The 57,671-nt window shown below is 54.9% G+C and carries 44 protein-coding genes and 3 pseudogenes (1 of these 47 running past the window's edge); 24 read left to right on the top strand and 23 right to left on the bottom strand.

The genetic code is table 11. The features are described from left to right. The 3 genes from HDF14_RS11555 to HDF14_RS11545 form a co-directional block, all read right to left on the bottom strand. Positions 1-254 carry the 5' portion of an SDR family oxidoreductase gene (locus tag HDF14_RS11555; RefSeq protein WP_183976738.1) on the bottom strand. It extends 580 nt beyond the left edge of the window, so only the first 254 of its 834 coding nucleotides appear in the window; its start codon is at positions 252-254; the stop codon falls past the left edge of the window. Positions 255-522: 268 nt separating this feature from the next. Then, on the bottom strand, positions 523-1,362 hold the full coding sequence (locus tag HDF14_RS11550; RefSeq protein WP_183976736.1) for a peroxidase family protein: 840 nt from the start codon (positions 1,360-1,362) through the stop codon (positions 523-525). After that, positions 1,356-1,853 (bottom strand): hypothetical protein, encoded by a 498-nt coding sequence (locus HDF14_RS11545; protein ID WP_183976734.1) that lies wholly within the window; start codon positions 1,851-1,853, stop codon positions 1,356-1,358. Before HDF14_RS11545 ends, HDF14_RS11550 begins: the two co-directional genes overlap by 7 nt. 871 nt (positions 1,854-2,724) lie before the next feature. Between HDF14_RS11545 and HDF14_RS11540 the strand changes: the two genes are divergently transcribed. After that, on the top strand, positions 2,725-3,036 hold the full coding sequence (locus tag HDF14_RS11540; protein WP_183976731.1) for a hypothetical protein: 312 nt from the start codon (positions 2,725-2,727) through the stop codon (positions 3,034-3,036). 98 nt (positions 3,037-3,134) lie between these two features. Further along, entirely contained in the window at positions 3,135-4,085 is a 951-nt protein-coding gene (locus tag HDF14_RS11535; protein WP_260698206.1) for an RNA polymerase sigma-70 factor, read from the top strand. 402 nt (positions 4,086-4,487) lie between these two features. Here the strand turns inward: HDF14_RS11535 and HDF14_RS11530 are convergent, their stop codons facing one another. Together HDF14_RS11530 and HDF14_RS11525 are read right to left on the bottom strand one after the other, a co-directional pair. Then, a complete protein-coding gene (locus HDF14_RS11530) occupies positions 4,488-6,998 on the bottom strand; it encodes a CHAT domain-containing protein (RefSeq protein ID WP_183976729.1) in 2,511 nt (836 codons plus the stop codon). 91 nt (positions 6,999-7,089) lie between these two features. Further along, a complete protein-coding gene (locus tag HDF14_RS11525; RefSeq protein WP_183976727.1) occupies positions 7,090-7,938 on the bottom strand; it encodes a choice-of-anchor P family protein in 849 nt (282 codons plus the stop codon). Between the two features lie 576 nt (positions 7,939-8,514). Between HDF14_RS11525 and HDF14_RS11520 the strand changes: the two genes are divergently transcribed. From HDF14_RS11520 to HDF14_RS11510, 3 genes are all read left to right on the top strand, one after another. Then, positions 8,515-9,171 (top strand): anti-sigma factor family protein, encoded by a 657-nt coding sequence (locus HDF14_RS11520; RefSeq protein WP_183976725.1) that lies wholly within the window; start codon positions 8,515-8,517, stop codon positions 9,169-9,171. A 258-nt stretch (positions 9,172-9,429) separates the two neighbouring features. Further along, a complete protein-coding gene (locus HDF14_RS11515; protein ID WP_183976723.1) occupies positions 9,430-10,341 on the top strand; it encodes a LysR substrate-binding domain-containing protein in 912 nt (303 codons plus the stop codon). Positions 10,342-10,461: 120 nt separating this feature from the next. Then, positions 10,462-11,187 (top strand): SDR family NAD(P)-dependent oxidoreductase, encoded by a 726-nt coding sequence (locus tag HDF14_RS11510; RefSeq protein ID WP_183976721.1) that lies wholly within the window; start codon positions 10,462-10,464, stop codon positions 11,185-11,187. 146 nt (positions 11,188-11,333) lie between these two features. Here HDF14_RS11510 and HDF14_RS11505 read toward each other — a convergent pair whose 3' ends face one another. Beyond that, positions 11,334-12,575, bottom strand: coding sequence for an MFS transporter (locus HDF14_RS11505; RefSeq protein WP_183976719.1), 1,242 nt, complete (start codon positions 12,573-12,575; stop codon positions 11,334-11,336). 630 nt (positions 12,576-13,205) lie between these two features. On the opposite strand from HDF14_RS11505, the gene HDF14_RS11500 reads away from it, so the two are divergent. Continuing rightward, positions 13,206-13,796, top strand: a complete 591-nt coding sequence (locus tag HDF14_RS11500; protein ID WP_183976717.1) for a hypothetical protein — start codon at positions 13,206-13,208, stop codon at positions 13,794-13,796. Between the two features lie 5 nt (positions 13,797-13,801). Then, positions 13,802-14,506 carry a hypothetical protein gene (locus tag HDF14_RS11495; RefSeq protein ID WP_183976715.1) on the top strand — a complete coding sequence of 235 codons (705 nt, stop codon included), beginning with the start codon at positions 13,802-13,804 and terminating at the stop codon, positions 14,504-14,506. A 287-nt stretch (positions 14,507-14,793) separates the two neighbouring features. Here HDF14_RS11495 and HDF14_RS11490 read toward each other — a convergent pair whose 3' ends face one another. Both HDF14_RS11490 and HDF14_RS26560 read right to left on the bottom strand, forming a co-directional pair. Further along, positions 14,794-16,020 carry a DHA2 family efflux MFS transporter permease subunit gene (locus HDF14_RS11490; protein ID WP_406707217.1) on the bottom strand — a complete coding sequence of 409 codons (1,227 nt, stop codon included), beginning with the start codon at positions 16,018-16,020 and terminating at the stop codon, positions 14,794-14,796. Further along, positions 16,020-16,244, bottom strand: coding sequence for an MFS transporter (locus tag HDF14_RS26560; RefSeq protein ID WP_260698205.1), 225 nt, complete (start codon positions 16,242-16,244; stop codon positions 16,020-16,022). Before HDF14_RS26560 ends, HDF14_RS11490 begins: the two co-directional genes overlap by 1 nt. A gap of 265 nt (positions 16,245-16,509) precedes the next feature. Between HDF14_RS26560 and HDF14_RS11485 the strand changes: the two genes are divergently transcribed. The 4 genes from HDF14_RS11485 (at position 16,510) to HDF14_RS11470 (ending at position 19,319) form a co-directional block, all read left to right on the top strand. Beyond that, positions 16,510-16,791, top strand: a complete 282-nt coding sequence (locus HDF14_RS11485; RefSeq protein WP_183976713.1) for an alkaline phosphatase family protein — start codon at positions 16,510-16,512, stop codon at positions 16,789-16,791. Continuing rightward, positions 16,767-17,597 (top strand): alkaline phosphatase family protein, encoded by an 831-nt coding sequence (locus HDF14_RS11480; protein WP_183976711.1) that lies wholly within the window; start codon positions 16,767-16,769, stop codon positions 17,595-17,597. Before HDF14_RS11485 ends, HDF14_RS11480 begins: the two co-directional genes overlap by 25 nt. 498 nt (positions 17,598-18,095) lie before the next feature. After that, positions 18,096-18,668 carry a multicopper oxidase family protein gene (locus HDF14_RS11475; protein ID WP_183976709.1) on the top strand — a complete coding sequence of 191 codons (573 nt, stop codon included), beginning with the start codon at positions 18,096-18,098 and terminating at the stop codon, positions 18,666-18,668. A gap of 276 nt (positions 18,669-18,944) precedes the next feature. Beyond that, positions 18,945-19,319 carry a multicopper oxidase domain-containing protein gene (locus tag HDF14_RS11470; RefSeq protein WP_183976701.1) on the top strand — a complete coding sequence of 125 codons (375 nt, stop codon included), beginning with the start codon at positions 18,945-18,947 and terminating at the stop codon, positions 19,317-19,319. A 142-nt stretch (positions 19,320-19,461) separates the two neighbouring features. On the opposite strand, the gene HDF14_RS11465 is transcribed toward HDF14_RS11470, so the two are convergent. Continuing rightward, positions 19,462-20,346, bottom strand: a complete 885-nt coding sequence (locus tag HDF14_RS11465) for an NmrA family NAD(P)-binding protein (RefSeq protein WP_183976693.1) — start codon at positions 20,344-20,346, stop codon at positions 19,462-19,464. 193 nt (positions 20,347-20,539) lie between these two features. On the opposite strand from HDF14_RS11465, the gene HDF14_RS11460 reads away from it, so the two are divergent. Next, positions 20,540-21,484 carry a LysR family transcriptional regulator gene (locus HDF14_RS11460; protein WP_313899548.1) on the top strand — a complete coding sequence of 315 codons (945 nt, stop codon included), beginning with the start codon at positions 20,540-20,542 and terminating at the stop codon, positions 21,482-21,484. A gap of 150 nt (positions 21,485-21,634) precedes the next feature. Here HDF14_RS11460 and HDF14_RS11455 read toward each other — a convergent pair. The 7 genes and pseudogenes from HDF14_RS11455 to HDF14_RS11420 all read right to left on the bottom strand — a co-directional run bounded on the left by HDF14_RS11455 (position 21,635) and on the right by HDF14_RS11420 (position 27,822). Beyond that, positions 21,635-22,431: pseudogene (locus tag HDF14_RS11455) on the bottom strand (DUF2950 family protein). 159 nt (positions 22,432-22,590) lie between these two features. Then, positions 22,591-23,367, bottom strand: a complete 777-nt coding sequence (locus HDF14_RS11450; RefSeq protein WP_183976689.1) for a DUF3300 domain-containing protein — start codon at positions 23,365-23,367, stop codon at positions 22,591-22,593. Positions 23,368-24,188: 821 nt separating this feature from the next. Further along, positions 24,189-25,131: pseudogene (locus tag HDF14_RS11445) on the bottom strand (hypothetical protein). Further along, positions 25,020-25,787 (bottom strand): annotated as a pseudogene (locus tag HDF14_RS26555) (hypothetical protein). Before HDF14_RS26555 ends, HDF14_RS11445 begins: the two co-directional pseudogenes overlap by 112 nt. Next, on the bottom strand, positions 25,787-26,155 hold the full coding sequence (locus tag HDF14_RS11430) for a hypothetical protein (RefSeq protein ID WP_183976681.1): 369 nt from the start codon (positions 26,153-26,155) through the stop codon (positions 25,787-25,789). Before HDF14_RS11430 ends, HDF14_RS26555 begins: the two are co-directional and overlap by 1 nt. Before the next feature lie 188 nt (positions 26,156-26,343). Continuing rightward, on the bottom strand, positions 26,344-26,865 hold the full coding sequence (locus HDF14_RS27540) for an aminotransferase class I/II-fold pyridoxal phosphate-dependent enzyme (protein ID WP_406707216.1): 522 nt from the start codon (positions 26,863-26,865) through the stop codon (positions 26,344-26,346). Between the two features lie 168 nt (positions 26,866-27,033). Next, on the bottom strand, positions 27,034-27,822 hold the full coding sequence (locus HDF14_RS11420; protein WP_183976677.1) for a PLP-dependent aminotransferase family protein: 789 nt from the start codon (positions 27,820-27,822) through the stop codon (positions 27,034-27,036). A 119-nt stretch (positions 27,823-27,941) separates the two neighbouring features. Between HDF14_RS11420 and HDF14_RS11415 the strand changes: the two genes are divergently transcribed. The 8 genes from HDF14_RS11415 (at position 27,942) to HDF14_RS11380 (ending at position 35,873) form a co-directional block, all read left to right on the top strand. Continuing rightward, positions 27,942-28,538 (top strand): hypothetical protein, encoded by a 597-nt coding sequence (locus HDF14_RS11415; protein ID WP_313899547.1) that lies wholly within the window; start codon positions 27,942-27,944, stop codon positions 28,536-28,538. Positions 28,539-28,575: 37 nt separating this feature from the next. Beyond that, on the top strand, positions 28,576-29,196 hold the full coding sequence (locus HDF14_RS11410) for a hypothetical protein (protein WP_260698203.1): 621 nt from the start codon (positions 28,576-28,578) through the stop codon (positions 29,194-29,196). Between the two features lie 219 nt (positions 29,197-29,415). Then, the gene (locus tag HDF14_RS11405) at positions 29,416-29,967 is read left to right on the top strand and encodes an RNA polymerase sigma factor (RefSeq protein WP_313899546.1); all 552 of its coding nucleotides are present in this window, start codon (positions 29,416-29,418) and stop codon (positions 29,965-29,967) included. After that, positions 29,964-30,686: a hypothetical protein gene (locus tag HDF14_RS11400; RefSeq protein ID WP_183976673.1), complete on the top strand. Its 723-nt coding sequence runs from the start codon at positions 29,964-29,966 to the stop codon at positions 30,684-30,686. The genes HDF14_RS11405 and HDF14_RS11400 overlap by 4 nt, the downstream gene beginning before the upstream one ends. Continuing rightward, positions 30,683-31,630, top strand: a complete 948-nt coding sequence (locus HDF14_RS11395; protein WP_183976671.1) for a HEAT repeat domain-containing protein — start codon at positions 30,683-30,685, stop codon at positions 31,628-31,630. Before HDF14_RS11400 ends, HDF14_RS11395 begins: the two co-directional genes overlap by 4 nt. A 307-nt stretch (positions 31,631-31,937) precedes the next feature. Next, positions 31,938-32,591, top strand: a complete 654-nt coding sequence (locus tag HDF14_RS11390; protein ID WP_260698202.1) for a (2Fe-2S)-binding protein — start codon at positions 31,938-31,940, stop codon at positions 32,589-32,591. Between the two features lie 15 nt (positions 32,592-32,606). Beyond that, positions 32,607-33,611 carry an FAD binding domain-containing protein gene (locus HDF14_RS11385; RefSeq protein WP_183976667.1) on the top strand — a complete coding sequence of 335 codons (1,005 nt, stop codon included), beginning with the start codon at positions 32,607-32,609 and terminating at the stop codon, positions 33,609-33,611. Between the two features lie 9 nt (positions 33,612-33,620). Beyond that, complete coding sequence (locus HDF14_RS11380) at positions 33,621-35,873, top strand: xanthine dehydrogenase family protein molybdopterin-binding subunit (protein WP_183976658.1); 2,253 nt, start codon at positions 33,621-33,623, stop codon at positions 35,871-35,873. Between the two features lie 20 nt (positions 35,874-35,893). Here HDF14_RS11380 and HDF14_RS11375 read toward each other — a convergent pair whose 3' ends face one another. The 3 genes from HDF14_RS11375 to HDF14_RS11365 form a co-directional block, all read right to left on the bottom strand. Then, on the bottom strand, positions 35,894-36,577 hold the full coding sequence (locus HDF14_RS11375; protein WP_183976657.1) for a VOC family protein: 684 nt from the start codon (positions 36,575-36,577) through the stop codon (positions 35,894-35,896). Positions 36,578-36,961: 384 nt separating this feature from the next. Next, positions 36,962-39,625 (bottom strand): ABC transporter permease, encoded by a 2,664-nt coding sequence (locus tag HDF14_RS11370; RefSeq protein WP_183976654.1) that lies wholly within the window; start codon positions 39,623-39,625, stop codon positions 36,962-36,964. A 17-nt stretch (positions 39,626-39,642) separates the two neighbouring features. Next, entirely contained in the window at positions 39,643-39,972 is a 330-nt protein-coding gene (locus HDF14_RS11365; RefSeq protein WP_183976652.1) for a PadR family transcriptional regulator, read from the bottom strand. 147 nt (positions 39,973-40,119) lie between these two features. On the opposite strand from HDF14_RS11365, the gene HDF14_RS11360 reads away from it, so the two are divergent. Continuing rightward, the gene (locus HDF14_RS11360; protein WP_260698201.1) at positions 40,120-40,935 is read left to right on the top strand and encodes a DUF4410 domain-containing protein; all 816 of its coding nucleotides are present in this window, start codon (positions 40,120-40,122) and stop codon (positions 40,933-40,935) included. Positions 40,936-41,017: 82 nt separating this feature from the next. Here HDF14_RS11360 and HDF14_RS11355 read toward each other — a convergent pair whose 3' ends face one another. Together HDF14_RS11355 and HDF14_RS11350 are read right to left on the bottom strand one after the other, a co-directional pair. Continuing rightward, a complete protein-coding gene (locus HDF14_RS11355; protein ID WP_183976650.1) occupies positions 41,018-41,860 on the bottom strand; it encodes a mechanosensitive ion channel family protein in 843 nt (280 codons plus the stop codon). Between the two features lie 12 nt (positions 41,861-41,872). Then, complete coding sequence (locus tag HDF14_RS11350; protein ID WP_183976648.1) at positions 41,873-44,374, bottom strand: ATP-binding protein; 2,502 nt, start codon at positions 44,372-44,374, stop codon at positions 41,873-41,875. A gap of 374 nt (positions 44,375-44,748) precedes the next feature. Between HDF14_RS11350 and HDF14_RS11345 the strand changes: the two genes are divergently transcribed. Together HDF14_RS11345 and HDF14_RS11340 are read left to right on the top strand one after the other, a co-directional pair. Further along, a complete protein-coding gene (locus tag HDF14_RS11345; RefSeq protein ID WP_183976646.1) occupies positions 44,749-45,444 on the top strand; it encodes a metal-dependent transcriptional regulator in 696 nt (231 codons plus the stop codon). Positions 45,445-45,500: 56 nt separating this feature from the next. Beyond that, the gene (locus HDF14_RS11340; RefSeq protein ID WP_183976644.1) at positions 45,501-46,829 is read left to right on the top strand and encodes an Nramp family divalent metal transporter; all 1,329 of its coding nucleotides are present in this window, start codon (positions 45,501-45,503) and stop codon (positions 46,827-46,829) included. A 141-nt stretch (positions 46,830-46,970) separates the two neighbouring features. On the opposite strand, the gene fumC is transcribed toward HDF14_RS11340, so the two are convergent. Together fumC and HDF14_RS11330 are read right to left on the bottom strand one after the other, a co-directional pair. Further along, on the bottom strand, positions 46,971-48,431 hold the full coding sequence (gene fumC, locus HDF14_RS11335; RefSeq protein ID WP_183976642.1) for a class II fumarate hydratase: 1,461 nt from the start codon (positions 48,429-48,431) through the stop codon (positions 46,971-46,973). Between the two features lie 80 nt (positions 48,432-48,511). Beyond that, a complete protein-coding gene (locus HDF14_RS11330) occupies positions 48,512-50,227 on the bottom strand; it encodes an NAD-dependent malic enzyme (protein ID WP_183976640.1) in 1,716 nt (571 codons plus the stop codon). Positions 50,228-50,819: 592 nt separating this feature from the next. On the opposite strand from HDF14_RS11330, the gene HDF14_RS11325 reads away from it, so the two are divergent. Then, a partial coding sequence (locus HDF14_RS11325; protein WP_260698200.1) for an MBG domain-containing protein occupies positions 50,820-57,671 on the top strand: 6,852 nt, incomplete at its 3' end.

Below are 57,671 nucleotides of genomic sequence, written 5' to 3'. Positions count from 1 at the left end.
GCTTGTTCGCATTGAATGAGGTTGCGCGTTGCGGTGTTGAAGAACTTCATCGCCACCTCTTCGTCGAAGGATGGAGAGTTCGATACATCGACCACTACCGAGGCTCGTTTTAGCACGTCTGCCAGCCCCTCGCCTGTCAGAGTGTTGACACCCGAATTGGGTGATGCAGATACTGCTTCGTGTCCGTGCTCACAAAGCTTGCTAACGAGCTTTGATCCGACAAGACCGGTGCCGCCGATAACTACGATTTTCATAATTGCTCCCTTCATCCGACCGGCAATTTCGATCTGCCATTCGTACTGACTAAGACCGGACAGCGCAGAGTTCTGTGACACGATGTCGGTGGATCTGCGGATTTATTCAAGGCGCACGAGCGCTTCACGGAAAACTATCAAAAAGTAATTATGAAGGGAGAGCCAGGCTTGGATTGGGGCCGGCCAGAAACTAGCGAGCGTGTACAACTGATTGTTTCGTTTGCGAAGTGAGAGTTTTACGGATCACCTCTCACGGAGTAATTCGCGCCTAGGAGGCCAGTAACTCGCTAAGTGATTTCTTAGGAAGCCATTCGTCATGGCTTTGGCGAAAAGAGGTTGCATCTGCGTCGACGAGCCCATTCAATACCTCAGCTACGATCAGACCACCCACCGGCCCGAGACGATGACCACCTGTGCAGACGTCGGCTTCGCGCAGGATGTAATACCACAGGGGCGTCTCGCCATGCCAACCAGTGGAAGCGATTCCAACCTCGTCAGCGATGAGTGGAGTGATCCCCAGGTGACGTGCCACGGCTTCGCCAGACGGAAGTCCAATACCCTGTCCTCGTTGCAGGTCACGAACGGCCAGAGAGTGGTAGGCGTCGATTTCGGTTTCACCGGTGACAGCTACCGGCAGATCAATCAAGGCTTTTACCAGTTTTCCATCAATCTTCTTGGCTCGCTGTGCCGACGTTGCATGCGGTGCGTCGAAGAATAGTTTCCAGTCCACCGCGTGTTGGCGCGGTACTGCACGGAATCCCAAAAGGTCAGGAAAGAGCGGGACTGGATCACTCAGCAAGTTCAATTGAAAGTGATGACGAATCTGAGAGTGGCCGTATCGGTAAGCCGCATCGGCAAATTCGAGCGGGATAAAAGCGTCACGACCTGGACGAAAATAATGCGGTCCGTCTTTGAGCACCTGATCGGCAAGGGCAGGTCCGACGAGCGTAGGCAGAAACTCGTGCAGAACGATCCACTGATAATGCCAGCGCAACTGCCGGGCAGCTTCGTCGAAGACGTGATCGTTGGGCACTCCAGCCAGACGAGCGTCGTTGACAAACGCATTGTGAGCTTTCAATACGGCGAGGTGTAATTGAGAGATCAGCATGTGCGAGTCATGCGTGGGTCGCCGATAATCGCCGTGCCCTCAGCGTTCCGCTGTATGTCAGGTCCGTCCTGGCCAAGCAGGAACTTCGCCGGGTCGTCGCGTTGGTAGAGGAATGGATGGCCGGTTGGGCCGTCACCATAGAGAGACTCGAGGTTGAGTTTTGGACTGCGGGCATTGTGTAATTCTGCCGTATCAGTATGAGCTCGCAGAGTGGATCGATCCGCCGTTATGTCGTGGGCCACAAACTGACCAAAGATAGGCCAGCCAGCCGCTGTATCAGCCAAGGAATCAGGAGAATCATCGGCATCTCCGCAATCACAGAGACCGCCCGCGCGTCCGAGCGCGTGCAAAAATTCTTCATCGGCTCGAAACGACGGAAGCTCAGGAAACATCCGTGCATAGGTCGTTGGGCCAAGCGGTGCATCAATCGCTATTTTTGCTCGTGCGGGCGAGAGGCAGTGACTTCGGGCCGATCCGTTCGATTGATTCATGAGTCCTTTCCCTTCTGGTGTCGCCCGTGTCACTGAGGTCCAATCGCTAAACTGCCGGAAACGGCTAGACGCTTTTCGATGCGCCAGTCCGGAATCAACCAAATGAGTGCGACGATCACAAGAACCGCGCGGGCAATCCACGATGAACGAAGTGTAGCGATGACCGCCACTATATACAACCGGCGATAGCTTTCCCTTCCAATCGCGCCGAGAGCGTCCTTCAGGATTGAACCCTCCCCCTGCGTGCGAATGATTGCCTGCTGGAGGAGATTTGTACCATTCTGATCATCGGGACGAGCAGAGTGCGCTGCATATTCTGATCGATGGTGTAAACGTCGATTGCGCCTTCGAGGATGACAAACATATCGACATTTTGCTCTTCAGGTGTGATCAACGATGTATATTCGGAAACTTGACCTCTTGTTCGTACTTGCGTAAACGGTCGATCATGTCATCGGTTACGGAGGGAGAGGCAAGCTCTGCGCGACACGGGGAGAGATGAGTCGCTAACTCAACTTCGCTGAACACTCCTAATCGTCTTGTAGTCATCTTCCCTCCCACGATGCGGCGCCGCACCTTGTCTGCTGCTATGACAATGCAGGCGTTCGAAATGACAAAGAAATTTCTCGGAGAAAATTTGAGAGGAGCCTGTCACGGATCGACAGGACGATTGGTCTTAGTGGATATAAGAGGCAAAGGCAAAAGGTATGTATGCCTGTGAGTAAAACGATGACCGTTTCTTGAACTTCAATGTGGCTGCAGTCTGCTTGCCGCTGCGGTACAAGATGCAAGCGCAGCGGAGCTGGGTTTTCGCGATTTCTCGAGCTTGTTCTCGGTGAGGAGAATCGCCGCCAACTGAGGAACTCGGCGTATGCATTTTAAGCAAGAGCATGGAGATGAAGAAAAAATGACAACAATGTGCAGCTACGAGCGCAGCGACGAGAATATTTCAATCCGGATAGATGCTTGCTACGAAGAGCTGGCTAAGCAGGAGGAGATTTATCTCGAAGAGATAGAGGAGGATGTTCGCATGATTTTGGAGTTCGAAGATCCTCCTCCTTCGCCTCCCCAACAGAGTCTCGATCAAAAACGAGCGGAGGCCGCTGAAGAACTCATCATGGGAGATTCTGATGACCCTCCCGTTAGCGAGAATGTAGCCGATGAATGGCTTAACAGTCATTAATCAAGGGGTTAGTGGTCGCGGGCGATAAGTTGAAGCAAAGCTAACGATTTTTCAAAATAAGTCCTTTCCAACCAGCTTGGTTTGCCACGAGATAGAATATGACCGTCGCGATGGCAGAAGAACCAATCTCGGAACCTAATTCGTCCGCCCGGCATGACTGTGAAACCGGCAAACATGACGATGGCCTCTCAGCCTTTGCTGATGTGCGTCCGCGTTTGTTCGGTATTGCGTATCGCATGCTCGGAAGCGTGGCGGAAGCCGAAGATATCGTGCAGGACGCCTGGCTACGATGGCAGCTTACCGACCGGCGGGTGGTCGAGAACCCGGCCGCATTTCTGGCGACGACAACTACAAGACTTTGCATCAACCTCATTCAGTCCGCCCCGTCACGGCGCGAAACTTACACGGGGACGTGGCTTCCCGAGCCGGTGGACACGAGCAGCGATCCATCGCTAGGAGCGGAGCGAGGCGAGGCCTTAAAGCTTGCGGTTGTCGTTCTTCTCGAGAAACTCTCTCCCACAGAACGTGCCGCATATGTTCTGCGCGAAGCATTTGACTACTCCTACCGCCAGATCGCGGACATTCTACAAATGGAGGAAGCAAATACTCGACAACTCGTCTCCCGCGCCCGTAAACATATCGCAGACGGGCGGCGCACCCCCGCTAGTTCGGGGGAGCAACGGCGCTTTCTGGAGGCTTTTATCGTTGCTGCCCAAAAGGGAGATTTGGACGCGCTGGAAGGCCTCTTCACGGAGGATGTTGTCTCTTACTCAGATGGCGGTGGAGTTGTGCGAGCGGCGCGTGTCCCGGTTGTCGGTCGCGAGCGAGTGGCGAAGTTCATCGCCGCCTTCTCCTCCCACTTCTGGAATGGTGTGACGCTCTCGTGGACCGAGGTCAACGGGCAGGAAGCCGTTCTCATCTCGCGATATGGCGAACCCGTTGGGCTCGTGGCGACGGATGCTTCCGAACGAGGTATCCATCAGATCATGTGGCTTATGAGACCAAGCAAGCTCTCTGCAATTTCGATGACCAAACTAAAGATTGTGTGACATCAGTGCTCTGGCTAAGAAACAGGAAGACGCCTCACTGGATGGGCAGTCCGACCCGCGGAGCGGTCTAGGATAAATTTTGCAAAGAGATTTGCAAGAACGTTTGGGCATTCTGGTACTCTTCGCCCTTCCCTCACCATTTAGAGTTTGCAAGTTACAGATTTTTATTAGCGGCGCGAGAGACCGATCCCGTCTCTGGCCACCATTTTACGATCAATCGTTTAGGTGGCAAGCTCCTGAAAGTGCGTCGAGATCTGCTTCCTTCCGGACCCAAGACCCAGACTGTTCGACATCGCGAAGACTATAAAAGGGCCAGCTTTCGGTGAGTTCGATCTCTGCCATCGATCCCCATAAGTTTGTGGCTGGCTAAACGGAGGGAAGGACGGGTTCAAAGACTTCAAACTAGGGTTCTCCGATGGCGGCTCCGTCATAGAGAACGAATGGCCCCCAATAATACGGTTTCGCATAAATAGTGTGCGACCGTAAAAGCTCGAGTTTAGCTGCCCGCAGCGCAACTCCGGGATCTTCTCCTTCGGCTATACCGGAGTAGAAGTTGTTCATGAGGCGGGGAGTCGACGTATCGTCCACGTCCCACAGTGCGGCGAGTACTTGATGTGCTCCAGCTCTAAGAAATGCCCAAGAAAGTCCGACCAATCCCTCAGATGAGTAGATTCTGTTGCCCGCACTATCACAAGCAGAGATAGTCACTAGTTTGGCATTTAGCTTCATCTTTGCGATGTCACGCGCATACAGGTTAAATGAACTGCCGTCTTGTGAAAGGACGACGGCGGAATCGAGTGGGCTTACGCGGCTTGCTGTTCCATGGGCCACAAAATGGATAAAAGAAAAAGTCTCAGGCTTCGCCTTGAGATAAGCTGTCGGCGTCGCATCCGCGCCTGAAATAACAGTTTCTTGCTCTGGGCTAAAGTGAGCCTGTATGAGCCGGATTTCATCGCCGGCATGTGCTAGCGGCTGATAATATTGGGGCGCTTTAGGATCCCCGATCAAAAGGAGGGTTTTATTTGGCGTTATCTGTCGCCGCGATATTGAACCTCCACCTGGAGATAGCAAGACTGTAGAATTGGCATTTGAGATGAAGACGTCCTCGATCCAGTAGTGTGGCTTCGGTGAAGCGACAGTTAAGGTTTCGAAGTTCAATCCGCATAAAACTCCATCAGGAATGATGGTTACCCGAGCCTGCGGTGTAATCCAGCGCTCCGCCGGGCCAATGAGCGTTTTGTAAAGTTCTTGGCCGTCGGTATAGTCCGCGTTTTGGGATTTAAATGATCCAGTAAGTCGTGTGTGCTGTCTTTCGACCATTGCACTAATCTCATCTTCACCCGGAAGTACGAATACCTGTGAACCATCAGGCCGACAAACCCAAAGATAACTCTGTCCCGGCCCAAGCCAATAAGCGAGGATTACCCGTTGCTGACGCGATGCGGCACGCTGCGTGTCGGCAACGCTCAACGCCTGTCTATTAGAACCGCCTTGCAGTTCCAGGCCCTCCGTGAGTGTTCTGGCACGATGTAATTCCGCTACGGCGAAAGCGTCATTCGATCGACCCCGCTCCATTAGAAATCTGATGTATGCGTTATAGGCGTCCTTAGCGTTCGTAGGATAGGAAAGCTCAAATTCTTCTCGACCAAGAGACTTTCGTTCCTTGTCGAGAACTGCAATCGCCGATCTGTAATGCTTATCGGCCAATTCCGGCTGCTGGAGTTTGTCTTCTGTCTGGCCCAGGCCGTCCAAACCATCTGCCTCCAGGCTGATATCGTCGCCTGCGTTACTAACCACTTCCCGAAACAGCTGATTGGCTACGACGTATTGAGCGGTTGCAAACGCTTCGTTGGCGCTGTTCAGCTTCGTGTAGAGTTTGCTGTTCTGACTACCGATCGCATCTGCTAGAGCAGCTGCTTCCTGGTTGTAGCTCTCTGCAAGAGAGAACTGTCTTTTAGCGAGTGCAATTTTCGTTAGTCCATGGAGTCCATAGATCACCTCTTGCTGATCATTCAGCGATCTCGCCAACTCGAGAGATCGTGAATAGGATTTTTCCGCTTCTGGAAGATCTCGGCGAAGAAACTGTACCTCTGCAGCGTTCATAAGCCAGGTCTGCTCATCGGTGATCATGCTATGCCGCTCTGATATGGTCTCCGCCTGAGAAAAACTTTCGAAAGCTCGATCCAGATCACCCATCTTTAGATAGGCCCACCCCAGATTGCCTAGAGCTCTTGTTGCGGTAATTTCCGCGTTATGGGATTGAGCTAAGAATATGGACTCATTGAACCAATCAGCAGCCTCTGCATAACGGTGCTGTTGCATGTTCAACATGCCAAGGTTGCCTAATGCACTTGTTTCGAGAACCGGTTTGTTCTGCTGGTGGGCAATCTCAGCCGCTTGCCGGAACATTTGGTCTGATCTCGCAGGCTCATGATGAAGAGCCGCTAATCGACCCTCGCCAAGTAATAATCTGCAGGTGACCTCACGCACCTCCGGAGAGTTTAGCGTCTTGGCGGTGGCAAATTCCCGGTCCGCATCATCGAACATTTGGAGATTACTGTAGGCCGATCCGAGCAACACAGATCGAAACGCAGCAAGGTCGGACTGCGAAGAAACAGCATTTGGCATCGGAGTAAGCAGATTCACCGCGTCGCGGGAGTATCCCTGCCAGATTAGAATCTCAGATTTGAGAAAGCGAAGCCGCCAAGCTTCATCAGACTGTTTGTCGTGCAAATCCTGTAATGTGGCGTCCGCTTCATGTAATGCGGATTCCAAATCACCCTGCGAGAACTTCAGCTCCGCGTCCTCAAAGGTCGGCTTTGGCGTCGACTTGACTCCAGGGCGACAGGCCACGAACAGAAAGCAAATAAAGGAGAGGAGCGTTATCCGCCGTTGCTTTAATGAAGTCGTCACCTATGCTGACCTCATCTTCGACATTTCGTTCGTTCGAGAGTCCGTGGATGAGGTCATTACCCTGATTGAAAGTCCATGTGGTTACATCATTCTACGGGAACCACTTTCCGTTGGTTTCCAAACCAGCTACCGCTAAACTCCCAACAACGGGGCTCCCTAGTTCGAGGCGGATCATCGTAAGTCGCTTTGTATCTTCCGAGGAGGTAAGTTCACCCAGGTAGAGACGCCCCACATCGGGAATTTTTATGGCGTGGGAATAAGGGACAGGTGGTGCATTGACGGTTCCGGATGGACTCGGTTCTCGCACCGTCCGCACCAAATTGCAATATAAATTAGCCCCAGACTGCTGCCAACCAGGGATGGGCGGCGCCAGTAGACGCTCCTGCAACGCGCCTGGCATGGCTGCAACCGGATGACCCCATTCGTATCGCAGTGCACTCGGAGGTTGGGATGTTGCGCAAGCGGCATTCTTTGGACACTTGCCGAGGAAGTGATCGACTAGAGAGGAATGCGTTGAATGGTGCGCAAAGAGACTATCGAAGAGATCGACTTCAACCGGTTTGCCCGCAATCTTCAAATTCTGGAAGGTACTACCCAGGGGAATGATTTTGGCTGGCTTGCCGTCTTCGTGAGTTGACGATAGCCTGCCAACCACTGAATCCGCGGTAATCACATCCAGAATGTTGAGATCCTCTATAACCGTATTTACAACGGTACTGTGAAGGGTGTCACTGTTCTGGATTCCCGAAATATAGGTGTGCGCCGAACGGTAAGAGATTAGATCTTTGAGACGATAGCTCTCTGCTTTTGCAGAGGCGAGACCACCCACGATCGAGAGAGCCGTGGCCGCATGACTATTAATCTCCTGTTCAACAGGCTGGGTGATCCTGCCACCGAGCGCAAATCCATTCGCGTGATATAAGAAAATTCTTTTTCCCATCTGTATCTCCGCTCCTGTGGACATCTAGCCTCGGATGACCACCCCTAACATCGTCTTGTCGATTGAACTAGACATCTCTGCTTTGAAGTCTCCGAGTATAGTGGCTCTACGTGAGATTCGTTTCAAGTGTCGATATAAAACTTGCAAAAGAAATGGCCTCGAGCAGATTTCCAGGCTGGGTTTTCAACGAAGGGATCGGAGCTTTCGTATCGTGAATGCGAGCCTGCTGAAACGCTTCGGGCTATCCGGAATAACTTCAAGATCGAAAAGGACGACCTCCCTTCGGGGTACGCATTCTGACCGCTTCTTCAGACGTTCCATGAGTAAGCAGCTTTTTTGAGATTCAAGCGATCGACTCGACGCTTTTACGGTATTCGCCTCTTACTCGCCGCAGTCTGTGGGATTATTTACATTCCGAGCTCCCCCGTTAGATCGTTGGGTATCGAATAACTAACTGAAAATAAATCGTTTGCGAATCCTCACCCATTCCCGCTACTGTTGTACTTTAGTTGAATCACTGATTGGCAAATGAAACGTTTAGTGGTCAAGCTTCACCATCCAATGAGGGCGTGATTTGTGGATCATAGGGAAGCAATTGAGAGTCAAGCTGTAGAAAGATACCTGCTGAAGGAATTCTCCGCCTCGGAACGAGACGAATTCGAAGAGCACTACTTCGGATGCGGTGAATGCGCCAGTGATTTGCGAAGTACCTCCGCGTTTCTTCAACTTGCTGGAAGGGTGACCATCTCGGATGGAATCAGAGCACCTAAACCCAAGGTTTTACCTATCCTTAATCGATGGAAACCTTTAGGTTACGCAATTGCAGCTTCGATTGCATGCTTCTCGTTCATCTTGTACCAGAACATATTAGTGATCCCGAAGCTCCGTAGTTCCGCCTCACCTCAAGCCTTGCAATATTTTTCACTGACCGACAAGACCGCACGAGGTGGCGTTCAAACGGCGTTCAAGACCGAACCTGGAAAGCCCTTTCTCCTGCTTGTTGACATTCCACCGCGTGAGGCTACAAGCGAATATCGATGCGACATCTCGAATTTAGCAGGTAAGAAAATGCTGTCGTTCTCTTTGTCGAAAGAGAACCTAAAAAACACGGTCCCGTTGCTGATACCGGCGGCGTCCCTTGAACACGGTGTCTATTCGCTAAGCATTTCGGGCAGGTCAACAAACGAATCTCCTTACACTGAGATTCAAACCCTTAATTTCGAGATCAGATAACTGTGGTTTTTTGGGATCGTCTGAATTAGCAATCAAATAAATTCGAATGCAGCATGAATCTGTGAAAGGCGCATAGCTGTTGTGCTGACAATGGCGATTGCTTCCTGGTCATGGACTGCGTGTTGCTCACGAGCGCAATTTTCCTGTTCATAAAGGGCACATATCCCGGGTTCGACTTGGTGGGCATGGATGCAAGGCAATGGGTGTGAATATTGATTGTCCGCATGTTCTAATCAATCGATAGGAAGGAGCTATCAGATGGAACTGCGGCATCTCCGATATTTCACTGCAGTTGTCGAGTGGAAGGGCTACCGCGAAGCTGCGCGGCACCTTTATATTGCGCAGCCCTCCATCAGCCAGGCTGTCGCAGATCTCGAAGAGGAACTAGGGCTCAAACTGTTCTCGCGCGAAGGACGCGCCGCGAAGCTTACACCCGAGGGACGGGTTTTCTACGAGGAAGCATTGAAGACGCTTGCTCAGGCGGAGCGCTCCATAACCACTGCGCAACGGGCCGCCAAAGGGGAGATCGGCACGCTTGGTATCGGCTTCATGGGATTTACGGCCTGTCTGTTTCTCCCCGACCTAATATGCAAATACAAGGCTCGTCATCCTGGCGTCGCGATGCGCCTAGTCGAAGATGTGCCAGGAGGCCAAGACATTGCGTTTGATCGCGGCGAGATCGACATCGCGTTTACGCGTCCGCTGTCGGCCGACCGTCGGGCCCATTATGATACGCGCCTGCTCTTCAGTGAACCATTAGTCGCAGCTCTACCCAAGGCCCGCAAGGTCCGAGCTAAACGGATTCGGATCGCAGATCTTGCGGGGGAGCGGTTCATCGTTTTCCAGCGGTCAAGCTCGCCTGCGGTTTTTGACACAATCGTTCGTGTCTGCAACGACAATGGGTTTTCACCCCGCTTGCAAAACGAGCTGAACAATATGAACTCCGTGCTTGCCACTGTCGAGGCCGGAGAAGGAGTCGCTATCATTCCTGCTTCAGCCCGCAACCTGCGCGCGGACAATGTCTCGTTCTTCCGGTTGCAGCCTGACGAGGTTCGTCTCGACTTTGTAGCCGCATGGCAAAAAAGTAATCCTTCAGTCGCTCTCAAGTTGTTTCTACAACTCCTGGAAGAAGAACTCCCCTCCATTCGGAAGAAGACTCTTTTCCGATAAACATGGAATAGATAGTTATTACCTATCATTTGATCGAAAATTGCGACGAATCATGATCGACGTAGAGCGAATCTCTTATTGTGTGCGATGAGTAAGACCGTCGCAACCAAGGAGAATCGCATGGCAAGCAAGGGAACGATCATCGTAACTGGAGCATCTCAAGGTATTGGCGCGGGTGTCGTGCAGGCGTTTCTTGACCGCGGCTACAACCTGGTGGCAAACTCGCGAAACATCAGCAAGTCGGGCACCTTTGTTGAGTCTGAGAGACTTGCGCTCGTCGATGGAAACATTGGAGAGAGCGCGGTCGCAGCAAAGATCGTGGAGACTGCAATCACAAGATTTGGTTCCATCGACGCTCTGGTGAACAACGCTGGCATCTTCTTTGCCAAACCCTTCACGGAATTCACGGCGGAAGACTTCGAGGCGCTTTCGACTGTGAACCTCAAAGGTTTCCTGCACGTGACGCAGGGCTCTGTGAAGCAGATGCTTACGCAGAAGAAAGGTGGCAGCGTCGTCACCATCACCGCTTCGCAGGTTGTCAATCCGATCGCCGGTTTACCCGCGTCCGTGCCGATGATCACCAAGGGCGGCCTTGAAGCAGCTACGCGAAGCCTGGCGATCGAGTATGCGAAGGAGCACATCCGCTTCAACGCCGTGGCGCCCGGCATTGTTGACACTCCGATGCACGTAAACAACCCAAAGGACTTCCTAAAGACGCTCTCGCCGATGGGTACAATCTCCAGCGTCAACGACATCGTAGATGCCATTGTTTACCTGACCGAAGCCCGCAACGTCACCGGGGAGGTGCTGCACGTGGACGGTGGATCGCATCAGGGTCGTTGGTAACCCCAAGGATCCGCAGCCGCGAGCGCAGAGAGTCGGCTTACGGCTCTTTGCGTTGAGCTGAAGCCCGCGCCTGTGAGCCTGACTTGGAAACGATGGTCACGTTCGAGCGCTGGGATTGGATGGCGGACAATAGTCACCTCTCCAGGCTAGAGCCGGACGGAACGAGATGAACGAAACGTTTCCTTCCTTGAGACAAGGAAATAGAGACTTAGGGTAGTTAGCGCGATGCCGGCACCTGACAGGGACTTTGAAACTCCAAACATAGGTATGAGTTTTCCGAGCCCGAGAGCTCCAAGCGGAATGCCGGCGCGGAACGCGAGGTTGTAGACACTCATGACACGGCCGCGCATTGCATCCGTCGAGATGAGCTGCGCCAGAGAGAGCATAAAGGATGCAGATGCCATAACTGCCGCCCCTGCGAAAAACATCAGAGTGCAGGATGCTGGAAGCCATCTCGATACGGCGAATCCGGCTGTAATCAGCCCCAATAGGGCGAGGATCAGTAGGGTTAGCCGTCCCTGCCCCTTCAATCTTTCTGAAGTCGCAACTGCCAGAGCGCCACAGATTGAACCGCCGCCTGAACAGACGAGCAGCAGCGTGTAGGTTTCCGGCCCTTTGTGGAACACATCGCGAACAAAGACCGGAATAAAGCCGTTGAGAGAAAAACCAAACAGCGTCGTACAGAATGCCAGGACAACCAGTGCGCTCATGCCGTCCCGCTGCCGTATGAAACGAATTCCCTCTTTCATGCTCGACAAGACAGAGTCAGTTGTCTTTGCAGGGACGAACTTCACTTGAATTAAAAAGAGCGAGGCTATCACTGCCAAATAGGAGAAACCGTTCAGAGTGAAGCACCACGTTGCACCAAGCGTCGTGTAGGTCAAACCGCCAAGCGTCGGACCAATGATTCGGGCAAGATTGAACTGGATTGAGTTCATCGCGATCGCGTTGGACAGATCCTCAGGCCCAACCAACGTCGGCAAGAGCGAGGAATACGCAGGGCCACCAAAGGACTGCCCAAGGCCGACGACGAATGACAGAGCGAGAATGTGCCATACCTTTACCACATGGAATGCGAACAAAAGTGCCAAGAGAAACGCGCATGTCATCTGGATGTATTGCGAGGCAAGGAGCAGCTTCCGGCGATCCATGCGATCTGCAAAGACGCCGCCGAAGAGCGAGAACATCATGATTGGGAGCTGTCCCAAGAAAAGGTCCAAGCCGAGATAGAACGGGTCTTTCGTAAGGTCATAGACTAACCAGCTCTGTGCGAACTGCTGCACAAACGTCCCAATGGTGGACGCGCATGCTCCGAACCACATCAAGCGGAAGTCGCGGTAACGAAAAGCCCGGAAGGTGCGTGCGAATCCTGCAGTCGCGTTTGCCATTACTTCGTTTTGCTATCTCCCTGATCCACGACACAAGGTATTCACGTTTATTGTCAAGAGTTGATAAAGAATCGATGTGTACGCCGTGTGTTTGGACTCAATAAGAAGATGCTCTTACTCGCGCCGCACACACACAGTGAAACCTATTATCAGTCTTATCAGACAAGTGACGAGGAGAGCGTTTATCTTTACTGATTCGTATCAAAGATCGGCGTCCTTGACGATCGGAAGCATCAAGAGCGCCGCTGTGACAAGACCTTGCGAGTACGGGCATTTCAAGTGAATCGTCATTTACAAACGGCCCGAAGCGTTTTCAGCAAAAAACAAATTCCACAAGTTGGTTCTATCCGATACACTCGTCGTCACGAAAACAGGCTAGATACCACCAATCTCAAATCTCAAATGAGGTAGACCATTTTGAGAGGATCAAGATGCTGTCTAGTCTTTGCGACTGCGAGTTGCCTCCTGATTGGGGCCATCTCATCCACTCCACAGGGAATCGCTCCTGCAAGCAGTAAGCCCGCTAAAACCTCAACGATCATTCCACCGTGGCCGAGAGTTTTTGACCGGGGCGACGTACATCTGGTTGTCTACCAACTACAACTCAAAGCCTGGCAAAAATACCGCACGATGGTCGCTGATACCGCCATTTCGGTGACGGACAAAGGACAAAAGCCCATACTTGGTGTCATCTCGTGGCGAGCCGATACGATCACCAACGTAAGCGCGCAAACGGTTTATGTCTACGATATTCAAGTGCTCGATGCATGGTTTCCTTCGCTCAATGCGGCGCAGGAAGCGGAGATGCAGAAACGTGCACATCAGCTTTATCCGACCACGACGCTCACCATTGGACTTCCGCGAATGATTGCCAGTCTGGAGAAAGTGAATGACCCGGTGCGGTCGATATCGGAGAGCCCGGAGGTACCGTCAATTCTGGTAACGATGTCGCCCGCGATAGTGCTTGTGGTTGATGGGAAACCTGTATTGGCTCCGGTTGAAGGGACAAGTCTGGAATATGTCGTCAACACTAACTCGGATCTTTTCTTTGACAAATCCGACTATTACCTACTCAGCGAAAAGACCTGGCTCAAAGCCAAAGACCTGCGTGGCCCGTGGGCTCTGACTGCCAAACTGCCCCCGAGTATGGCGAAACTTCCAGTTCACCAGAACTGGGATGATGTCCTGTCTACTACCCATACCCGTATAGTTACGGAGTAGCTGCCGTGTACAACCCATATACCGGAGCATATGGGGTGGGACACGCCGTGTATGGACCGTACGGCTCCTCAGGCACGGCGGCCTGGTATAACCCGAGTACCGGAGCCTACGGGCGAGCAGTCACTACTCAAAACGCTTACGGTGGCCATACGTATGCCCAGGGCTATAACCCTTGGACTGGAACCTATGCCGCAACTTCGCAGGGCCATAACCAATACAGTCAGTGGGGAAGTTCTGTAGTTACAAACGGGGACAACTGGGCTCAGGCTCAGCATGTAACGAATAGCAACGGAACTGCTGGGTCTTTCCAAACCTCCAAAGAGAGTGCTGGCGCCGGTTTTTCGGGCGCTAACGGAAACGGTGGTTTTGTTGCGAAGGATGCGAATAACAACAATATCTATGCTGGAGCTGACGGGAATGTTTATAAAAAGGATTCCAGCGGCAACTGGAGTAAGTATGACAACGGTGGCTGGACGTCGGTAGACCCATCCATCGGTGCAAACCAGACGCGGCAGCAGAAAACAGAGTTCAAAATAATCCTAATCAACTGTCTCAATCACGATCTGCAAATCCTTCGGCTCCAGCCGCGCAAAGAGGAACAACCCCTTCAGCAACGGGGTGAGCGGGTTGGATTCAACGAATCCTCGCGTTGCGGGAAGAGGAACTCAGAGCCAGCCAACTTCCCTCTCTACCCAAGCTACTCCGCGTAGTTCAGCTCCGACGGACACCATGGGGCAGTTACAAAGTGATTCGCGCTCTCGTGCGCGGGGGATCAGCTCGAACAATTTCAAAGTCGCGGAGGCGGTGCCACACGCGGTGGACGTAGAGGACGTTAATGAGTGATTGACAACGGGGCTGGCGTGCCTCTGGAGGCAAACGCGCTCGAGGCTGCTGAGTCCCAGCTTTAACGACGGTTCGCCGAGTTCATAAACCCATCTCGGCGACGAAAAACCACCTGTCACTACATTCTGACGCTGGAAATGATGATACTGGTACTTCAGTGCGGTTCTTCAAACAAGTGCGTCACCCGTTCTGTGCTTGCTTTTGCCCAGACCGTGTTCGACGCAAACCCGATCACTAGCACCGCTGCGCCGCAAGTCGTCATCAGCCACCAGATAGGGTGTGTCGCCGAAGTGAAATCTGTGCCGTTTGCATGGCTTACGGCTACGACCGTTCCAGACACCGCGACGCCAATCGCCGCGCCTACCTGCCTGCTCGTCGAAGCAACCGCAGCAGCTACGCCCGCCTGAGATAGCGGCATTCCCGCCACCGCGCTGTTTGTGATCGCCGCATTCACCATACCGAGCCCCACGCCGAACAGCGCGTATACAGCGAGCAGCCAACCTACTGAAGTCTGTTGGGTCAACCTAGTCAGCATGAGTGCGCTTAGTAGAAATCCAACACCTGAGGCCACAAGAGAAGGTCTCGTGCCGTAGTTCCCCACAAGCCGTCCCGACAATGGCGAAGCCACCAACATGGTTATCGCCAAAGGCAACGTAAACAATCCTGTGTGAAAAGGTGAAAATCCGCGCACCTGCTGGAGATAGAGTGCATTCAGAAAGAGAAATCCCGCAAAACAAGAAAAGGCACACAGGGCCAAGACCGTTGCGCTTGAGAATGGCACGCTGCGGAAAAACCGCAGGTCCAGGAGGGGATCACTCCTGCGCGGTTCGTATACCACGAACGCAAGCAATGCCACCCCCGCAGTGATAAAGAGCCCCAGGATCAATCTTGATCCCCAACCTTCGTGCGGCCCCTCGATAACACCTGATGTCAGTGTTGCCAGCCCAATCAATATCAGCATCTGTCCCACCGGGTCAAAGGCACGCGCTCGTGCAGCCTTCGACTCCGGTACAAAGTGCGCCGCCAGCAGCGCTGCCGTAATTCCGATCGGCAGGTTGATCCAGAAAATAGACCGCCATCCAATTGTCTCGGTCAGGGCTCCCCCGATTAGCGGTCCGATGCCCAGCGATAGGCCTGCCACAGCCCCCCATGTACCCACTGCCCGGGCTCGAGCCTTCGGATTCGGAAACGCATTTGCGATAATCGACAACGCCACCGGATTCAGCATTGACGCCCCAAATCCCTGGAGCGCACGAAATCCGATCAGTTGTTCGATTGTTCCAGCCCGACTGCATAGAAGTGATCCGAGAACGAACACGGCCAATCCGATCTGAAACACTCTCCTGCGTCCGAACCGGTCCGACACCGATCCTGCCAGCATCAGGAAGCTTGCCACCACCAGAGTATAAGAGCGTCGAGAATCCACTGCAGCCCAGCCAGCTGAGCGTGGAGGTCTTTCTGGATTGCCGGCAGCGCAACATTAACAATCGTCACGTCCATGCCCACGATCAGCAGGCTCATGCAACAGATTGCAAGGATCACGTTGGGATGGGTGGTACGTACAGTGGGGGAAGTATAAAAAGGTCGATCCTCAGTTTTTGACAAAGTGTCTCCACTTAAAAGATGCACCCGATGAGACAAAGATGGAAAAAGCCACTGCCATCCCCGAAATTCCGAGGGCAACATCCGACATCCGCGTTTTCTCTGGGCTACTCCGCCAGGTTAGATACAACGACTCGATCGAATTCACACTACATTGTTTTTCGGCCTCATCTGGCGTTCAAGAAGCACGACTATGCCTCGTTATTGCACCTCCCGGAGGATATGTGAATCGCTCTATTGCATTTACTGTCGCGCTAACGGTTATGCGATGAGTGACAACAACTTTGAAACCACGTTCGGCGACTCGACGTTGGGTGCAGTCAATCTGATATCTGGCCAAACCAATGGCGTGATCGACCTGATCAATGGAAACAGTGACGAAGTCGACGGCGGTGACGGCTCCATTACCTTGATCGGCGAACCGGACCCGGAGAACGATGTCTGCTCGGACCCCACCGAAGACCTGGCGTATTTGGGCGGAAAGAACATCGGCAATCTACTCAGCGCAGAGCATGTTACCTGGGGATGGTTTTCAGCCGCTTTGACCTGACGATTACAAATCCTAACGGCACTAGTGGCTGCAACCGCAGCAGATCATCCAAGGTCACGAAGGTGAAGGATGACAATGACTACAACCCGCACCGCGAGCCGTTTCAGTATTATCCTTCGACAGCCAATCCCACGCACATACGCCCTTCTTCCGTCGAAGCTATCGGCAAGGATGGCGACGAGACGCACCATCAATACGATATGCATGACTTTATCGATGCGGTGAACGCCGGCAACATGCCAGCGATAAGCTTCCTGAAGCCGCCGACGATCCAGAGCGGGCACTCCGCAGAATCCGATCCGCTGGACGAGCAGGAGTTCCTGGTCAACACGATCAACTTCATCGAACAGTCAAAATTTTGGGATTCGACGGCGATCATTGTGACCTACGACGACTCCGACGGCTGGTATGACCATCAGTTTGGCCCCATCGTAAACTCCTCCAATGGAATCGCAGATTTCCTCAACGACAAGGGAGTTTGCGGAGATCAAAAAGTGATTCTGCCGGGCATCGATGCCAGTAACCACCATGCGCTGGCCCGCTGCGGCCATGGGCCTCGCTTGCCGCTCCTTGTTCTTTCACCTTGGTCAAAAGAGAATTTTGTCGATCACACATTGACCGACCAGACCTCGGTCATCCGCTTAGTTGAGGATCACTGGCTCGCAGGCAAGCGCATTGGGCAGGGGTCGTTCGATGAACTAGCCGGATCGATCGAGAGCATGTTCGACTTCCAGCATGCCAGGAAGACTGATCTGTTGCTGCTCAAACCAAAAACTGGCGAAGTGAAAGGCGACGACAAAGACTAAGGGGCGCAAATCAACCGTGCCCATATGTCCCTGGTCACGCTTACTCGTTGCGGCATAATGAGGGGGGAGAGCAAGATTGCTCTCCCCTCGGAGTTTCTCTTCAGAAGATGCCCCCTACACGCCGGGAATTTCTATCAAAGCTGAGTTCTGGTCTGCTCTTAGGGCCTTCGAGCAAACTCGCCACGGCCTTCTTTCCGTCGCTCATTGAGCAGCACCACACAAGGATGCATGAGCCGGCAGCGACAGCGCCCCCCTCATACAGCCCTACACACTCACGCCTTTTGTCGATCCATTACCGATCCCTGCAATTGCCACGCCCAGCGTCGCGAGAGACACTGCCGGCCGTTCGTCTTCCGCCGACTTTTACCGGATCGAGATGCGGTCCATCCCCGTCAAGCAACACCGTGACGTGCCTTCAGCAACGGTCTGGGCTATGGGAATTCTGTTCCTGGACTAACCATCGAAGCCCGTCACGGCAAAGCTGTCCAGGCGGAATGGGTGAACGCCTTACCGGAGCAGCACTTTTTTCCAATTGACCACGCATTGTGCGGAGCCGAACGAACCAATCCACAGGTAATAGCCGTCGTGCATCTGCACGGAGGCAGAGTGCCACCCGAGAGCGACGGCTATCCGGAGAACTGGTACCCGCCCGGAAAGTCTGCAACGTATTCCTATCCTAATGTTCAGGATGCGGCGATGCTCTGGTACCACGATCACGCCATGGGAATCGAGCGCCTGAATGTGTATGCCGGTCTTTTCGGCGCCTACATTCTCCGCGACGAGGAAGATGCGCTGAATCTTCCTCGTGGAAAATACGAAGTTCCCCTCATGCTGGCCGATCGAATGATTCGCAAGGACGGGCAACTTTACTATTCCGCCTCGCGGAATCCCGAAGGTCCATGGGTTTCAGAAGTTTTCGGTGATTGCTTTCTGGCGAATGGAAAGCTCCTGCCCTACTGCGAGGTCGAGCCGCGGCGCTACCGCTTCCGCATTCTGAACGCCTCGAACGCGCGATTCTTCCGGTTGACCCTGGAGAACGGACAAAGCTTTCATCAGATCGAAACCGACTAGGGGCTATTGGCTGCGCCAATCGGAGCCAAGCGGCTCCAACTCGCACCTGGAGAGCGAGCCGACGTGATCGTCGACTTCTCCGAGAGCGGCGCATCAATCATCGTCTTGCGAAACGACATCTTGCCGGTGCTTCAGTTTCGGTCTCCGGAAAAGCCGTGAAGGATACAAGCTCACTTCCCACGAAGCTTCGGGCCATCGTCCCTGCTAACGAAAAAGAGGCCGAGATCACGCGCACCCTTACGAGTACGACAATCTAGTTGGCAAACCTTCCCAAAGTTGCTCAACGGAAGCCGTTGGCACGACCCCATTACCGAGAAGGCTCGTCGCGGAAGTCCGGAAATCTGGCAATTGATCAATCTGACCCCCGATACCCATCCCATTCATCTGCATCAGGTGCGATTTCAAATGCTGGATCGTCGCCCGATTTCGGTGCCAACTTACCTGTCCGACGGAACGCTAGCCTACATAGGCCCCGCGGTCGCTCCCATGAAGCAGGAGGCGGGATGGAAGCACACGGCGCGTGTGGAGTCGCGAGGGGTTACGCTTATCGCAGTGCGCTTTGATGGACATGCAGGCCGATTTGTCTGGCATTGCCACACCCTTGAGCATGCCGCTAACGAGATGATGCGGCCCTATGAAATAGTCTCTTGACTAACGTATATTGCGGCCAACATCTAGAGCACACAGAGGATTCAAAATACTCCTCTCTTAATTATTGGATAGGAATGAAGCTCACAGAAGCGACATTGTCAGACCTGTGGGCCCGACACCGGGGTGTCGAGCCTTTGGACGCTTATGCCTCCTGGCTTCCGTTTGCCACAAGCTTTGCAATCACCGACGTCAGGCTGGTATTGCCTGTGATGTGTTCAGTGCCCGCTACACCGAAATGAATCCAGCCCGAGTTGAATCCATCGACCATCTCGGCGCGAGGCTCGGTCCGGCCCTCCGGCATGCCTTGCCCGACGAAGAACTCTGTCCACTTTTCACGTGGGAGGGCAACCGCTTCGATGGTACGTTCGAGAGCGCTGCTCATTGCTCGTGCAATATCGTTGGGAGAATACTGCTCGGGACCTGCAACTTCAATATGCCGAATGCCCTTCCACTCCTGGCGCAAGACGTCCGCCCCGACCTTGCCAATGTCAGCCGTAGCCACCAGCGAGAATTTGCGATCCAAGGGATAAAGATTAGAGAATATCTTTCCTTCTGACTGTGCCGTAGTGACGTCCCAGGCGTGATTTTCCATGAACCAGCCAGCTCTCAGGAACGCGTGGGCTATAGGCAGATCCCCGAGCGTCTGCTCCAGAAGATGCGAACTGGTGATAAGCCCCAACCCGCTGGTCTGTTCGGCTCCAATCGAAGAAAGGTAGACCGCTTTTTTGGGGAGAGCCTTTGCGAGAGACGCATGATAGGCCGCGAGAGTCTTGCGCGTTTCCGGAAAGCCGTGCGCCGGCGCAAAATTTGGCGGGACCATGAGAAACACGCCATCCGTTCCTGCGAATGCGGATGCCAGCGCGTCGGGATCGTCGACGTCAGCAATCGCAATTTCTGCTCCCCGATCCCTCCAAGGTGCAGCCTTTTCAGGATTCCGAACGATCGCGCGAATCTGCTCGCCCTGCGCCAATAGGTTATCTGCGATGGCGCCTCCAACTCTTCCACTAATACCCATGATTGCGTACATTTGTGTTTCTCCTTTCAATCGTTAGTTTGTTGGTTCGTCGACCTCTGATTACTGTTTAGACCGCTGTTTGAGAGTTTGCAGCCGGATGGCGGATCAGCGCTTTGAATCAATGCTGCGTTCTCCGTTCTGCTACGACCTGTACATCTGACTCGGTCAGTAAGGACGAAGCGCCAGAACTATTCGCATTTTGCTAATGACTAATTATCATGAATCCATGAAATTTGATGATCGCGTTCTGAACGGACTCGGTGTTCTAGCTGCTGTAGTGAGGAGCGGAAACTTCGCCATAGCCGGCAAATCACTGAACATGTCGCAGTCGGGAGTGAGCCGTGCGATCGCCCGTCTAGAGGCGCGCCTCGGTGTACGTCTGCTCGAACGCACTACCCGCACCGTCACATTGAGCGAAGAGGGGCGAAGGCTCTATGAACAAATCGTTCCGCTGCTCGCTGGATTGGAAGAAGCAGCGGCCTCGGTAACAACCTCTAAAGACGCCGTTCGGGGAACGTTGCGGGTCAATATGGATCCGTTCATCTCGCAGCTCCTTCTTGGGCCACAACTGAGTCGATTTTTAAAACGGTTTCCAGCACTCAAGCTCGAACTGATTACACGTGAGCGGCTGGGCGATTTGGTGGCAGAAGGCTTCGACCTTGCCATCCGTTTCGGCGAGCCCCGTCCATCGGTACTTGTAGCGCGAAAACTGCTCGACACACGAGTTATTACGGTAGCATCGCCGGTTTATCTGAAAAGAGCGGGTCGCCCAAAGCATCCCTCCGAGCTTGAGGAAGGCAATCATCGTCTAATTGATTTTCGCGACCCTGAAACCGGGCGCCCCTACGAATGGGCCTTCCGGCAAGGCCGAAAAGAAATAGAAATCAACGCGAACGCACAGTTGTTGCTCAGCGATGTTGCGACGATTCACGCGGTCTGCCTCGCCGGATACGGTATTGCACAGCTCCTGGAGCTTGGAATCGAAACGCTGATCGAGAGCGGACGCTTAGAGGTCGTCTTTCCTGATTGGCTTGATGAGCGATTTCCTCTCTATGCGCTGCACCCTTCTCGCAATTATCTTCCACAAAAGACGCGCGCGTTTCTTGACTTCGTCATCGCGACGGTAAAATCATCTACCTCAACCGCCTGACCACTCATCGATTATTGCCTAGTTTCTTGGGGTCAGGCTTTCGCGATCAACACACCCGTTTGTCATGGCTTATGCTTCTCCTATCGGATTACGCCCGGATAAGAACACCCCTGTCCCCAAAAATGTGGCGGTTGAGCTTTGAGGTGCCAGTCATTGCTGGACGATGGCCCAGCCGGGGTCCGGGTCGAACAGGGTCATCTCGGTTGCAGTTTCCGCGGCGTTTTTTCCAAGATCTTTCTGTAGCAGCACGCCATCCTGGTTGATGATGAAACTCATCACTCCTGAATTACCGTGCTGCGCGGGATAGGCGACGAAGGCGAACCCGTTAGTCATCTTTCCATTGACCAGGTACTCTTCGCGCCGTCAGGTGCCTTGTCGGTTTGCACCTTCAGCATCTGAAAGTAGTAGCCGTGGAACGGCGTATGTCCGTTTGGATTTGCCTTATATCCTTCGTCAGTCGCAAACGCCGCCATCGGCCCCAGTGGGCTCGCGGACTTGCCCTCCTCCGGTTTCCAGTACAAACCGTTTTGTTTCCCTGGATCGCTGATGAACTTTGCCGCGTATTGTTTCGCCGGTTGTCCGTCGTGCGGCTTCGAGTAATACTCCGCCTCTGCATCCGCGATCGCTTCACAGACGTCGATGACAGCAAGTTCATTGCGCCCAACTCGGCGTGACAGCACCTCATCCTTACCTCCAGCCGTATCGAAGAACCACTGCCCATCAGCATTCTTTCTGAGTGAGATAGCAAATGGATAGTTGTCAGCTCCGACGGTCAGGACCTCGCTGCCATCTTGCATCGTGCGCCAGCGGTGCATCCTGTCATACTTCGCCACAAATGCGTTAGCACTATTCTTATCGTCCACCGGGTCGCCGGAGTAAAGAACGTCCTCAGAACCGGGGCCGAAGATCGCCAGACTTCGCCGCTGCGATCGCCATATTACCTGCATCGTCAGGCGAGGCAAACGTTTTGATCGAAGGTTTCTCGGGTTGTTTGTTGTTGTTACACGCTGCGAGCGGAATGAGCGCCAGAAGGAGTAGCCGAGTCGCCAACACAACTCTGAAGTGTTTAACCGACATTCAATCCTCCAGAACTTCGTCTATCACTTTCAACTCCATTGGCTAAGGCTGACCTGACTCGCAGCCGTGTTGTAGTTACCTGCGACCCCTGAAGCCACCGCCCCCGTGGCTTGCAGCGCCACGAGCGCTGGCCCGCCAACCACCTCCGCCGCCGCCAAAACCAGACGATAGCCTAGCGTCGTAACTGGGGCGCCATAGACAACCGTAGGGTTATATTGCGGAACATACACGACCTGCGGATTAGTAGGCTGAATCACAATCACCTGCGGCGATTGTTGCACAACAGTGATCTGAGAGCCCGATCTCAGATTACCGGCCGCTTCTGCTTTAGCCCTCAGGGTCTGGACTGCTGTCATAACATCGGCCGCCTGGCTGTGATAAGCCTCTCCCAATGAAAAGGTCCAAGTGAGGTTCTTCGCCATGTTGTCCATAACCGAAGGAAACTGAGTCAGCGCTTTCACACTGGGATCCCACGGTTGCTTATCAACCGCTTGCATTAAAGAGCTGCCAGTAAGTCTGTTGTTCTGCTGAAGCCAGGAGTTGGCCGCAGCGACCTCGTCGGGAAAGGTGGCTGCTCCAAGAACCTGCGCGACCAGAACATCAGGATAAAGGGCGATGGGTGCTACGAGTTGTTGCAGTTGCTCTGCGGACAAGGGCGCACCTTGTACATCAGATTCGCCGGGTGCTGGTACAGCTGGTGCCGCTGCTGTCGGTTGCTGAGCTGCTGCTTCCCACCGCGCAGCAGCGATGACCATCAGGAGAGACAGCGCGATTGAGAAGAGTTTTTTCAAGAAGTTCCTGATCATTTCTTCTCTACACGCATGAAAAGCCTTCGAAACAGGTCCCGATTACGGCCTATTCTCGCTTGCATGTATCTTTTCAAGAAGAGTTCATGACTGTTCCCCGGAGTGCGGCATATGAACAAGCGATGTTGCAACTTAGGCGGCCGAGATGATAGTCCTGCCCTTGGTTATGGGAGACAAATTTAATAATCACTTCGCCCGGATAGCTACTAAACGCACCGCAGACTTTACCGCAATCTACGTTCCAAAAGCCAGATCAATCTTCCCCTTCTCGGCCACCATCTGCGGAGTGACGTATTGGTCAGCATGCTACCAACCGCGGAAATTGGTTATTTTGAGAAAGTTCGATTCTGGACTTGAGGAGTACTCTGCTCTCGGTGGGAGGCAATTTGCATTTTGTCGTGTCTCTCAGTTGCCAGTCGCAAGTGTTCAGTGCATCCCCCCCAGCGCCAGTTTGTCTGCGATTAGGACCTAAGCTCCTCGCGACAGGTATTCTCGCAGCCATTCTGCCGCGCCTCGTAGGGTTCTATTGGGCTGGCACGCGTTCAAAACGCATCAGCAAATCTTGCTCGGCGTGTTAGGAAATTGCCACCGAATTACGACGCGCGATATCTGAGGGGGGTATTGGGCTTTTGTGCAAACTGCTGAATCTCAGCAAGAATTGCTCGAGGTTTGTTAGCAGTCTCCACAATAAGAGCTCGCAAGATCCATCATCGCCCTGTGAGTCCCCAGTGCCTCGGCCCCTGTGGAACTACCTTCTCCATCAGGCCGTAACTGCGAATAAGTGCCGTCAGTGTCGAGGACCCAGGCTTGCCGCTTATCGCTCAGACAAATGTCAAGGAACTCCCAAAGTCTCCGCTTTGGCTCTTTGCTAGGATCGGCGTCGCCACCTCAATTCGCTTAGAGAGATTGCGAACCATCCAATCTGCAGATCCGATGAGAAAGTCACCTTCAAGGTGATCTTCCTTACCATTGGCAAAATAAGCGATTCGCGAGTGCTCGAGGAAGCGGCCAATGATGGAACGGATACGGATGTTCCGTTTGACCGGGAATGCCGGGGCGCAAGCAGCAGAAGCCTCGGATGATAAGGTCAATCGATACGCCGGCGCGAGAGGCTTCACAGAGCGCTTCGATCAATGCCGGATCTTCAAGCTGGTTCATCTTCGCGACAATTCTGGCCGGACGTCCGGCCAGTTTATGCTCGATCTCACGTTTGATTAGCTCAAGATAACGCGGACGCATAATCGTAGGCGCTACCAAAATTGTAGTGCAGTCCGGCGCGTTTGCGCGGCCGGTCAGATAGTGAAAGAGGTTCACAACGTCGCGAGTGATCAGAGGGTTGCTTGTCAGCAGACCAAGGTCTGTGTACAGGCGCGCTATCTTCACATGGTAGTTGCCGGTCCCGATATGCACATAGCAGCGCAGACCGTCGGCCTCCTTCCGAACAACCAGGGCCGTCTTCGCGTGTGTTTTGAGACCCTTAATGCCGAACGTGACATGGGCTCCTACTCTCTCAAGTTCGGCAGCCCAATGCAGATTTCGCTCTTCGTCGAAGCGAGCTTTTATCTCCATGACGCAGGCGATTTGCTTTCCTTGTTCAGCGGCCCGAACCAACGATTTAACAAAGGGCGTATCGTCACCGATACGATATGCGGTCATCTTGATCGAGATGGTCTGGGGATCGTCAGCGGCAGTGTGTATGAACGCTTCGACGCTGGCGTCAAAGCTCTCGTATGGATGATGCACAAGCACGTCACCGGCTTGAATGGCCGCGAAGATTCCCGCGTCCTGGAAGGCCGGGGGTACGAGAGGCGTCCAAAAGGTTTCACGCAGCTCTGGGAACGGCAAGCCCATGAGCTCAAACAGGCTCCCGTAGTCCAGTCCTCCTGCATATCATAGAGTTCTGAAGGCGCCAGTCCAAAACGCTCGCGCAGCAGCTCCTTGATCGCTGGGTCGGCGCCCCGCCCGAACTCAAGACGGATGACCGGTTCATAACGCCGTTGGCGTATCTGATCCTGAACCAGCCCTCGAATCTCAGCTTCGTAATTGTGCTCCAGTTCCACCTCCGCATCGCGAGTCAACCGCATAAGGGTGACAGATCTGATCGTCATCCCACTGTAAAGCTTATGGAGATTGCCCCGAATGATTTCATGCAGAGGAACAAATACCTTTTGATTTAGTGCGTCATTGCTCTCCAACGGCACCCACTGTTTCAAATTTTCGGGAACTTTGACGCGAGCATACATCGATTCGTTATGTGCTGTGTCGCGCAGATGAAAAATCAGTGACGTCTAAAGATTAGAGAGAAATGGAAACGGATTCACAGGATCCACGACCAGCGGAGTAAGGGCTGGCGACAGCTGCGAGTCAAAGTAGCGCGCGGCTTCGTCCTGCTGTGCCTGCGTAAGTTCGTCCCAATTCATTAGATGAACGCCATGTGCAGCCAAACCGGAATGATCACCTGCCGGTAACACTCTGCCTGGCGCTGAAGCATGGGGGTCAGCCTGTCCCGAAGCTCCCGTGTCAGTGAACGTCTCGCCTCAGTCTCTTCCTCGCGCAGTACGACGGCGCGCTTCATGAAAAACTCATCCAAGTTCGAGGTGAAGATAGCTAAAAACTTAGCGCGCTCCAGCAATGGCGTTCGCTCATCGAGCGCCTCGGCCAGCACTCGTTCGTTGAAATCGAGCCAGCTGACATCGCGGTCGATCCAAACATTCGAGAGCGTGGGGGAAAGCGACTCGTTCAAAACACCATCATCGCCTATAGATGCGAGGGTTGCAGTAGTGCTCATGCTTTTTTCCTCGATTGGCTAACTCGCGAAGGTGCACCCATAATATGCGCAGGACTATGAACAGAGCATTACATCGACGACAACGAGAAGCGCGCAGACATCCTATCAAGGATAGAGAGGCGATTCATCTCAAGATTAAGCGGCTTCCGTTAATCAATGCCTTGATCGAGATCGACCTTGTTTGTGTTTTATGTAGCCAGCTTGTCCAGGCTTGCCCGGAGTTTTTTGACTCCGTCTTGAATCTCCGTTGTATTGGTGCCGCCATAGCCAAGGATCAGTCCGCCTCTCGATTGTTTTCTTAATTGGCACACGGAGAGAGGCATCGCGGAAATGCCATCCCGAGCGGCTTGCCTCGCGACTTGACGATCATCTATACCCGGAGGCAATAACGCGACCAGATGCATACCTGCCTCCGCGCCGATCACTTGAAGCATGCCGCCAGGTTGCGAGTGGATTGCATCGACTAATACACTACGTCTCTCCATGTAGAGAGTGCGCATCCTTCGCAGATGGCGAGCAAAGTGTCCCTCACGGATAAAGTCGGTTAAGACTGCTCGATACAGCGTTGACGAAAATATATCTGCGGCATCTCGAACCGTCGAAAACGCTTGAACCAAGCTCCGGGGCACAACCACATAACCGAGTCGCAAGGCTGGAAACAGGACCTTGCTGAAGGTTCCCAAATAAATGACCGAGGAACTTGTGTCCAGTCCCTGAGGGCTCCGATGGGTCTGCTCTCAAACCGAAACTCGCTGTCGTAATCGTCCTCCATGATCCAGGAACCAGACTTTGCGGCCCACTGGAGGATCTCGACCCGCCGTGAGGCGCTCATTGTGGCTCCTGTTGGGTACTGATGGGATGGCGTGAGATAGGCGCCGTTAGCGGCTGGACAGCGACGAAGGCCCTCCTTGACGAGAATTCCTTCGTGATCTACCGGAATTGCGTACGCCGGCGCTCGAGAAGGCCTGGTGGGCCCCGGAATAGCCCGGGTCTTCCATCCAGATGGGTTCGCCCGGATTGAAGAGAACTTTAGCGCAAAGCTGCAACCCCAGCTGCGAACCAGTCACAACCATGACTTCCGACGGATCGCAACGGACTGCGCGAGCCGCACCCATATATTCTGCAATCGCCTCTCGTAACGGCATATATCCCATCGGGTCGCCGTAGGCCATCAATTGCCTAGAAGGCACGAGTAAGTGCCGAGAAATTAACTTCGACCAGATACGATTTGGAAAATGCTCGAGGGCAGGCAAGCTGGATCGAAAGGGGCCGAGGCTGTCGAGCCAAACCTGTGGCGGAGTCGAAAGTGCTTCCGTCCCGATGCGTGAAATTCTGTTTGCGGACTTAGGCCTCACGTCGGACTTGCGAGCCGCCGCTGTGGGTCTTGTTGCGTGATCCGGAACAGACTTAGAGATTGTGGTTCCGGAACCGACGAGTGTTTGCAGATAACCCTCGGCATGGAGTTGCTCATAGGCATTCAACACCGGCACTCGGGAGATCTTCAACTCAGCAGCAAGCGCGCGAGTCGAGGGTACACGTTGCCCGGGCCGCAGCTGGCCGCTGACAATCGCATCCCGGAACCACTCGAAGAACTGACGGTACATCGGAATCTGTTTCGTGAGGTCCAGCGCAACTGGTGGGAAAAAACTGCTCGGAACCAATTTCATCTTCACTACCCTGCGGAAGTGGTTATATCGAAATCGTTCTGAATGGGTATTGCGTGAGACCACTATACGCCGTTAGGTTGTTTCCGATGGAACAACAGACTGAATCTCGGAGGTAGAGTGTGAAGTCACATCGACGCGGTATCAAGATCTTTATATTTAGCGTGGCCGTCTTGCTTGGGGTTCCTCTCCACGCTTCGAGTCGGGCGGCTTCCGGCAGTGAAAAGCCAGTGGCGCAAAACTCTGTGACGGACGGTCAACACGATTTTGACTTCGAGATTGGCACATGGAAGATTCATCTAAAGAAGCTGGTTCATCCGCTCACAGGTTCGACGACTTGGGTCGAGTTTGACGGCACCTCGGTGACACGTAAAGCCTGGGACGGTCGCGCCGACGTGGAGGAATTCGAAACGGATGGTGCCGCAGGTCACATTGAAGGGATGACTGTGCGCCTCTATAACCCGCAATCTCATCAATGGAGCTTGTATTGGGCCAATGCCAAGGACGGAACTTTCCTTACGCCGTTGATTGGAGGATTCAAGGACGGCCGCGGCGAGTTTTACGACCAGGAACTCTACGAAGGTAAGTCCATCTACAACCGATTCATCTGGTCAGAGATCACTCCGAATTCAGCGCACTTTGAACAGTCATTTTCCACCGATGGCGGAAAAACATGGGAGACGAATTGGATCACTGATCAGACCAGGGCGAAACCATAAAGCTTCTCAGCACATGGATAACAGACTTGGAATCGGGATGGATAAAATGCAGCGATTTCAGCGTGTTTTGAGATGCATCGTTTTATGTGCCGGAATCTCCCTCTCAGCTCCTTCACTTGGGCTGGCACAAACGAACTCCGGCAAATCAGTAATCGACATGCCAACGTCTGCAGGGCAGCGCGGGGGCGAACACGATTTCGACTTTGAGTTCGGTACCTGGAAAACTGAACTAACACGACTCTTACATCCCTTAACGGGTTCGTACACCTGGGTTAGGTACGAGGGTACCAGTGTCGTACGTAAGGTCTCGAATGGAGGCGCCAATATTGTCGAACTCGAAGCCGACGGCTCGGCAGGCCACTTTGAAGGGCTTAGCGTGCGTCTTTATAACCCCCAATCTCACCAGTGGAGTCTCAATTTTGCGAGCAGTCGTGCCGGAACTTTCAGTCAGCCCACAATTGGAGAGTTCAAGAACGGGCGCGGTGAATTCTTCGATCAGGAAACACTGAATGGCCGGGCTATTCTTGTTCGATTTGTCATATCGGACATAACTCCAAATTCATGTCGGTTTGAGCAGGCATTCTCTGACGATGGTGGCAAAACCTGGGAAGTGAACTGGATTGCGAAAGACACGCGGATAAAAGGTGAAGCCGACTGATGGCGTGTTTTTATTGAGGGCGTGCTACTAGCATGCAATTGTATTAGTGCGTGATCGAAGTCTTTAGCATCGATTCGTTAGGCCAGTGGGTTGGTTCGACAACGGCGGAATGGACGCTCGTCCATTTCCGCCGATTATTTTTTCCCGGAACCTAACCAGGGGGGAAACCCGTTGTCTAATCGGCGAATGGATAGAGCAGAGACAGAGGCGATCCGAGAGGTGCTCGGGGGAAATCGAGACGCCTATCGTGTGTTGATGGATCGCCACTTCTCGTCGGTGGCTCGTGTAGCGTTTCGCATCACCGGCAATGAAGAAGATGCGGAAGAAGTAGCGCAGGAAGCGTTTCTGCGCGCTTACAACAAGCTGCCCAGTTTTCGGCAGGACTCTGCTTTTTCGACTTGGATCGTACGAATCACTATGAATACGGCTATCAATCTCGTGGAACGACGCAACCGCGATCTCTCCTATCGGGCGCCGCGAATTGCGGATGAGCCCTCCGCGGCAGAGGGTACGGTGCGTGTAGCAGACGGGCAGGCAGGGCCGGAGGGCGAGCTGCTTGGCAGGGAAGCTGCCTCCCTTCGTGAAACAGCGATGGCCGCGCTCACTCCGATGGAGCGGGCTGCATTCACGATGAGGCACATGGAAGAGGTTCCGATGTCAGAGATTGCGGAGGCACTGAATATCACGGTGAACTCAGCGAAGCAGGCCGTTTTTCGAGCAGTTTCGAAGCTGCGGCGATCCCTCGCGCCTGTTGCAGGAGGTTTGCGATGAAGCATTTTTCAGAAGAGGATTTGATTGCATATCAGTTACATGACAGCTCGAATGAGACTGCAACTCGCCGGCATCTGGAGGAGTGTGTGGAATGCGCCACTGTGTCGGAGTCGATCGCGGAGACGCTGCGTGCGTTTTCCGCCGAACCAGTCCCGAAGCTTGATCTGGAGAGAAACTGGCAGCGGTTGCGTGGAAATCTGAGTGTATTGGGCGACGACCAACCGAAGCGGGTTGGTCTTCGGTGGAAGCTCATATGGCCCGCGATTGGCTTGGCGATGGTAGCGCTCCTCGTGGTGATCTTTATAGCCTTGCATGGGAGCTACACGATGAAGACGCGGCGGAATGTGGCGATCAACGGACACGGACCTCTGACTACGGAGCCCCGCGATCCGGCGATTGCAGATCATCTCGACTCCGCGGAGCGGTTGCTCACTGAGGTGAACAACACTCAGGGGCCGCTGGACGACATTACGCGCGAACAGGCACATCACTTGCTGCTGAAAAACGCGGTGTATGTTCACGCGGCGAGGGAGAGTGGAGATATGGCGCAAGCAGCGGTGTTGGAAAATCTCGGACGTGTGCTGACCACACTGGACAACGAACCGGAAACTCCGCACAGCACGTGGAGGCTGCGTCTGGAGATGAATACAAGCGGATTGTTGTTGGACATCAGAATCCTGCGGCAAAACGACGATGGAAATCAAGGAGCGGCACAATGACGTCTTTTACTCGAATTACACTCTCCTCGGCTCTACTGCTTTTTTCGGTGGGCAGGCCTTCTATTCATGCGCTCACGCCAGAACTCGCTCCTGTACAGTTACAGGACGATGTCGCCTACTCGGCAGGCTCGAAAGCAATGGATGAGCATCGCTGGCAGGATGCTGTCGTCTCTTTCGACAAAGTGATTAACGCGAAAGGAAAGCGCGTCGACGCGGCAGTTTACTGGAAGGCCTATTCGTTGAATAAGCTGGGCAAACCTCAGTTGGCTGCGGCTACGTGCGACCAGCTACACGCGCAGAACCCGAACAGCCAGTGGAATCGAGACTGCTCCGCGTTGACCGTGAATGTACATATCGATACCCAGGCCTTAGCTGAGAGCATGAAAAATGTGAATGTTCAGGTGCGAGCAATGACCGATTCCTCAGTGGAAGATGTGGAGATGTGGGATAACACCAACCCGCCACATGGTTCAGATGAGGATCTGAAGATGTTGGCCTTGAACTCGCTGCTGAATCAGGATCCGGCGCGGGCGATTCCTCTCTTGAGAGGTGTCCTCAATGGGAACGGGTCGCCCGCCATGAAGAAGCATGCGCTGTTTGTGTTGGCACAAAGCAAATCGCCCGACGCTGACGCCATTCTGCATGATGCGGCGATGGGGAAGATGGGACCCGAACTCCAGCGCGAAGCAATTCTGTCGATCGCGGTCTTCGAAGGCAAGCGCTCGAACGATACACTCGTGGAGGTCTATAAAACCACAGGCGACCCAAAGATCAAGAAATCGGTAATCTCCGGATTATTTATTACTCAGGATGCACCGAGAATGGTGGAGTTGGCCCGCAGTGAGAAGGACCTCGAGTTGAAGCGAAGCATCGTGTCCCAGCTCGCTCTGATGAATGATAAGGCCGCAACTGACTATATGATGGAGCTGCTAAGCAAACCGTAGCTTCGTTCCTCACAAATCAACGTCGTAAACCAAATCAGGTTCAGGAGCATATCGATGCGAACCCTCGCGCGCGGGTCTTGCCGCTGACATCCACGCGTCCGCAGTCGCCACACTTTCGGTGCAGCAGCCAGAGATGCTTCACTCCCAAGGAGATGCGGATTGTGTAGTCGGAAATTCTTTCTCTCGCGCATAGCCTTAAAAAATGCAGCGCTCCCTTGGTATTGACATCGATCTACCAAAAACCCCAACCATCGCCGGATGTGGGATAATTTCATGCATCCAGGAGAGCCATGTCGGGAGGTGGAACTTGGCTATTGATGAGAAAGACATAAAAGAACCGACGTCTTCGCTAGGTAAGTTGAGTCGAAGATCATTTCTTTCGCATATAGGAGCGGCGGGAGTTGCCACGGCCGCGACTGGGGTCGCTCCGCTGGCTATCTCTGCGGCGATCACTGAGGCCCAAGAAAGAACAAGCTCTGAAGGCCACGCTATTCCAGGAACGGTGCCTGTGACTTTGAAGGTGAACGGCCACGCATATTCGGTTCAGATCGATCCCCGCGCCACGCTGCTGGACACCTTACGCGAAACGTTGTATCTGACCGGGACGAAAAAAGGTTGTGACCACGGGCAGTGCGGAGCTTGCACGGTGCATATCAATGGCCGGCGCGTGAACAGTTGCCTGACATTTGCAGCAATGCAACAAACCGCTGAAATTACCACAATCGAAGGTCTCGGTCAGCCAGGCCACTTGCATCCGATGCAGGAAGCGTTCGTGGAGCACGATGGCTATCAGTGCGGCTATTGCACCTCCGGACAGATTATGTCTGCCGTAGCCATGGCCGAGGAGCCTTGGGGAGCCGGAGATGGCGATGTAAAGGAGGCTATGAGCGGCAATATCTGCCGCTGCGGGGCATATCCGAATATCGTCGCGGCAGTTCAGGTGGTTCGGCGGATAGGGTAGGACAGGAGACCGACGATGGAACTCTTCGAACTGGTGACGGCACGCACGATCCCAGATGCAGTGAAGGCTCAGGCGAAGTCATCCGCAGCGCAAAATGGCGCGGATGTGCGGTTCATTGCGGGTGGAACCAATCTGATCGACTACATGAAACTGAACGTCGAACGTCCTAAGAAACTGGTGGACATCAATGGTCTGCCACTCGACCGGATCGAGAAGACCGCAGACGGCGGGCTGAAGATTGGAGCTCTCGCGAAGAATGCGGTCGTGGCCCAGGACGCAACGGTGAAGGAACAGTATGCGGTTCTTTCGCAAGCCCTGCTGTCGGGTGCGTCACCCCAGCTGCGTAATATGGCGACCACAGGAGGCAACCTGCTCCAGAAGACGCGCTGCGTGTACTACAGGGATACAGCAACAGGATGCAATAAGCGCGAACCTGGTTCGGGATGTTCTGCTATCGGTGGCTATAACCGAATGCTGGCGATCCTTGGTACGAGCGAGCACTGCATTGCGACAAACCCTTCCGACCAGAACGTCGCTTTGATGGCACTCGACGCCATGGTGCATATTGAGGGGGTAAAGGGCCAGCGGAGCGTACCTATCGAGGAGTTCTACCTAGTGCCCGGATCCACTCCGCAGCTTGAGACCGTTTTGGAGTCGGGTGATTTGATCGCGTACCTCACACTACCGAAGATGCCCGCTGGCGCAAAGAGCGTCTACCTGAAGCTTCGTGACCGTGCCTCCTATGAGTTTGCCTTGGCTTCTGCGGCGATCGTGATGAAGCAGAACGGCGGCAGAATCGATTTCGTTCGCGTCGCGATGGGTGGAGTGGGGACGAAGCCCTGGCGCTCTGTAGAAGCTGAAAAAATGTTACTTGGAAAACCGGCGACTGCCTCTAACTTCGTCGCCGCCGCCGAGGCTGCCCTTCACGGCGCTAAACCTCAAAGCCAGAACGGATTCAAAGTAGAGCTGGCAAAGCGCTGCTTGGTGCACGCGCTGGGCCAGGCAAGTCAAGGCGCCTAAGGAGAGACGATGGATCGGATAACTGAGTCGAAGGTGATCGGTGTTGCGACGCCTCGAATAGATGGTCCACTCAAAGTAAGCGGCTCGGCGATGTACGCCTCAGACCATCACTTCCCTGGCTTGCTTTACGCTTGGCCGGTCTGCGCGACGATTTCGAACGGCACAATCACGCGCCTGGACACAGGTGCAGCGGAGAAGATGCCCGGCGTCGTCGCTGTATACCATCGGGAAAACATCGGAAAGCTTTACCGTGTACCTCCTTCAACCGGGTTCACCATGATCATTGATGAAAAGCGCCCCCCGTTTGAGGACGACTCAATTCGTTATTACGGCCAGTACGTTGCCGTCGTCGTCGCGCAGACAGTCGAACAGGCACGAGCTGCGGCCGAGAGTGTCACGGTGACCTACAACAAAGAGAGGCCGAACACGGGTGCCAAGCTCCTGGGAACCTCACTTACCACAGACAAACCTGAAGAGAAAAGCAAACGCGGAGACACCGCCGTCGCGTTGAGTGCGGCGAAGGTGAAGGTCGATGAGGTGTATACAATTCCGGTGGAGACTCACAACCCGATCGAGTTGCATGCTTCAGTCGCAGTCTACGACGGGCAGAGGTACACGCTGTACGAGACTTCGCAAGCGGTTGTGAATCATCGCGATGTGATGGCGCAGATGCTTGGTGTCCCTCCAGAACAGGTGCGGGTGATTACTCGGTACTTAGGGTCGGGATTTGGGGGCAAGTTGTGGCCGTGGCCACATGGGTTGTTAGCAGCCGCGTGTGCCCGCAACCTTAGGCGCCCAGTCAAGTTAGTGGTAAGCCGGCAGATGATGTTCCAAAGCGTCGGCCACAGGCCTGCAATCGACCAGCGAATTCAACTCGCAGCCGATGCCGACGGTAAACTAACCGCTGTACAACAGGATTACATCAACCATACTTCGATGCTCGATGACTACGACGAAGGTTGTGGCGAAGTCACTCCTTTCATGTACAGCACTTCCAACCTGCTTGTGACCGGAGGCCTCACACGCCGTAACGTCGGCAACCCTACCGCAATGCGTGGTCCCGGCGCAGTGCCGGGATTGTTCGCGTTGGAATCGGCAATGGATGAGTTGGCGATTGCGCTGAAGATGGATCCCGTCCAATTACGATTGAAGAACGAGCCTGCGCTGGATGAGAGCTTGAACATCCCCTTCTCTTCACGGCACATGAAGGAGTGCCTTACCGTCGGGACAGAGAAGTTCGGCTGGTCACCGCGGACTCCACAGGTCGGATCGATGAAGCGCGATGGTCTTACATTGGGCTGGGGTGTCGCAGCATGCTCGTGGCTGGCAGCGCGAATTGAGACGGAGGCGACGGTTGAACTTCTACAGGATGGCTCTGCGCGCGTTGCCTGCGGTACCCAGGACATTGGCGGAGGAACCTATACCGTTATGGCTCAGGTAGTGAGTCACGAGACGGGAATTCCGGTCAACAGAATCGATGTCGTACTCGGCGACTCCTCGCTTCCACCGGGACCGATTTCGGGGGGCTCCTGGGTCACTGCCTCGATGACGCCGGCGGTCCTCGCCGCGGCGCAGAATGCTGGCAAAGCCCTAGTGCTCGCAGCCATCAAATCGAATGGGTCACCATTCCTGGGCAAGAAGCAGGAGGATATCGAACTTGTCGACGGAACTGTCCGCCTGAAGGGGCAAGGAACAGCTGGGGTGCCTATGACAGAGATACTGAGGATAGCCAACGTCAACTCCGTTTCAGGCACAGGCAAGTCTGACGGTACCTTAGGAGCTTCAAAGCCGAAGTTTTCATTTCATTCGTACGGCGCGCAGTTTGCCGAAGTGACTTGGCAGCCCGAGATAGCACGACTTCGTGTCAGCCGCGTCGTTACTGTCATTGATGCTGGTCGCATCCTGAATCCACGGCCAGCGCGCAACCAAATAGAAGGCGCGGTTGTGATGGGCGTCGGCATGGCTATGTTTGAAGAGACGATGTATGACCCGCGCTCGGGCGCGCCTATCAACAACAACCTTGCTGATTACGTTGTAGCCGTAAACGCAGACACGCCGGAGATCGATGTCACCTTTCTCGACTATCCGGACTACGAGCTTAACGCGCTCGGAGCTCGAGGGGTCGGCGAGATAGGTCTTGCTGGAATTGCCGCGGCGATCACGAACGCGGTATACCACGCGACTGGCATTCGCGTACGTGATCTGCCGGTTCGTATCGAGGACTTACTGATTCCAGCAAGCCAAAGCACAGTTGTTAGCTAATCCAGGTAGCAGTGTTCGATTCATTGCGGCAGCTCTTCGCCGGACTGCTCGCACACCATGTACTGGGCGTACCAATCTGGCCAGTTCTCATCGTGCTGCCCGCCGGTGCGCTTTTCGGGCTCGCCGTGGGCCGCTGCAGCACGCCGGAGCGCATTTGCCAGATCGTTGGCCGATGCGAAGCTCGTCGCCGCAGGGTCGATGCGACCGGGCAGTCGCGTCGTGAGCTCCTGAAATAGCCAGCCGTTGCCGTCCGGATCTTGGAACGAGGCAAACGAGCGATAGCTGCGATGCTCGGAATCAGGACCGCTGACCCGCATTCGCCCGAACAGGTAGGGCTCATCCGGGCCAGCGTACACGCCCTCGTTGTGGAACACCTCACTCACTTTGACGCCAAGACCGAGCAACTTGGCGCGGGCAGCCGCGATATCGGAGACAATCAGGTACAGACCCTGGGTGGAGCCCGGTGCCGCCGCGGTGACGTTCTTGCCGAAGATGACCGAGCACTGGGATCCAGGCGGCGTCAACTGAACCACACGGAAGTCATCGGTGGCATAGTCGGCGTCGAGCCGCCACCCGAGCCTCACGTAGAACTCTTTCGCACGATCGACATCCGAAACTGGGATGACGACAATCTCGAACTTCATGTCGACTCTAGCGACGCTCGTCGCGTCGTTACTCTCAACTTCGTTCTTCAAACTTGCCATGTCCTTCCTCCGATGCGCTCACTTCAATTGAGTTCTGTGCGAATGCAGGCATCAACTCGTAGACTACGTGGCCCTAAAAACTTGGCATCCCATCGTCTTTGCGGTCCCGGGAATCTCAACTGGCAATCTGGAGACCTGCTCGTTGACTCATCATGTGCAGGCATCGAACACGCGAGATCGTCTCGTGTGCAAAGACCTACCTGTCTTATCAGTTCACACAGGACGGTCATTTAATCATCACGTCCACTCGGCCTGATGAGCATTGATCAGTCACATGGGAGCATTTCTAGCCGCTGTTCGAACCGATATTAGCAAAGATTATTCGGATTTTGGCGCTTGATCCTGACTTAAACGCCATCTCTTTAGAGGGCAGCAAGATAGCCACTATTCAGTCCGCAGGGCCTGCATCGGTTCGATCCTCGCTGCTCGAAGAGCTGGCAGCGTGCACGCGGCAACAGCAGTAAGGAAGAGGCTGCCAATCATGATCGAGAAGACCAACGGATCGAGCGGGCTTGTTCCGTAGAGGATGGACCGCATCAATGCTCCTGCTATCGCGCCGCCCGCAAGACCAATCAGCGACCCTATTACAACGGGACGCAGTCCGTCGAGCAAAATCAGGCGCAGCACCTCGGATTTTTGAGCACCGAGTGCAATTCGAATGCCGATCTCCGTTACTCGCTGGGCAACAAGGTACGAGAGCACGCCATAGAGGCCAATAGCGGCAAGCAGTAGAGACAGTCCAGCGAAAGCAAGTACAAGTGTCGCGCTGAAGCTTTGGTTCGCGGTGCTGTTGCCGAGAATCTGGTGCATAGTAAAGACTTCATATACGGGAAGCGCCGGATCGAGCGCCGCAACCTGCTTCTGCACCGGGAGTGACAACGCGAGAGGATCGCCTGAAGCGCGAAGTACGATTGTGGCCCCGCTAGTCTGACTGGGAATACCCGAGAGGATGGGAAAGTACATCATTGCCTTACTCGGCTGAGTCACATCGTAAAGCGTGTCTCCGACGACTCCTATGATTTCGAAGTCTTCAGGCTTACTCCCCCATGCGACTTTGAGATGTTTGCCGAGCGGGCTATCACCAGAAAAGAATTGGCTCGCAAGTTGCTTACTGACGATGACGTAGTGGTCCCGCGTGAGACGTTCTTGATCGGTAAAAAAGCGGCCGCTGATAAGCGGGATCTGCAAGGCCGAGAAGTACTCTGGATCTGCTGTGCGATAAATAGCATCGTATTGCAGGTTGAATTTGTCCGATGGACGCTCAGGAATAGTAAAGACGTCGTCGCCATCGTAGCCGCCTCCAGGTGGCGTGGAGACCAAGGCGGCTGCACGGACTCCGGGCAAACTCCGCAACTGCCGCAGCAAAGACTCGTGGAAAGCGGCTACTTTTTCGCGAGTGTCATACTGCTTTTCAGGCAGACCATACTTGATGGTAAGCACGTGATCCGTTACACAGCCGAGATCGGAGGTGCGCAGATGCAGAAAACTCTTGAAGAGCAGGCCAGCAGAAATAAGCAGAGTTACCGTAAGGGCGACCTCTACAGCAAGCAAAATCTTTCGAAGAACAGCGCGCGATGCGCTTCCACCAATGCTTCGTGATGATTCCTGCAATGCGGCCAAAACTCCACTGCCGGTCGCTGAAACCGCGGGCAGTAACCCGGCGAGCAGTGCGGTCAAAAAAACCAGCCCGATCGAGAATGCAAGAACGCTGCCGTCTACTCCAATCGTATTGGCGCGCGGCAAGCCCTGCCAGTGGTTAGCGAACCAGCCGGTCACCAAAACCGAAATCACCAATCCGAGCACTCCTCCCACCGCGCAGATGAGTATGCTTTCGGTCATCTGCTCGCGGATCAGTGTGAGTCGGCTTCCGCCTAGCGCACCGCGTACCGCAACTTCTTTGCGCCGGGCTGCGCTTCGCGCAACTAGTAGATTCGAGACGTTCAGGCACGCGATCAACAGCATGCATCCAACCGCACAAAGCAGAACGATCAACGGTGTCTTTACGTCCTGCACCAGGTCGTCGATCATTGGCCGAAAGACGGCGTCTTCAGCTACCGGCTTCGATGCGTTTGCCTGATACAACTGATACTGCAGCGCGCTCACTTCCTTCGTCGCAACGGCTGCGCTAACACCCGTCCGCAGCCGTGCAACTACATGGCTTTGATGTTGATCATGCGCAGCGTACTCGTCTATGGTGAATGTCTGGGCGTACGGCACCCAGAGCTGAACGCGCGGATCTGGATAGGTAAACCAACGGGGAAGAACGCCGACTACGGTATACGAATTGGTGTCGAGGCGAATCGAATTGCCAAGAATGGAAGCATTACCGTTAAAACGCCTTTGAAAGAGACTCCACGAAAGTAAAACCACGTGATTCGCACCCGGGTGGTCCTCGCCGGATGTAAAAGCCCGGCCAAGAACTGGCTGTACGCCCAGGACCGAAAACAGGTTCCAGGATCCCCCCGCGGCTTGCACTACCTCCGGTAACTCCTCGTGCTCGCCCGTAAGGTTGAAGCCGTAATTACGCCACGCAGCCATGTCCTCAAAACCATGCGTCTGCTCACGCCAGTCGCGAAAATCATGTGGTGAAACGACATTAAAGCCATCACCGCCGATGGCGGTGCGAAAGTGCTCATAAACCATTACGAGTTTGTTGGGCTCACGGAATGGCAACGGCTTAAGCAGCACCGCGCGCGCAATTGTAAAAAGCGAAGTTGTGGCACCGATGCCGAGCGCCATGACGAGGATGGCAATGATCGCGAAACCTGGAGAACGCGCAAGCGTACGTGCGCCGTATCGAATGTCTCGTAAACATATCTCCAGCCAGTTCCAACTCCAAGTGGAACGCGCCTGATCGCGAAGTGAAGTTGGGTTGCCAAATGTGCGGAGAGCTGCGGAGCGCGCCTCATCCATACCCATACCTTTAGATCTGTTTTCGGCAATCTGCTGCTCTAGGTGAAACTGCAGTTCATCGTTCAGTCGCGCTGTTTCGTTGTTACGCCGGAACAGCATCAATACTGCCATGCGGAATTGTTCGAACCAGCGCATCTCAACCTCCCGGGTTGTTAGCCAGCTTCGATGACCAAACTAATGGCGGATGAGAGTCGGTTCCAGCTTTCCTTCTCTCGTTTCAACTGCGCTCGGCCCGCCGCGGTGAGCCCATAGAATTTGGCCTGGCGACCAGTGCCTGTCTCGCCCCACTTGGCACGTATCCACCCTTGCTGCTCTAGCCGGTGAAGTGCCGGATAGAGAGACCCTTGTTGCACCTGCAGGACCTCATTAGAGATCTGCTGAATGCGTTTGGCAATGGCCCAACCGTGCTTCGGCTCGAGCGAGATAGTTTTGAGAATAAGTAGGTCGAGCGTGCCCTGCACAAGATCGTTCGGCTTTCCCATAGTATGACTATCTACACTAGTAGTTGTAGAGAGTCAACAATATCGATACCCATGCGTGAACCGCGTGTGCCCCGGGCCTGGGCGATTTCAAGGGCACACTCGAAATCAACTCATCTCTACCGACGTGCGGATCAGGTTCCAACAGGCATGTTGCTTCTTAATTTCTTTTCTGCCTATAATCCTTACTCTTCGCAATGCAATAAGCGGCCGGGCCCCAGTTTTCCAGAGTACTTCGGAAATACTTTATATAAAGGCGCCATGAAACGATTCCGACTGTCTTTTGCATGCTCATTACTCTTCGTATCGCTCGTCATTGCCGCTCAGGTTGTGCCTGCGCAATCGCCTGTCGCGCCGCAAAAGCCTCCAACCTTCCTTTTCAGGAAAGACATGACGGTATACGTCAGCGACTTTGATCTGGACGCACAGGATGTCCAAGTCGACCAGGGGTCAGGTGTAAGTCATCTGCGTCCCGGCATTTTGGAGAGGCCCGGCAAGAAGGAGAAAAGAGATCCAGAGGCGCAGGCTAAGAAGCTTGTCGATACGATGTCGCAAAGTATCGTCAGTGATCTGCATAAAGCCGGTTACAAAGCCCAACGACTGGGCAATGACGATCCAAAACCTACTTCCGGCGCTTGGTTGCATGGTGTCTTTACCCAGGTTGATGAAGGGAATCGCCGCCAGCGCGCTATCATCGGTTTTGGGGCGGGCGACGTGAAGATGGACCTGTACGTGACTCTATCCAATTTGGCCAGCCCCCAAAAGCCGCTCTATGAGGCTGCCAAAGAGAATACAAGTAAGAACATGCCCGGTGCCGTGATCACCCTGAATCCATACGTTGCCGCAGCAAAATTTGTCGTGGAAAAAAACGCTCCGGAAAAGACAATCAAAAGTACCGCCTCTGAAATTTCAAAGGAGGTCGTGTCGCATCTGCAGCAGCCTGAAGGCACGCCGGCTCTTCCATAGTTGCCGACCCTCAAGCGACAATTCTGCGACGGACTCGTAGATGTTTCCGCCGCGGCGTCAGCTCTCGATTTGCCGCCGGCTGCTACTCCCCGTGATGATGCGCCGTGCCCTCCGTATGCCCAAGAATCCCGTGCGATAGAAACTCCCGCTGGGCGCGACGCAGGATGTCCGTCTTCATAGCCGAGGCAAAGCGGTGATCGTAAACATATGCCTGGATCACCAACAGCGTCATCTTCTGTCGTTTGTTATCTTGATGCAGATCTACTTCAACGTGACGTCCAAGGTATGTGTAGGGGCAACACACCGCAACTTGGCGACACAGCTTCAAAGCCTCATCTACATCGGCACTAGCAGGAAGCGCCACTTCAGCAGAGACCATACACTCAGCCACCCCCACATTGGCGTTGAATATCGGCTTGGTCAGCACGTCCGCGTTTGGGATCGTGACCAGCATTCCCGAGTCCGCTAGTACCTTAGTACTGCGCAGTCCGATCTGCTTCACCTCACCGCACGCCTCTCCGAACTCCACTCGATCGCCCGTCTGAAATGGACGGTCGACAATGACCACAAAGCCTCCTATCAAATTCTTAATCAGGTCCTGCAATCCCAAACCGATCGCTAGAGCTGCAGATCCTAATGCCGCTAGAAATGCGCTCTTCGATGGAGCCAGAATCTCCGCGGAAAGAAGAAGAGCGGCAAACCAGATTGCAACACGCAGAGGCGGTTCCACCTGCCGCAAAAAAAACCTCAGCCTCGGGTTATGCTTTTCGAGTCCATCGAAAAGGCCACGTATCCATTTAGGAAGCACCCATGCCGCGACAACCAGCACGACCACAATAAGAATCTTTACGAGGGATAACTGAGCCAGCACATTTGCCTCTCCCCCCTGAGTCAACGGAAGTATCTTCGGTTCGTTGTTTCGCATGCGTAGTATTCCTTATGTCAGATTTGCTCGCCGCAAGAGATCGTTTACGAAGCGCTGCGCCTCCGGTTTTACCCGCAGCCCGGGATGTTCGGGATCCAACTCGATCAAGCCCAAGGCAGTCAGGCGCTCGGTCCGGCCTCGGCTCTTGTCCTGCGATTCGCACAGAACCTCGGCTAACTCCTCCTGAGTCAGTGAGCCGTGTTCCTGAATCACGAGCAATGTGAAATGGTCTTCCTGCGCGAGCTCGCTACGAAATAGGTTGAATGAAGGATCAAGCGGTTGGCGAATATGAATCGTATCGCCTTCGACGCGTTCGATCGAGCTGAGCCAAAGCTCGAATGCAGAGCGAAAGATGCCTTCCGACTGCTGCAACAGAGAGTCGAAGAAGAGAGTTTGTGGCGAATCCTCAATGCCAACCCATCGCTTCGCTCGATTTACCCTCGGATCTCCTGCCGGCGGAGGCGCGAATTCCAACCGCAGCCCGGAGAGCCGATGCCTCTCCAGAATCGCGGTTTCAAGATCGCTTCGGGAGACGCTCATGGCATTGATCCGGTGTGAGAAGACTCGATGAAGATACGTCGCGGCATCGAGCATACGAAACGACCTGTCGTTCATCACGATAAGCCATAAGGTCGTCGCAGCGGTGCGATGGATCAAGTGCATGAGATGATGAACCACTGCAAAGCCGTCCACCGTTCTCACGAAAATTCGCTCACCTTCTTCCAAAATGAGAATGCGCCGTTCCGATGCGAGCCCTTCCAGCAGATCGGCGTCATCGCGCAATCCCAGCAACGAACGAAGAAATGCATCCAGTTGTTCCGGGCGGAGCAGCCGATCGTTAAACTCCGAGCGAATCAAGCGATGGTCAGCAAGTGTTTCTCGCACAGCGCAATTCAACAGGCTCGTCTTGCCGCTACCTCGCGCCCCGATCAGCAGACATGCTGCAAATCTTCCTGCCTCCCAATCTGTTACAGCCTGATCGATACCTGCCAACTCCTGATCGCGACCCACTAGAAAGCGGCGGTCCTCCACTGGAGCCAACCGAAAGAGCAATCGATAGAGCGGAGGCAACTCGCGTTTTGCTGCCGGAAGCTCTAAGGTATCCCGAAGGGTTGTCCGTCGAATCACCGCGGGCAAAACGGGATGAGCCGGTACTCTGCCTCCCACTGACTCCATCGTGCGTTCTACGCGACTCCTTACCCATTGGACGCCTCGTAGTAGAGCTGTCCGGCTTTGCAATCGCAACATTTCCGCAGCAGTCGGAAGAAAACTCCGAGCGCGCGGACGCCGTAGGAAGGCAAACCATCCATCCTGGTTCGCTTCGAGCATGAGCGAACCGGCCTGATGCCATCTCCAGAATGCTTCGACCGCTTCTCGATTCAGTTCTTCGACCGGAACCAGCGTGAACTCCTCGACGAGTGAAATCGTCGCGTTCTGACGCGCCTCTTCGATGAGCTGCGATGCGTCACCTGGCCGGTTCAGAGACGTTTCGCCCCAATAAGCGATAATCTCCTTCGATTGCTCCGCGTCACGCACCACGCGCGCGGTCATCTGCCAGGAATGTTCAATGAGCCCGCGCATTCGTTTGCGCGCATATGTATCGAAAGCCCTTAAAAATCGAGAGTGAATCGCGATGCGCCTCAACCGTGGGCGAAGGCCGCCTACCAGTAATTCCGTCCGTTCGGCCAGCTTAAGGCGAGCCTCGGATTCAATCGGAAGAGCCCATCCGCGCAGGCGTTCCTCTGGTGTGATGAGGGCAAAACTACTGTCCTGAGCCAGATCGAGTGGTGCGCCCTCTTCAAGCCATCGCAACGTTGCGGCTTTGTACGAGCGGGCTTCTTCACTCTCCCGATGAACATCGCCGATCAACGTCTCGCTCGCAGAAAACCAGGTTAGCGTAAGGTTGCGCCATGCCATCTCGACTTGGAGCGTCTCAAGCAATGCACGATGTTGCCGCCACCATAAGTCGTTTCTCGGATCTCTTGATGCTTCCTCTCTCTTTTTCTCTTCGCCTATCGCCTTTTGTGCCCACCGGGCATAGTGATCGAGAACTACCGAAGCCTCTTTGTTGTGCGCCTCGCGACGCTTCTGCCATGACTGCGACTCGGCAACATTGTTTCCAACGCGGAAGATGCGCCAGAGTTCGGGAAGATCAAGCGCCGTCGCAATCAAGATCCGCTGCAACTTCCTATCGATTCGCGACCTGGCATTGAGTGCGCGAGTAGATATCTCCGGATCGCGCATACTGAGCGCATCAAGTGCGCTCTTAATAGGCTGCAATTTGAGAAAGCGCTCAAGAGGGGCCATCAAAAGTTGCCGGCTGGTTTCCTCGTACCATGCGCGCATATCCTGCAGATTCTGCAGATCGGCAGGAGCCTGCTTACCGACAGCCGCGGCTTGAGCTGCTCCGTCAGTACAACTCCTCAGATCCTGCCATGCCGTCCGAAGCTTAAGGACGAGGCGATCGGCCGCGTTACGTGGAGACTGCGTCGCTGGTTCGGACGAGGTTGCCATAGGACGTCTCGGAGAAGCATCCGTGCTTTGAAATAGTCGACAAGCGAATGATGGTTAGCCTGACAAACCCAAAGTTACAAAAAACAGGTTTACGACACTTCTGAGTGCGCATGATGCTGAGTGGCCCACTTGAAATCGCGCCGTCTAACCAACGACTACATCTTCCACGACGCAGACGAATGAACACGACCGTTCGACCGATTTTAGCTCTCTTGAAGAAAGCTAATGAATAGAAGATGAACTTACTGCCTTGTGGTTAGCATCTTGGCTGCCCTAAGGGCGACATTACAAACCCGCAAAACTCTATCGATATAACCACTGCGAATTGGAAACCCACGGTGACAAATTCGGTTTACCATGGTTAACTTGCATTTATGTCTCAGGGAATGACCATTTCGAGGGAAGACTATCTTAAGGCCATCATTGAAGCCGAGAGCGAAGGACACACGGTCATCCCAGCTTTGCTGGCGCAATGGCTGAAGGTCTCTGCACCCGCAGTCACCAAGGCCGTAAAGCGGCTGCGAGAAGACGGATATCTTGAGGCAGGTAGAGAAGGAGCGCTGAAGCTCAGCGCGAAAGGGCGAGAGGCAGCTCACCATACAGCGTTGCGCCACCATCTCGTAGAACGAATGCTTTCTGAGATGTTCGGCATGGAGTGGCATCAGATCCACGCGGAGGCGGAACGTCTGGAACACGCTATCTCGCCCGCATTCGAAGCCAAGCTCATCGAAAAATTGGGGAAAGACGGCGATTGTCCCCACGGCAACAAGGTCCTTCCTGAAACTCCGGACCAAATTAAACGGCGGGGACTGGTCGCACTTTCTGAAGCTCAACAAGCGACGGACTATGTTGTGGCGAGCCTATACGAACGCGACTCACGGCTCCTCGAATTTCTTCACAAACTTGGTATTGGACCAAAGATCACAATTCGCGTACTGGAACGCAACTACGACGATACGATGCTGGTAGCAACTCCTAACGGTCCTGTGACTCTGGGTCAATCCGCCGCAGGCAGGGTCTGGGTACGCCTCAAAACCGGTGATAAACCTAAGCAACATAAAAATTATTAACCTGCGTTAACATGCTGTGGCATAATATGTTTAGGCATAAGGTGCCGACGCCAATCATGCCCCCTGTTCTAGAGCTCGACCACCAGCAACGGCCGTCCCTGCCAGACGTGTTTTCTTCCGTCCGGCTTACACAGTCGCGCGGGTTCTGGCGGCGTATCCTGGGATTTTTGGGCCCAGGTTTCCTGATTTCCGTTGGATACATGGACCCAGGTAACTGGGCGACCGATCTCGCGGGTGGTTCCCGGTACGGCTACACTCTGCTTTTTGTCATCATGATCTCGAACCTGATGGCGATCTTGCTTCAGAGCCTCGCTCTCAAGCTCGGTATCGCCTCTGAGAGAGATCTAGCGCAGGCCTGCCGTGAGACTTACAGCCATCCTACAGCTATCTTTCTCTGGTTGTTCGCGGAAGTCGCGATTGGCGCATGCGATCTTGCCGAAGTGATTGGCTCGGCGATTGCTCTCCAACTGCTCTTCCATATTCCACTTTTGATCGGCGTCCTCATCACCGGGACAGACGTTTTGCTGATCTTGCTTCTCCAGAATCGAGGATTCCGTTACCTCGAAGCACTGGTGATCACACTCATCGGCACAATCGCAGTTCTCTTCGGCATCGAAATCTTCCTCTCTCGCCCCGAGTGGCAGGCCATTACGCGCAACCTTGTCATTCCGTCCGCAGCTATCGTCACCGACCCGAAGATGCTGTACATCGCAATCAGCATTCTCGGAGCGACGGTGATGCCGCACAACCTCTACCTCCACTCCTCTATCGTGCAGACGCGTGACTATAAGCGGACGTCAGAAGGAAAACGAGAGGCAATCCGGTTTGCGAACATCGACTCCGCGACAGCACTGATGCTCGCGCTCTTTGTGAATGCGGCCATTCTGGTGCTAGCCGCTGCGGTCTTTCATAAAGGTGGCCACTCCGAGGTTGCAGAAATAGGCGACGCCTACAAACTCCTCACGCCGATGTTGGGCTTCTCCGGCGCAAGCACCATGTTCGCTCTCGCACTGCTGGCTTCGGGACAGAACTCCACCATCACCGGTACGCTGGCCGGACAGGTCGTCATGGAGGGTTTCATTCATCTCCGGCTCGCGCCATGGTTGCGCCGCCTCATCACACGTTCTCTCGCGATTATTCCAACTGTGATCGTGACCTTCCTGTATGGCGAACGCGGTACGGCAAATCTCCTCATCCTCAGTCAGGTCATCTTGAGCATGCAGCTCAGCTTCGCCGTATTCCCCCTGGTCGCATTAACTAGCGATCAAAAGACGATGGGCGAATTCGTCAATCACATCTGGCTCAAATATTTGAGCTACGCCGTTGCATCCATGATCGCCGGACTCAACATCTGGCTCCTTATACAAACTTTCCGCGGCCGCTAACCCTGCAGCATTGGCAGTTAACCTGGAATGCCTCAGACCTCCGCAATTGCTACCGGTCTTGCGATTGCAATGGCAGTGACTCTACCAAATTGGTGTCGACACACACAAGCGCTCGGATCGTAGCCTGAGCCCTCAATGTCTTCATCCAATCGCGATGTTAGTTACTGAAAAGACCATCGTCTTCGGATCGACCACACGATTAAAAGTTTTTTCATCGATCCATCCAGTCGCCAGCGCCGCCTGCTTCAAGGTCGTCTCCTCATTGAGTGCTTTATGAGCAATCCTGGACGCCTTGTCGTATCCAATCACGGGGCTAAGCGCAGTCACCAGCATCAATGAATTCTGCACAAATTGCGCGATACGTTTTTCATTCAACGTCGTCCCTTCGACCGAGAAGACACGGAACTTCTCACACCCATCGGCAAGGATCCGTGCCGAATGTAGAAAGTTGTTGATAATGATCGGTCGCATCGCATTCAATTCGAAGTTGCCCTGTGAACCTGCGAAGGCCACAGCAGAATCATCTCCGATTACCTGAATGCAGATCATTACCATCGCCTCGCACTGCGTCGGATTTACCTTGCCCGGCATAATCGAAGACCCAGGCTCATTGGCTGGCAACACCAACTCACCAAGCCCGCAACGCGGACCAGAAGCTAGCCATCGCATATCATTGGCAATCTTCATCAGAGCAACAGCAAGGGAGCGCAAAGCTGCATGTGCGTTCACCATCGCGTCGAGCGAACCCAGCGCCGCGAACTTATTCGGCGCAGTAATGAAAGGTAGCCCCGTCAACTCCGCAATCTTCGCGGCAATCTCTTCGCCGAAGTGAGGGGGAGCATTCAGTCCCGTACCAACCGCCGTGCCCCCCGCAGCCAACTGATAGATTCCTCCCATCGAGTAATCAATCAATGCAATGGCATCGCGAATCTGAACAGCATAGCCAGACCACTCCTGCCCGACCGTCAGGGGCACTGCGTCTTCCAAATGTGTTCGCCCGATTTTGACGACATCGTGCCACTGCTTCGCCTTCGTCTCAATCGCCGTCGCCAGGGCCCCCACCCTCGGCAGCAGATACTTCTTCACCTCAAGCGCACTGGCGATATGCATCGCCGTCGGAAAGGTGTCATTGGACGACTGCGCCATGTTCACATGGTCATTCGGATGAATCGGGACCTTGCTCCCCAGCTCTCCCCCAAGCAGTTGGATCGAACGATTGCTGATCACTTCATTGACGTTCATGTTCGACTGCGTCCCAGAGCCCGTCTGCCACACAAAAAGCGGAAATTCACCATCCAACTTTCCGGTGATCACTTCGTCCGCAACTGTCGAGATCGCATCGGCCCTCCACTGATCGAGTCGCCCTCCAGCCGCATTCACCTGAGCAGCCGCTTTCTTCACATAGCCATAAGCGTGATACACCTGCTTCGGCATGTGGTCGTCCCCAATGGCAAAGTGAATCAGCGATCGCTCGGTCTGAGACCCCCAGTAGTGATCTGCAGGAACCTCAACCTCACCCATCGAGTCCGTTTCTCGCCGCTTCCCTGTCGCACCCAACCCTATCGGAACCTGCTTCAGTTCATACGCTACTTGTGTAGCCATATATCACCTCACTCGGGCTTTAGCCGCCAGCAGCCAATCCTTCCGGGTCAGCGGATCCACTCTCGGCCTGAACCGCTGCGCTAATTGCTCAACCGCACGTACGGCCGATAAACCGGTTCCCAGACATATTGGCGGAGTTCCTTCTCGAATGACTTCTCATCAGCCACTCCTGCAAGTCCTTCCGCAATCGCCTGTTTCCCAACAGCCTCCGCAACCGGCAGGCTGACCTTGCGAGAGTCTGTGATCGGAGGCAAAAGCGACGCTTCTCTGTTCTTCAGCGTCGGAGAGAGAGCCGCGAGAGCCTTCGCAGCGGCCATAATCATCGCATCCGAAACGTGCTTTGCCTTCGACGTCAGAATCCCAAGAGCAAGACCTGGAAAGATATAGGAGTTGTTCGTCTGGGAGAACTCCACGGTCTTTCCGTTGATCTCGGTTGGAGGGAATGGGCTTCCCGTGCCAATCAAAGCTCGCCCATTCGTCCACTTCGTAAGGTCTGCGGGGGTAGCTTCACTTTTGGATGTAGGGTTCGACAAGGGGAAAATAGCCGGACGATCTGTATGCTTTGCCATCTCACGCACAATCTCCTCAGTAAATGCCCCCGCCTGACTCGAAACTCCGATTAGCACCGTCAGCTTCGCATTACGAACCACATCCGCAAGCGAAACCTGTTCCGAACCGGAAAGTGTCCACCCCTCCAGATCCGACTTCTTCCGCGCATAGCGCACCTGATCCGACCGAAGGCCCGCCTGCCCTGCAAGGATCAACCCGTACCTATCCAGCGGGTAAAACTGCTTATGTGCGTCTTCCTCGCTCAACCCACCTTCTTTCATCGCGGCAAGAAGCAGATTGGCAATGCCGATTCCAGCTGAACCGAAACCGAGGAAACCGATTCTCTGTTCTTTCATCGGAATGCCGGTCGCCTGTACCGCTCCCAGCACAGTGGCCGTCGCCACCGCCGCCGTTCCCTGAATGTCGTCGTTAAAGGTGCAAAGCCGGTCGCGATACCGCTCGAGCAAGCGGTTGGCATTCGAGCCGGCAAAGTCCTCCCATTGCAGAAGAATATGTGGCCAGCGCCGCTTCACCGCCGACACGAATGCTTCCACGAAGTCGTCATACTCCTGTCCCCTCACTCGCTTATTGCGCCAACCAATATAGATAGGATCCTTCAGCCGCTCCTCGTTGTCCGTTCCAACATCGAGAAGTATAGGCAGGCAGTGTTCCGGATGAACCCCGGCGAGCGCCGTATATAAAGCCATCTTCCCGATCGGTATTCCCATGCCTCCGGCCCCCTGATCACCGAGACCGAGAATCCGTTCACCATCACTCACAACGATGCACCGCACTTTGTCATAGCGTGGATCGGCCAGCATCTGGTCGATACGTTTTTTGTTGGGATAGCTAATAAAGAGGCCGCGCGGCTTAAGCCAGGTCTCACTGAATCGCTGGCACCCTTCACCCACCGTAGGGGTATACACGATCGGCAAAAACTTCTCGACGTTCCCAGTAATCAGCGCATAGAACAACGTCTCATTCGAATCCTGCAAGTTGCGCATGAAGTTGTAGCGATCAAAACTGTTCGTCTCTCCGTCAAAAGCTTTCATGCGGCGTTCCAGCTGATCCTCCAGGGTACCCACATGCGGTGGCAGCAATCCGTGGAGTGCAAACGCATCTCGCTCCTCCTCCGTAAACGCGGTCCCCTTATTCAGTGCCGGATGAAGGAGAAGATCGTAGCCCGAGAGCCTGGCCTCCACAACTTCGGCCTTAGCCGAGCTTCCTAGCGTAGATGATGAGTCCATTCGATTCCTCTCTTTCTCGGCCGCAACGGAGATAAACGAAGGCACCCAACAACTCGTCTTCGATGCGGGCTGTCTGCTGTTATATTCCCTTTTTCGAAACTCGTGCTTTGGTGGAATTGTCATTTTTTTGCGCAGCCTCTTAATTAAGCCTCTCCATTTAAAGGAAGCGCACCCTCATCTTCCGAGCCGACTTTCGGTAACCACTACCTACACTTCTGTGTGACTCCGCAAAAAATGTTTTCCCAAGTTGGGAAAAAACCCCCGCGTTTTGCGGAATTTCTGCTGACACCTTTGGACTATGGATGCTAATCCCCAGCTAGTTGATTCTAGTGAGGAGCAAAGGAGGCCCAATAACTCTCTTATGCGATTCGATTCTCTATCGGCGAACACGTTGGGCTGATAAGAACGGCACAAAAAAGTTCTTGGTTCTCTTCAGGCTCTAGCAACACCAAAAAAGTTCTCGCTCAAAAAGTCTTCGTAGACAACAACGCACGAAATCGGAGGTGGCTACAAACCACCCGAAATTTTGCGTAAGAGCACCTGTCTGTCTGAAAAGTCTTCCTGTCTGTCATTGGTCGTCACGGAGATACGAATGTCGTCACACTGCTCTACCTCTAGTCGTTGCTTAGGCAATCAAAAGTTCGGCTCGCGTTCTTTCTCACGTGCTTTCTCGACCGTGCTCGCCCTGCTTTTGGCGACTGTAGCAACGCCTGCCAGCCTTGCTCTGGGCGCCGCAACAACGACGGGCCTGACATTATCTTCAGCTTCCGTTGCCAGTGGAACCGTCGTGACCTTCACAGCCACTGTTACGACGACCGATTTAAGCACACCTATCTCCCCAGGTTTGGTCACTTTCTGCGATGCTTCGGCTGCCTTCTGCGTAAACTCAGCCGTCCTTGGAACGGCACAACTGACCGCCGGGGGCACCGCAGTCATGCGTTTTGTGCCCGCCATCGGAAACCACAGCTACAAAGCCATCTTCAGCGGCACCAATCCGTTTTTTGAAACCAGCACCTCCTCTTCGCAACCCCTCACCGTAACAGGGACCGCTTACACAACTACGACAACCCTCACCAGCGCTGGCACCGTCAGCAACTATGTCCTGACCGCTTCTGTCCTGGCCAGCAAAGGTGGGATGCAACTCGCTCCTGCCGCCCCGGTGTCCTTCCAGGACACCTCGAACGGCAACTTCGTCTTCGGCACCGCGCCATTGGGGACACCAGTAGGCACGCAGACATTCCCTGCTGCCACGTTTACCGGAGCCTTCACATCAACTCCGCCGCGAGGCGCAGCTCTGGGTGACTTTAACAACAACGGCACTCTGGACATCGCCGTTGCCTCCGGAAACGTCGTCAACATCTTCCTAGGCACTGGCACCGGCACCTTCGCCGCTGCAACTGCGCTGACCGCTGGAACGACCCCAACCGGTGTAGCCGTTGGCGACTTCAACAGCGACGGCATTCTCGATATCGCGGTAACCAACGCTGGCAGCAACAATGTAAGCATCTTCCTGGGCAAGACAGGCGGAGGATTCCAGGCAGCAGTCAACTACGCCGCCGGAACCGGACCAGTCGCGGTCGCTGTCGGCGATTTCGACAATGATGGAAACGCCGACCTGGCCATCGCAAACCAGACCAGCAACAACGTCACCATTCTTCTCAACAATGGCCACGGAATTTTCAATCAGGCTTCCGGCTCTCCCATCGCCGTTGGCACAACTCCCACCAGTCTGATCGTCTCGCACTTTAACACCACCGGCGCTAATCTCGATATCGCTGTAACCAACAAAGGCTCGAACACCGTCACCATTCTCGAAGGCAATGGCACAGGTGGTTTCAGCCAGCCCACGGGCTCCCCGTTCGCTGCCGGAACCTCTCCCTTGGGCCTCGTCGCCGGAGACTTCGACGGCGATGGGAGAATCGATCTCGCCATCAGCAGCTCGGGCGATAACACGGTCAGCATCCTTCTTGGTGACGCGACCAAAACCTTCAAAACAGCCGTAGCCTACGCTGCCGGAACTGGCCCGACCGCAATCGCTCTCGCAGACTTCAATGGAGACGGGATCGCCGACCTGACGGTCGTAAATCCAGCCGGAACCGGCAATCAGACGCAAAGTGTTCTGCTTGGAAACGGAGACGGAACTTTTGGAACCCCCGCCAGCTTCTCGGTTGGAGTCAATGGAACCGCCACTCTGGCAGGAGATTTCAACGGCGATGGATTTCCAGACATTGCGACGCCAACGCCAAACCCCACTTCGGGCAACGGTAAAGTCTCGATCCTGCTCGACCAGATAAGCCAAACCGCGAAGGCGATTCTCAACACACCCAACGTCCCTGAAGGAGCAGCCAACACACACAGGGTCGACGCGTTTTATCCAGGAGAGACCTTCTTCAAGGCCAGTACCTCCGGCACAATAAATCTCACCGGAACCCCTATATCAACACTGACGCTGCTTGGAGCCAATCCCTCTACCAGCAGTTTGGGCCAGCAGGTTGTGCTCTCCGCGACACTCACACCCTTCTCTCTAGGGAACTACAAAACCGACAACGAACTCATTACCTTCTTGAACGGCGCCACCGTACTGGGCACCAGCAGGCTTTCGAGTGGTGTCGCAACACTCAACGTGACGTCCTTACCCGGCGGCATCGATAGCCTCACGGCAAGCTACAACCTCACCAATACCGACGCGAATTTTGTAGCCAGCACCTCTACGGCCGTGAACTATTCGGTTACGAAGGCAACTCCTGTAATCACCTGGCCCACTCCAGCCCCCATCAACTACGGCACGCTGGTCTCCCCCGCACAAGAGAATGCAACAACGACTGTGGCGGGAACATTTGCGTACAGCATCGCACCTTATACGCTGCTGCCAATCGGCACTTACACGCTGAACGTCACCTTCACGCCGAGCCCCGCAAACAGCGCAAACTACAACGGTGCGACCAGCAGCGTTACCCTCGTCGTCAACCAGGCAAACCCGCAGATCAACTGGCCGTCGCCCGCGCCCATCACCTTCCCCACGCCGTTGAGCAACATCCAACTCGACGCGACGGTGGCCGTTTACACTCCGGTCCCGTTGGCCTCGTACTACAACCTCAACGCTATCAACTCCGATGGCAGGACCTTTAGCGGCGGCTTCGACCAAAGCGGCAATTCCTACTCGGCGAATTTGCTGGGAACTACCGTCACATGGAACAACATCACCTATCAGTTGGGACCTGCCAACGCCCTTGACGCAGTTGCGGCTCTGAATGGCTCAGGAACAACGCTGACTATCCCCCTTCCGGCCGGATTCTATGCCAGCATTAATCTGCTTGGAGCGATGGTCAACAACACGACCGCGGCCAACCCATTCATCATCACCTATACCGACGGAACAACCACGACCGTTACGCAGAGCCTGAGTGACTGGGTGTTCCCACTGAACTATCCCGGGGAGTCGGAAATCACTTGCGTCCCCTACCGCAACACCTCCGGTGGCGGACAGGACGCCCACTTGACCTGCGTCTATGGCTATTCGATTCCACTCGATAGCACAAAAATTGCTGCGAGCATCACGCTTCCCGCATACAACGGACCAGGGGACGTCTCGATCCTTGCCATGGACATGGTCTCTCCTCCCATCCCAGGCAATCTCGTTTATAACCCCGTATCTGGCACCGTTCTGCCGACAGGAGAGAACACTCTAAACGCCAACTTTACCCCGACTAACACAACCAACTACACCCCCGCCTCCGCATCCGTACCACTGCTCGTCAATCCAGCAAGCTCGACCGTAATCGTCTGGCCAACGCCCGCCCCAATCACATACGGCACCCCGCTCAGCTCCACACAACTCAACGCTGTCGCCGAGACGACTCCAAGCGTCACTTCCGTCTCTCTCTCTTCCTACTATCGCGTCAACGCCTTCCAGTCGAATGGATCTGTGTTCTCAACCGGAGGCTTCGATAACGTCGGAAACGCTTATTCCTCCAATCAGGTCGGCACCTCCATCACCTGGAATGGCCAGACCTACTCTCTCGGACCTGCGAATCTTCCAGACGCCGTTACAAGCACAACCATCGCACTTCCTCAGGGTGTCTTCACCGGTCTAACCATGATCGGCGCTGCGACTACAGTCGGGCAGACCTCGCAACGTTTCACCATTACCTACACCGATGGAACCACCGCATTCGCAACGATAAGTCTTGATAGCTGGACACCGACCACTCCCTTCACTCCCGTCACTGGCGAAAGCATCGTTTCCACCACGACGATCAGAAACACCGGCAGCGGCAGTTCCACCGCAGGAACGACCTATCTCTACGGGTACCAAATTCCACTCGATGGCACGAAGACTGTCCAGAGCATCACTCTTCCGAACAACCGTAACGTTGTCATCGTGGCGATGGCGCTTAACACCGCTGCGACCCCGACCGTCATCCCAGGCAGTTATGTCTACACCCCGCCTGCCGGTACAGTTCTTCCCGCCGGGACCAATACACTCAAGGTCCAGTTCACCCCAACCAATCCGACATATGGATCGGCCACAGGTTCGGTCAACATCCTTGTCACCAAGCAGACTCTGCTTTTCACGGCTAACAACGAAACCGCTGTCTACGGAACAGCCGTTCCCCCTTACACCTACACCGTAACTGGCTACGTCAACGGCGATACCGCCTCGACCGCATATACCGGCAACCCCACTTTGACGACCACTCCGGCGTCCCCCACCACGGTCAACAACTACACGATCACCGCTGGCCTCGGAACGCTCGTGTCATCAGACTACAATTTGACCTTCGCAATAGGAACGCTCTCGATCACCAAGGCGACCCCCGTCATCACCTGGGCGAATCCAGCCAACATCAACTACGGTACTGCGCTTGTTCAAGCTCCGGCCGGCCAATTGAACGCGACCGCTTCAGTTCCAGGCACCTTCTCCTACAGCCCAGCCGCAGGCACCATTCTCTCTGCAGGCTCCCACACTCTCACCGTCACCTTCACCCCCACTGACACTACCGACTACACGACTGCAACGGCGTCTGTTCAAATCATCGTCAATCAACGTACGCTGACGGTCACCGCCGCGAGCTACACCATCCCCTACGGCACGGCGGATCCCACCTACACGGCCACCATCACCGGCTTCGTCAACGGTGACACGCAATCAACGGCGACCACCGGCTCTCCATCGCTGACCACTACCCCAGCAGCCCCCTCGACTCCGAATCTCTATACCGTCACCGCCGCCGCCGGCACGCTCGCCTCGACCAACTATTCCTTCACCTACGTCAATGGCTCTCTCACCATCACCAAAGCAACACCAACCATCACCTGGCCCAACCAGAGCGCGGTCTACGGCACTGCCCTGGGATCGACGGCCCTGCAGGCCACCGCCACCATCGCCGGCACCTTCACCTATAGCCCCTCGGGCGTCTTGAACGTAGGCCCGGCCGTCCCGGTCATCGCCACCTTCACCCCCACCGACACCCTCGACTACGCCGGCTCCTCTGCCACCGCACAGATCACCATCACCCCGGCAGTCCTCACCGTCACCGCCAGCAACGCCACCCGCGCCTACGGCGCAGCTGACCCTGCCTTCACCGACACCATCACCGGCTTCGTCAACGGAGACACCACCGCCTCCGCCACCACCGGCGCGGCATCACTCACCTCCACCGACACCCCAACTTCCAAGGCGGGGACCACCTACCCGATCACCGCCGCCGCCGGGACGCTCGCCGCCAAGAACTACACCTTCATCTACAAGCCCGGAACCCTCACCATCACTCAGGCCACTGCCTCGGCCTACACCATCACCTGGCCCAACCAGAGCGCGGTCTACGGCACTGCCCTGGGATCGACGGCCCTGCAGGCCACCTCCACCATCGCCGGCACCTTCACCTATAGCCCCTCGGGCGTCTTGAACGTAGGCCCGGCCGTCCCGGTCATCGCCACCTTCACCCCCACCGACACCCTCGACTACGCCGGCTCGTCCGTCACCGCACAGATCACCATCACCCCGGCGGTCCTCACCGTCACCGCCAACAACGCCACCCGAGCCTACGGCGCAGCTGACCCGGCCTTCACCGACACCATCACCGGCTTCGTCAACGGAGACACCACCGCCTCCGCCACCACCGGCGCGGCATCGCTCACCTCCACCGACACCCCAATTTCCAAGGCGGGGACCACCTACCCCATCACCGCCGCCGCCGGGACCCTCGCCGCCAAGAACTACACCTTCACCTACAAGCCCGGAACCCTCACCATCACCCAGGCAACCGCCTCGGCCTACACCATCACCTGGCCCAATCAGTCCGCGGTCTACGGCAGTGCCTTGGGATCGACGGCCCTGCAGGCCACCGCCTCCATCCCCGGCACCTTCACCTACAGCCCGGCGGGAGTCTTGAACGTAGGCCCGGCCGTCCCGGTCATCGCCACCTTCACCCCCACCGACACCCTCGACTACGCCGGCTCCTCTGCCACCGCACAGATCACCATCACCCCAGCCGTGTTGACGGTCACCGCCAACAACGCCACCCGCGCCTTCGGCGCCGCTGACCCCGCCTTCTCCGCCACCATCACCGGCTTCGTCAACGGAGACACCACCGCCTCCGCCACCACCGGCGCGGCGTCGCTCACCTCCACCGACACCCCCACTTCCAAGGCGGGGACCTCCTACCCCATCACCGCCGCCGCCGGGACCCTCACCGCCAAGAACTACACCTTCACCTACACCGCAGGAACCCTCACCATCACCCAGGCCACCGCCTCCGCCTACACCATCACCTGGAAGAACCAGACCGCCGTCTACGGCACCGCACTCGGCAGCACCAGCCTCACCGCCACCGCCTCCATCCCCGGAACCTTCACCTATAGCCCGGCGGGCGTCTTGAACGTAGGCCCGGCCGTCCCGGTCATCGCCACCTTCACCCCCACCGACACCCTCGACTACGCCGGCTCCTCTGCCACCGCACAGATCACCATCACCCCGGCCGTGTTGACCGTCACCGCCAACAACGCCACCCGCGCCTTCGGCGCCGCTGACCCCGCCTTCTCCGCCGCCATCGCAGGCTTCGTCAACGGAGACACCACCGCCGTCGTCTCCGGTTCCGCCGCCCTGACCTCCACCGACACCGCCACCAGCCCCGTAGGCACCTACCCGATCACCGCCGCCGCCGGGACCCTCACCGCCAAGAACTACACCTTCACCTACACCGCAGGTACCCTCACCATCACCCAGGCCACCGCCTCCGCCTACACCATCACCTGGAAGAACCAGACCGCCGTCTACGGCACTGCCTTGGGATCGACGGCCCTGCAGGCCACCGCCTCCATCCCCGGAACCTTCACCTATAGCCCCTCCGGCGTCCTCCAGGTCGGCCCCGCCGTCCCGGTCATCGCCACCTTCACCCCCACCGACACCGCAGACTACGCCGGTCAGGCCGCCACCGCACAG

This window comes from Tunturiibacter gelidiferens (assembly GCF_014201335.1).
In the GTDB taxonomy this organism is placed as follows: Bacteria; Acidobacteriota; Terriglobia; order Terriglobales; family Acidobacteriaceae; genus Edaphobacter; species Edaphobacter lichenicola_E.
This window is presented reverse-complemented; position numbering and strand designations above follow the sequence as displayed.

Excerpts from the sequence above, each read along its gene's own strand:
- HDF14_RS11395 (WP_183976671.1), top strand. The coding sequence starts at position 30,683 with ATGACGTCTTTTACTCGAATTACACTCTCCTCGGCTCTACTGCTTTTT.
- HDF14_RS11535 (WP_260698206.1), top strand. The coding sequence starts at position 3,135 with ATGACCGTCGCGATGGCAGAAGAACCAATCTCGGAACCTAATTCGTCC.
- HDF14_RS11490 (WP_406707217.1), bottom strand. The coding sequence starts at position 16,020 with ATGCTGGCAGGATCGGTGTCGGACCGGTTCGGACGCAGGAGAGTGTTT.
- HDF14_RS11515 (WP_183976723.1), top strand. The coding sequence starts at position 9,430 with ATGGAACTGCGGCATCTCCGATATTTCACTGCAGTTGTCGAGTGGAAG.
- HDF14_RS11465 (WP_183976693.1), bottom strand. The coding sequence starts at position 20,346 with ATGTACGCAATCATGGGTATTAGTGGAAGAGTTGGAGGCGCCATCGCA.
- HDF14_RS11350 (WP_183976648.1), bottom strand. The coding sequence starts at position 44,374 with ATGGCAACCTCGTCCGAACCAGCGACGCAGTCTCCACGTAACGCGGCC.
- HDF14_RS11370 (WP_183976654.1), bottom strand. The coding sequence starts at position 39,625 with ATGCGCTGGTTCGAACAATTCCGCATGGCAGTATTGATGCTGTTCCGG.
- HDF14_RS11510 (WP_183976721.1), top strand. The coding sequence starts at position 10,462 with ATGGCAAGCAAGGGAACGATCATCGTAACTGGAGCATCTCAAGGTATT.
- HDF14_RS11540 (WP_183976731.1), top strand. The coding sequence starts at position 2,725 with ATGCATTTTAAGCAAGAGCATGGAGATGAAGAAAAAATGACAACAATG.
- HDF14_RS11360 (WP_260698201.1), top strand. The coding sequence starts at position 40,120 with ATGTTGCTTCTTAATTTCTTTTCTGCCTATAATCCTTACTCTTCGCAA.
- HDF14_RS11485 (WP_183976713.1), top strand. The coding sequence starts at position 16,510 with ATGAGTGACAACAACTTTGAAACCACGTTCGGCGACTCGACGTTGGGT.
- HDF14_RS11385 (WP_183976667.1), top strand. The coding sequence starts at position 32,607 with ATGGAACTCTTCGAACTGGTGACGGCACGCACGATCCCAGATGCAGTG.
- HDF14_RS11410 (WP_260698203.1), top strand. The coding sequence starts at position 28,576 with ATGGATAAAATGCAGCGATTTCAGCGTGTTTTGAGATGCATCGTTTTA.
- HDF14_RS11330 (WP_183976640.1), bottom strand. The coding sequence starts at position 50,227 with ATGGACTCATCATCTACGCTAGGAAGCTCGGCTAAGGCCGAAGTTGTG.
- HDF14_RS11545 (WP_183976734.1), bottom strand. The coding sequence starts at position 1,853 with ATGAATCAATCGAACGGATCGGCCCGAAGTCACTGCCTCTCGCCCGCA.
- fumC (WP_183976642.1), bottom strand. The coding sequence starts at position 48,431 with ATGGCTACACAAGTAGCGTATGAACTGAAGCAGGTTCCGATAGGGTTG.
- HDF14_RS11380 (WP_183976658.1), top strand. The coding sequence starts at position 33,621 with ATGGATCGGATAACTGAGTCGAAGGTGATCGGTGTTGCGACGCCTCGA.
- HDF14_RS11500 (WP_183976717.1), top strand. The coding sequence starts at position 13,206 with ATGGTCGCTGATACCGCCATTTCGGTGACGGACAAAGGACAAAAGCCC.
- HDF14_RS11460 (WP_313899548.1), top strand. The coding sequence starts at position 20,540 with ATGACTAATTATCATGAATCCATGAAATTTGATGATCGCGTTCTGAAC.
- HDF14_RS11420 (WP_183976677.1), bottom strand. The coding sequence starts at position 27,822 with ATGAAATTGGTTCCGAGCAGTTTTTTCCCACCAGTTGCGCTGGACCTC.
- HDF14_RS11400 (WP_183976673.1), top strand. The coding sequence starts at position 29,964 with ATGAAGCATTTTTCAGAAGAGGATTTGATTGCATATCAGTTACATGAC.
- HDF14_RS11375 (WP_183976657.1), bottom strand. The coding sequence starts at position 36,577 with ATGGCAAGTTTGAAGAACGAAGTTGAGAGTAACGACGCGACGAGCGTC.
- HDF14_RS11355 (WP_183976650.1), bottom strand. The coding sequence starts at position 41,860 with ATGCGAAACAACGAACCGAAGATACTTCCGTTGACTCAGGGGGGAGAG.
- HDF14_RS11430 (WP_183976681.1), bottom strand. The coding sequence starts at position 26,155 with ATGAGCACTACTGCAACCCTCGCATCTATAGGCGATGATGGTGTTTTG.
- HDF14_RS11340 (WP_183976644.1), top strand. The coding sequence starts at position 45,501 with ATGCCCCCTGTTCTAGAGCTCGACCACCAGCAACGGCCGTCCCTGCCA.
- HDF14_RS11480 (WP_183976711.1), top strand. The coding sequence starts at position 16,767 with ATGGTTTTCAGCCGCTTTGACCTGACGATTACAAATCCTAACGGCACT.
- HDF14_RS11505 (WP_183976719.1), bottom strand. The coding sequence starts at position 12,575 with ATGGCAAACGCGACTGCAGGATTCGCACGCACCTTCCGGGCTTTTCGT.
- HDF14_RS11525 (WP_183976727.1), bottom strand. The coding sequence starts at position 7,938 with ATGGGAAAAAGAATTTTCTTATATCACGCGAATGGATTTGCGCTCGGT.
- HDF14_RS11345 (WP_183976646.1), top strand. The coding sequence starts at position 44,749 with ATGTCTCAGGGAATGACCATTTCGAGGGAAGACTATCTTAAGGCCATC.
- HDF14_RS11365 (WP_183976652.1), bottom strand. The coding sequence starts at position 39,972 with ATGGGAAAGCCGAACGATCTTGTGCAGGGCACGCTCGACCTACTTATT.
- HDF14_RS11450 (WP_183976689.1), bottom strand. The coding sequence starts at position 23,367 with ATGATCAGGAACTTCTTGAAAAAACTCTTCTCAATCGCGCTGTCTCTC.
- HDF14_RS11550 (WP_183976736.1), bottom strand. The coding sequence starts at position 1,362 with ATGCTGATCTCTCAATTACACCTCGCCGTATTGAAAGCTCACAATGCG.